The 56407-nt window shown below is 70.3% G+C and carries 54 protein-coding genes and 1 pseudogene (1 of these 55 cut by a window edge); 18 read left to right on the top strand and 37 right to left on the bottom strand.

Annotated features, from left to right (window positions below; all coding sequences use genetic code 11):
* Both KME78_RS37535 and KME78_RS37530 read left to right on the top strand, forming a co-directional pair.
* Positions 1-390 carry the final stretch of an alkaline phosphatase D family protein gene (locus KME78_RS37535; RefSeq protein ID WP_219534211.1) on the top strand. The gene continues 1179 nt to the left of window position 1, outside the view, so 390 of the gene's 1569 nt are visible here — the last part of the coding sequence; the start codon falls outside the window, past its left edge; it ends in the stop codon at positions 388-390.
* A 17-nt stretch (positions 391-407) separates the two neighbouring features.
* Entirely contained in the window at positions 408-1343 is a 936-nt protein-coding gene (locus KME78_RS37530; protein ID WP_219534210.1) for a discoidin domain-containing protein, read from the top strand.
* A gap of 34 nt (positions 1344-1377) precedes the next feature.
* Here the strand turns inward: KME78_RS37530 and cydC are convergent, their stop codons facing one another.
* From cydC to KME78_RS37510, 4 genes are read right to left on the bottom strand one after another with little or no spacing between them, the layout of a single operon-like run.
* The gene (gene cydC / locus KME78_RS37525; protein WP_246652773.1) at positions 1378-3123 is read right to left on the bottom strand and encodes a thiol reductant ABC exporter subunit CydC; all 1746 of its coding nucleotides are present in this window, start codon (positions 3121-3123) and stop codon (positions 1378-1380) included.
* Positions 3120-4787 (bottom strand): thiol reductant ABC exporter subunit CydD, encoded by a 1668-nt coding sequence (gene cydD, locus KME78_RS37520; RefSeq protein ID WP_219534209.1) that lies wholly within the window; start codon positions 4785-4787, stop codon positions 3120-3122. The genes cydC and cydD overlap by 4 nt, the downstream gene beginning before the upstream one ends.
* Before the next feature lie 6 nt (positions 4788-4793).
* Positions 4794-5558, bottom strand: coding sequence for a cytochrome d ubiquinol oxidase subunit II (locus KME78_RS37515; RefSeq protein WP_219534208.1), 765 nt, complete (start codon positions 5556-5558; stop codon positions 4794-4796).
* A gap of 10 nt (positions 5559-5568) precedes the next feature.
* Positions 5569-6720, bottom strand: coding sequence for a cytochrome ubiquinol oxidase subunit I (locus KME78_RS37510; protein WP_219534207.1), 1152 nt, complete (start codon positions 6718-6720; stop codon positions 5569-5571).
* Positions 6721-6825: 105 nt separating this feature from the next.
* Between KME78_RS37510 and KME78_RS37505 the strand changes: the two genes are divergently transcribed.
* On the top strand, positions 6826-7161 hold the full coding sequence (locus tag KME78_RS37505) for a PadR family transcriptional regulator (RefSeq protein ID WP_219534206.1): 336 nt from the start codon (positions 6826-6828) through the stop codon (positions 7159-7161).
* Here KME78_RS37505 and KME78_RS37500 read toward each other — a convergent pair.
* Positions 7145-7807 carry a permease prefix domain 1-containing protein gene (locus tag KME78_RS37500; RefSeq protein ID WP_219534205.1) on the bottom strand — a complete coding sequence of 221 codons (663 nt, stop codon included), beginning with the start codon at positions 7805-7807 and terminating at the stop codon, positions 7145-7147. The two genes, KME78_RS37505 and KME78_RS37500, sit on opposite strands and share 17 nt — an antisense overlap.
* 93 nt (positions 7808-7900) lie before the next feature.
* Between KME78_RS37500 and KME78_RS37495 the strand changes: the two genes are divergently transcribed.
* Together KME78_RS37495 and KME78_RS37490 are read left to right on the top strand one after the other, a co-directional pair.
* Complete coding sequence (locus KME78_RS37495; RefSeq protein WP_246652772.1) at positions 7901-8248, top strand: ArsR/SmtB family transcription factor; 348 nt, start codon at positions 7901-7903, stop codon at positions 8246-8248.
* Complete coding sequence (locus KME78_RS37490) at positions 8241-8687, top strand: SRPBCC family protein (RefSeq protein ID WP_219534204.1); 447 nt, start codon at positions 8241-8243, stop codon at positions 8685-8687. The genes KME78_RS37495 and KME78_RS37490 overlap by 8 nt, the downstream gene beginning before the upstream one ends.
* A gap of 86 nt (positions 8688-8773) precedes the next feature.
* Here KME78_RS37490 and KME78_RS37485 read toward each other — a convergent pair whose 3' ends face one another.
* Positions 8774-10090, bottom strand: a complete 1317-nt coding sequence (locus KME78_RS37485) for a pentapeptide repeat-containing protein (RefSeq protein WP_219534203.1) — start codon at positions 10088-10090, stop codon at positions 8774-8776.
* 205 nt (positions 10091-10295) lie between these two features.
* On the opposite strand from KME78_RS37485, the gene KME78_RS37480 reads away from it, so the two are divergent.
* Both KME78_RS37480 and KME78_RS37475 read left to right on the top strand, forming a co-directional pair.
* Positions 10296-11978: an ExeM/NucH family extracellular endonuclease gene (locus KME78_RS37480; RefSeq protein ID WP_219534202.1), complete on the top strand. Its 1683-nt coding sequence runs from the start codon at positions 10296-10298 to the stop codon at positions 11976-11978.
* A 370-nt stretch (positions 11979-12348) separates the two neighbouring features.
* Positions 12349-14259, top strand: coding sequence for a tetratricopeptide repeat protein (locus tag KME78_RS37475; protein WP_219534201.1), 1911 nt, complete (start codon positions 12349-12351; stop codon positions 14257-14259).
* 86 nt (positions 14260-14345) lie between these two features.
* On the opposite strand, the gene KME78_RS37470 is transcribed toward KME78_RS37475, so the two are convergent.
* The 3 genes from KME78_RS37470 to KME78_RS37460 form a co-directional block, all read right to left on the bottom strand.
* Positions 14346-14516 (bottom strand): hypothetical protein, encoded by a 171-nt coding sequence (locus tag KME78_RS37470; protein ID WP_219534200.1) that lies wholly within the window; start codon positions 14514-14516, stop codon positions 14346-14348.
* Positions 14517-14701: 185 nt separating this feature from the next.
* A complete protein-coding gene (locus KME78_RS37465) occupies positions 14702-15361 on the bottom strand; it encodes a class I SAM-dependent methyltransferase (RefSeq protein ID WP_219534199.1) in 660 nt (219 codons plus the stop codon).
* A gap of 36 nt (positions 15362-15397) precedes the next feature.
* Entirely contained in the window at positions 15398-15595 is a 198-nt protein-coding gene (locus KME78_RS37460) for a hypothetical protein (protein WP_219534198.1), read from the bottom strand.
* Positions 15596-15930: 335 nt separating this feature from the next.
* On the opposite strand from KME78_RS37460, the gene KME78_RS37455 reads away from it, so the two are divergent.
* Positions 15931-20796 (top strand): DUF4132 domain-containing protein, encoded by a 4866-nt coding sequence (locus KME78_RS37455; protein ID WP_219534197.1) that lies wholly within the window; start codon positions 15931-15933, stop codon positions 20794-20796.
* Between the two features lie 11 nt (positions 20797-20807).
* Here the strand turns inward: KME78_RS37455 and KME78_RS37450 are convergent, their stop codons facing one another.
* Positions 20808-21182, bottom strand: coding sequence for a hypothetical protein (locus KME78_RS37450; RefSeq protein ID WP_219534196.1), 375 nt, complete (start codon positions 21180-21182; stop codon positions 20808-20810).
* A 120-nt stretch (positions 21183-21302) separates the two neighbouring features.
* Here KME78_RS37450 and KME78_RS37445 point away from each other — a divergent pair, with 120 nt between their 5' ends.
* Complete coding sequence (locus tag KME78_RS37445) at positions 21303-21887, top strand: TetR/AcrR family transcriptional regulator (RefSeq protein WP_219534195.1); 585 nt, start codon at positions 21303-21305, stop codon at positions 21885-21887.
* Positions 21888-22033: 146 nt separating this feature from the next.
* Positions 22034-22408, top strand: a complete 375-nt coding sequence (gene trxA, locus KME78_RS37440; RefSeq protein WP_219534194.1) for a thioredoxin — start codon at positions 22034-22036, stop codon at positions 22406-22408.
* Between the two features lie 81 nt (positions 22409-22489).
* Here trxA and KME78_RS37435 read toward each other — a convergent pair whose 3' ends face one another.
* The 6 genes from KME78_RS37435 to KME78_RS37410 all read right to left on the bottom strand — a co-directional run bounded on the left by KME78_RS37435 (position 22490) and on the right by KME78_RS37410 (position 29662).
* A complete protein-coding gene (locus KME78_RS37435) occupies positions 22490-23284 on the bottom strand; it encodes an ABC transporter ATP-binding protein (protein ID WP_219534193.1) in 795 nt (264 codons plus the stop codon).
* The gene (locus KME78_RS37430) at positions 23274-24341 is read right to left on the bottom strand and encodes an ABC transporter ATP-binding protein (RefSeq protein ID WP_219534192.1); all 1068 of its coding nucleotides are present in this window, start codon (positions 24339-24341) and stop codon (positions 23274-23276) included. The genes KME78_RS37435 and KME78_RS37430 overlap by 11 nt, the downstream gene beginning before the upstream one ends.
* Positions 24338-25261 (bottom strand): ABC transporter permease, encoded by a 924-nt coding sequence (locus KME78_RS37425; RefSeq protein WP_219534191.1) that lies wholly within the window; start codon positions 25259-25261, stop codon positions 24338-24340. Before KME78_RS37425 ends, KME78_RS37430 begins: the two co-directional genes overlap by 4 nt.
* Entirely contained in the window at positions 25258-26202 is a 945-nt protein-coding gene (locus KME78_RS37420) for an ABC transporter permease (RefSeq protein WP_219534190.1), read from the bottom strand. The genes KME78_RS37425 and KME78_RS37420 overlap by 4 nt, the downstream gene beginning before the upstream one ends.
* Positions 26203-26246: 44 nt before the next feature.
* Entirely contained in the window at positions 26247-27911 is a 1665-nt protein-coding gene (locus KME78_RS37415; protein ID WP_219534189.1) for an ABC transporter substrate-binding protein, read from the bottom strand.
* Between the two features lie 65 nt (positions 27912-27976).
* Positions 27977-29662: an amidohydrolase gene (locus tag KME78_RS37410; RefSeq protein ID WP_246652771.1), complete on the bottom strand. Its 1686-nt coding sequence runs from the start codon at positions 29660-29662 to the stop codon at positions 27977-27979.
* Between the two features lie 97 nt (positions 29663-29759).
* Between KME78_RS37410 and KME78_RS37405 the strand changes: the two genes are divergently transcribed.
* Positions 29760-30509, top strand: a complete 750-nt coding sequence (locus KME78_RS37405) for a TetR/AcrR family transcriptional regulator (RefSeq protein WP_219534188.1) — start codon at positions 29760-29762, stop codon at positions 30507-30509.
* Here KME78_RS37405 and KME78_RS37400 read toward each other — a convergent pair.
* Positions 30498-31586: a serine hydrolase domain-containing protein gene (locus KME78_RS37400; protein ID WP_219534187.1), complete on the bottom strand. Its 1089-nt coding sequence runs from the start codon at positions 31584-31586 to the stop codon at positions 30498-30500. The two genes, KME78_RS37405 and KME78_RS37400, sit on opposite strands and share 12 nt — an antisense overlap.
* A 164-nt stretch (positions 31587-31750) precedes the next feature.
* Between KME78_RS37400 and KME78_RS37395 the strand changes: the two genes are divergently transcribed.
* Positions 31751-32200 carry a hypothetical protein gene (locus tag KME78_RS37395; protein WP_219534186.1) on the top strand — a complete coding sequence of 150 codons (450 nt, stop codon included), beginning with the start codon at positions 31751-31753 and terminating at the stop codon, positions 32198-32200.
* Between the two features lie 42 nt (positions 32201-32242).
* Here the strand turns inward: KME78_RS37395 and KME78_RS37390 are convergent, their stop codons facing one another.
* The 3 genes from KME78_RS37390 to KME78_RS37380 all read right to left on the bottom strand — a co-directional run bounded on the left by KME78_RS37390 (position 32243) and on the right by KME78_RS37380 (position 35754).
* Complete coding sequence (locus KME78_RS37390; protein WP_219534185.1) at positions 32243-33283, bottom strand: NAD(P)-dependent alcohol dehydrogenase; 1041 nt, start codon at positions 33281-33283, stop codon at positions 32243-32245.
* A gap of 240 nt (positions 33284-33523) precedes the next feature.
* Positions 33524-34564, bottom strand: coding sequence for a phosphotransferase family protein (locus KME78_RS37385; protein ID WP_219534184.1), 1041 nt, complete (start codon positions 34562-34564; stop codon positions 33524-33526).
* Positions 34561-35754 (bottom strand): acyl-CoA dehydrogenase family protein, encoded by a 1194-nt coding sequence (locus KME78_RS37380; protein ID WP_219534183.1) that lies wholly within the window; start codon positions 35752-35754, stop codon positions 34561-34563. Before KME78_RS37380 ends, KME78_RS37385 begins: the two co-directional genes overlap by 4 nt.
* 100 nt (positions 35755-35854) lie before the next feature.
* Between KME78_RS37380 and KME78_RS37375 the strand changes: the two genes are divergently transcribed.
* From KME78_RS37375 to KME78_RS37355, 5 genes are all read left to right on the top strand, one after another.
* On the top strand, positions 35855-36424 hold the full coding sequence (locus tag KME78_RS37375) for a TetR/AcrR family transcriptional regulator (RefSeq protein WP_219534182.1): 570 nt from the start codon (positions 35855-35857) through the stop codon (positions 36422-36424).
* 126 nt (positions 36425-36550) lie between these two features.
* Positions 36551-37888, top strand: coding sequence for an FAD-dependent oxidoreductase (locus KME78_RS37370; RefSeq protein ID WP_219534181.1), 1338 nt, complete (start codon positions 36551-36553; stop codon positions 37886-37888).
* 67 nt (positions 37889-37955) lie between these two features.
* On the top strand, positions 37956-38360 hold the full coding sequence (locus KME78_RS37365) for a hypothetical protein (RefSeq protein WP_219534180.1): 405 nt from the start codon (positions 37956-37958) through the stop codon (positions 38358-38360).
* Positions 38357-39154 carry an SDR family NAD(P)-dependent oxidoreductase gene (locus KME78_RS37360; protein WP_219534179.1) on the top strand — a complete coding sequence of 266 codons (798 nt, stop codon included), beginning with the start codon at positions 38357-38359 and terminating at the stop codon, positions 39152-39154. Before KME78_RS37365 ends, KME78_RS37360 begins: the two co-directional genes overlap by 4 nt.
* 84 nt (positions 39155-39238) lie before the next feature.
* On the top strand, positions 39239-39997 hold the full coding sequence (locus tag KME78_RS37355; protein WP_219534178.1) for an SDR family NAD(P)-dependent oxidoreductase: 759 nt from the start codon (positions 39239-39241) through the stop codon (positions 39995-39997).
* Between the two features lie 55 nt (positions 39998-40052).
* On the opposite strand, the gene KME78_RS37350 is transcribed toward KME78_RS37355, so the two are convergent.
* The 8 genes and pseudogenes from KME78_RS37350 to KME78_RS37320 form a co-directional block, all read right to left on the bottom strand.
* Positions 40053-41093, bottom strand: a complete 1041-nt coding sequence (locus KME78_RS37350; protein WP_219534177.1) for an MBL fold metallo-hydrolase — start codon at positions 41091-41093, stop codon at positions 40053-40055.
* Positions 41090-42598: a class I adenylate-forming enzyme family protein gene (locus tag KME78_RS37345; protein WP_219534176.1), complete on the bottom strand. Its 1509-nt coding sequence runs from the start codon at positions 42596-42598 to the stop codon at positions 41090-41092. The genes KME78_RS37350 and KME78_RS37345 overlap by 4 nt, the downstream gene beginning before the upstream one ends.
* Before the next feature lie 28 nt (positions 42599-42626).
* Positions 42627-42947, bottom strand: coding sequence for an EthD domain-containing protein (locus KME78_RS37340; protein WP_219534175.1), 321 nt, complete (start codon positions 42945-42947; stop codon positions 42627-42629).
* 12 nt (positions 42948-42959) lie between these two features.
* Complete coding sequence (locus KME78_RS37335; RefSeq protein ID WP_219534174.1) at positions 42960-43322, bottom strand: nuclear transport factor 2 family protein; 363 nt, start codon at positions 43320-43322, stop codon at positions 42960-42962.
* Between the two features lie 49 nt (positions 43323-43371).
* Complete coding sequence (locus KME78_RS37330) at positions 43372-44553, bottom strand: ABC transporter substrate-binding protein (RefSeq protein WP_219534173.1); 1182 nt, start codon at positions 44551-44553, stop codon at positions 43372-43374.
* A gap of 159 nt (positions 44554-44712) precedes the next feature.
* Complete coding sequence (locus tag KME78_RS37325; protein ID WP_246652770.1) at positions 44713-45141, bottom strand: TetR-type transcription factor C-terminal domain-containing protein; 429 nt, start codon at positions 45139-45141, stop codon at positions 44713-44715.
* An 18-nt stretch (positions 45142-45159) separates the two neighbouring features.
* Positions 45160-45339: pseudogene (locus KME78_RS68180) on the bottom strand (TetR/AcrR family transcriptional regulator); the annotation flags it as partial.
* A gap of 182 nt (positions 45340-45521) precedes the next feature.
* On the bottom strand, positions 45522-47306 hold the full coding sequence (locus KME78_RS37320; protein WP_219534171.1) for a CocE/NonD family hydrolase: 1785 nt from the start codon (positions 47304-47306) through the stop codon (positions 45522-45524).
* A gap of 167 nt (positions 47307-47473) precedes the next feature.
* Here KME78_RS37320 and KME78_RS37315 point away from each other — a divergent pair, with 167 nt between their 5' ends.
* A complete protein-coding gene (locus KME78_RS37315; protein ID WP_219534170.1) occupies positions 47474-48169 on the top strand; it encodes an alpha/beta fold hydrolase in 696 nt (231 codons plus the stop codon).
* A gap of 44 nt (positions 48170-48213) precedes the next feature.
* On the opposite strand, the gene KME78_RS37310 is transcribed toward KME78_RS37315, so the two are convergent.
* The 9 genes from KME78_RS37310 to KME78_RS37270 all read right to left on the bottom strand — a co-directional run.
* Positions 48214-49362 (bottom strand): acetyl-CoA C-acetyltransferase, encoded by a 1149-nt coding sequence (locus tag KME78_RS37310; protein ID WP_219534169.1) that lies wholly within the window; start codon positions 49360-49362, stop codon positions 48214-48216.
* Positions 49363-49374: 12 nt separating this feature from the next.
* The gene (locus KME78_RS37305; RefSeq protein ID WP_219534168.1) at positions 49375-50172 is read right to left on the bottom strand and encodes an enoyl-CoA hydratase/isomerase family protein; all 798 of its coding nucleotides are present in this window, start codon (positions 50170-50172) and stop codon (positions 49375-49377) included.
* The gene (locus KME78_RS37300; RefSeq protein WP_219534167.1) at positions 50169-50927 is read right to left on the bottom strand and encodes an SDR family NAD(P)-dependent oxidoreductase; all 759 of its coding nucleotides are present in this window, start codon (positions 50925-50927) and stop codon (positions 50169-50171) included. The genes KME78_RS37305 and KME78_RS37300 overlap by 4 nt, the downstream gene beginning before the upstream one ends.
* The gene (locus KME78_RS37295) at positions 50924-51694 is read right to left on the bottom strand and encodes an SDR family oxidoreductase (protein ID WP_219534166.1); all 771 of its coding nucleotides are present in this window, start codon (positions 51692-51694) and stop codon (positions 50924-50926) included. Before KME78_RS37295 ends, KME78_RS37300 begins: the two co-directional genes overlap by 4 nt.
* Positions 51691-52908 (bottom strand): acyl-CoA dehydrogenase family protein, encoded by a 1218-nt coding sequence (locus KME78_RS37290; protein ID WP_219534165.1) that lies wholly within the window; start codon positions 52906-52908, stop codon positions 51691-51693. Before KME78_RS37290 ends, KME78_RS37295 begins: the two co-directional genes overlap by 4 nt.
* Positions 52909-53874: a phosphotransferase family protein gene (locus tag KME78_RS37285; protein ID WP_219534164.1), complete on the bottom strand. Its 966-nt coding sequence runs from the start codon at positions 53872-53874 to the stop codon at positions 52909-52911.
* A complete protein-coding gene (locus KME78_RS37280; protein WP_219534163.1) occupies positions 53871-55073 on the bottom strand; it encodes an acyl-CoA dehydrogenase family protein in 1203 nt (400 codons plus the stop codon). Before KME78_RS37280 ends, KME78_RS37285 begins: the two co-directional genes overlap by 4 nt.
* An 8-nt stretch (positions 55074-55081) precedes the next feature.
* Complete coding sequence (locus KME78_RS37275; protein ID WP_219534162.1) at positions 55082-56227, bottom strand: thiolase family protein; 1146 nt, start codon at positions 56225-56227, stop codon at positions 55082-55084.
* A partial coding sequence (locus tag KME78_RS37270) for an OB-fold domain-containing protein (protein ID WP_219534161.1) occupies positions 56224-56407 on the bottom strand: 184 nt, incomplete at its 5' end. The genes KME78_RS37270 and KME78_RS37275, both read right to left, overlap by 4 nt.

Genomic DNA, 56407 nt, shown 5'->3' with positions numbered 1-56407 from the left:
GACCGCGTGCTCAACGGCATGATCGACCGCGAGGTCAGCAACCCCGTGGTGCTCACCGGCGACATCCACTACAACCTGGCCGGCGAGCTCAAGGCGAACTTCGACGACGCGGCCTCGCGCACGGTCGGCGTGGAGTTCGTCGGCACCTCGGTCAGCAGCGGCGGCAACGGCAGCGCCACCACCGGACTGCCGCCCGGGGGCAGCGATCCGACCAACCCGCACCTCAGGTTCTCCAGCTACCAGCGCGGTTACGTCTCCTGCGAGGTCACCCGGAGTCAGTGGCGGGCCGACTTCAAGGTCGTCCCGTACGTCGACAAGCCAGGCGCGCCCGTCTCCACCCGGGCCAGCCTCGTGACCCTCGACGGCACCCCCGGCCTGCAGGCACTCTGACCCCGGAAGGAATGATCATGCGTCACCTCACCGCCGCGCTGGCCGTCGCCGCCGTCACGGTCCTGACCGGGCCGGGCGCGCACGCCGTCGCCTCGAAGCAGGACCCCTCACCCGCCGCCCAGCCGCCCGAGCAGGAGCCCGCCTCCGTCACCTCGATCAAGGTCAGACCGGGCAAGTCCAAGGGCACCGGCCGGCTGACCCCCATCGCGGGCGCCGACAAGCTCATCGCCCCGCTCGGCGTGGACCCCGCCTGCCCGGCCAAGATAGAGATCGGCATGCGCAGCGACGCCAGGAAGGCCGGGTACGCCGACCTGTCCGTGGAGATCGACCAGCCGCTCAGCGCCTCCCGCTCGATGCTGTCCAGCTACCTGCCGCCCGGCTACGAGCTCGGCGCGAAACTGCTGGTCGCCGTCCCGCCCAACACCCCAGAAGGCCCGTACGGCCTACGCCTGAAGGCCGGGGACCGCACCCTGGCCGTGCCCGTCGAGGTGGTGACCCCCGACAAACTCGACAACGGCGGCAACCTCGCGCTCCGGCGGCAGGTCACCGCCTCCTCCCAGCACGTCAACGCCAACTACCCGCCCTGCAGCATCGCCGACGGCGACAACGGCTCCAACGGCTGGGCCGGAGGCAACGGCTGGAACGACGCCACCGCCAGGGCCTGGCCGGACACCGCGGCCATCGCGCTGGGCAGTGCCAAGCAGGTCTCCCGCGTGGACCTCTACACGCTGAACACCGAACGCTACCCGGCCTCGGTCTACGGCCTGCGCGACTGGGACGTCCAGGTCCAGTCGGGCGGCCAGTGGCAGACGGTCGCCCAGGTGCGAGGCAACACCGCAGGCAGCGCCCGCTCGGACTTCACGCCCGTCACGGCGGACGCCGTCCGCATCGTCGCGCTGGCCTCGAACGGCGCCAACGACTACACCCGCATCGTCGAGGTCGAAGTGCGCTGACACCCGCCCGGGGGAGCTGGGCTCCCCCAGGCGGTCATCGTCTGGTGAGGACCTCTGACTCCCAAAGGTCGCGATAGTAGCCCGGCTCGGTGACGAGCTCGTCGTGGTGGCCGCGCTGCACCACCCGGCCCTCCTCCAGCACCACGATCTCGTCCACCTGCTCCAAGCCCTTGAGCCGGTGGGTGACCAGCAGGGTGGTGCGGTCGTGCGTCACGTCGAGCAGGTCGGCCATGAGCGCGTCGGCGGCCTCCTCGTCCAGCGCCTCGGCCGGCTCGTCGAGCAGCAGCACGGGCGGGTCGTACAGCAGCGCCCTGGCCAGGGCCAGCCGCTGCAGCTGCCCGCCGGACACGGTCCTGCCGTCCTCGCCCAGCTCGGCGTCCCACCCGGCCCGCTCGACCCACTCCTCGAGCCTGGCCTCCCGTACGGCCTGCCGCAGCTCCTCGTCGTCGGCCTCGGGACCGGCGAGCCGCAGGTTGGCGCTCAGGGTGGTCTGGAAGATGTAGGGGTCCTGGGTGAGCCCCGTCATCATGGCCCGTACGTCGTCCGAGGCCAGCCCCCGCACGTCCACGCCGTTGACGCGGATGGTGCCGGACTCGGGCTCGACCAGGCGCATCAGCGCGGCCAGCAGGGTGCTCTTCCCGGCCCCGCTCGGCCCCACTAGGGCCACCCGCTTGCCGGGGGTCAGGGTCAGCGAGACCCCGTCGACCGCCGCCCGCTCCGGTCCGCCGACCGGCTCTGCGGCTACGTCGGCGAGATCCGCGGCCACGTCGGCCGACCCCAGGACGCGCGGCGCGTGTCGTACCACCAGATCGTCGATCTCGACCGTCAGCGGCGACGGGGGAGTGGGTGACGCGGTGGCCGGTTCGGTGACGGCGGGTGGGGTGGAGCCGACGTCGCGAAGGCGCCTGAGCGCGGCCATGATGCCCGCCAGGCGTTCGCCCGCCGCCGCCAGCGGCAGCACCGGCTCGAAGGCGACCAGCGCGGTCAGGGCGAGGACCGCCGTGGCCACGCTGTCGGTCCCCGCGGTCTGGGCGAGCAGCACGATCGCCGCCACCGTCAGGCCCTGGACCAGGGTGCCGCCCGCCAGGGCGAGGGCGTGGACGCGGGCTTGGCGGCGTTCCAGGGAGGCCAGGGCCTCGTCGGCGGCGCGGGCGCGGGCCAGGGCGCGGTCGCCGGCGCCGTACGCGGCCAGGTCGGCGGAGCCGTGCACCAGGTCGGCCACCCGTTCGGCGAGGGCGGCTCTGGCGGGGGCGATCCTGGCCGACCAGCGACGCGCGGCGGCGGCCGTACCGGCGGGCAGCGCCACGCCCGCCACGACCAGCCCCGCCACCAGGACCAGCGCCGCGACGGGCAGCAGGGTGAGGCCGATGACGACGGCGGCCAGGCCCGCGAGGGCGGCGGCCGTCGCGGGGAGGAGGCAGCGCACCAGGAGGTCCTGTACGGCCTCCGTGTCGTCCACCATCCGGCTGAGCAGGTCGGCGCCGCCGTGCCGGGGCCGCTGCGGCGGGATGAGGGCCTGGTAGAGGCGTTCGCGGGTGCCGGCCTGGGCGCGCAGGGCGACATCGTGGCCGGTGAGCCGCTCGGCATAGCGGAACACGCCCTTGCCGGTGGCGAACGCCCTCGTGGCCACGATGGCGACGCTCAACGCGGCCAGCGGCGGCTGCTCGGCGGCCCGCGTGATCAGCCACGCCGCGGCCGCGATCAGGCCCAGCCCGGCCAGATCGGCCGCCGCTCCGGCCAGCACGGCCCAGGTGAGCCGGAGTCCCATCCGCCGGTTCATCGGTTCTCCCTCGCGACGGAGCGGTCGGAGATCACTCGACCCTCGTGGACACGGACGACCCGGTCGGCCAGGTCGATCATGGCGGGCCGGTGCGCCACGATGATCGCGGTACGGTCCCGGGCCAGGTCCGCGGTGGCCGCCACCACGGCCGCCTCGCTGCGGCCGTCGAGCCGGGCCGTGGGCTCGTCCAGCAGCAGGACCGAGGTGTCCGGGCGGCAGAAGGCGCGGGCCAGGGCCACGCGTTGCCGCTGGCCGGCCGACAGGTTCGCGCCGCGTTCGCCTACCGCCGTGTCGTACCCGTCGGGCAGGGACCGGATGAAGTCGGCCGCATGGGCGGCGGTGGCGGCCTGCCTCACCTGCTCCGGGGAGGCGGACGGGGCGCCCAGACGGATGTTCTCGGCGACCGAGGTGGTGAACAGGTGCGGGCGCTGCGGGACGAAGGCCAGCCTGTCGCGCCAGGCGGCCAGGTCCAGGGCCCGCAGGTCGATGCCGTCGACGAGGACCCTGCCTTCCGTCGGCTGGATGAAGCCCAGGATCAGGTGCAGCAGGGTGCTCTTGCCGCCGCCGCTCTCGCCGACCAGGGCCACGCGTTCGCCGGGCTCGATGGTGAGCGAGACGTGTTCGAGCGCCGGGTCGTCGCGGCCGGGATAGCGGACCGTGACGTCCTCCAGGCGGATCGACGGTGCCCCGGAACCCAGCGGCTCCCGTGGCACGGAAGCGTCCACCAGGTCGGCTGAAGGGTCCAGGACGGCGAAGGCCGCGTCCGCCGCCGCCACCCCCTCCATGGAGGCGTGGAACCGGGTGCCCATGGCCCGCAACGGCAGATAAGCCTCCGGAGCCAGCAGCAGCACCAGCAGCGCCGTCGTCAGGTCCAGCGACCCGCCCAGCAGCCGCAGCCCGATCGGCACCGCCACCAGGGCCAGCGACAGCGACGCGCACAGCTCCAGCACCAGCGACGACAGGAACGCCACCCGCAGCGTGCGCATGGTGGCGGCGCGGTGCGCGTCGGCCACCTGCTGGATGACCGTCGCCTGGTAGCGGGCCCGGCCGAAGGCCCGCAGCGTGGGCAGGCCGCGTACGACGTCGAGGAAGTGCCCGCCGAGCCGCGACAGCGCGCGGAACTGCTGCTCCGTGACGGCCTTGGTGGTCATCCCCACGAGGGCGCCGAACAGCGGGATCAGCGGCAGCGTGACCAGCACGATGACCGCGCTCGCCAGATCGGCGGCGAACAGCCGCACGAGCACCGCCACCGGCACCACCCCGGCGACGGCGATCGCGGGCAGGTAGCCGGTCAGGTAGGCGTCGAGCCCGTCGAGGCCGCGGCCCGTGAGCGTGACCAGCTCACCGGAGCGGTGGCCGGCCAGCCGGGCCGGGCCCAGCTCCTGCAGCCTGGCCAGCAGGCGGTGCCGGAGCGCGGACTTGACGCCCGTCGCGGTACGGCCGGCGAAGATGCCCTGTGTCCACGCGAGCAGCGCGCGTACGCCCACCACGGCGGCCACGCCCGCCAGCGCCACCGCCGTGAACCGGCCCGACAGGACCCCGGCCAGCAGCTCCGCCTGCACGAGCACGAGCAGCCCGGCCGCCATCGCCGCCGCGAAGGTGACGGCCAGATGGCGGCGTACCGACTGCTCGGCCCGCATGAGCCGCAGGAGATCTTTGTGCACGAGCCCTCAAAAGAACGACGGGATCCGGACGGCGTTCTCACCAGGACGGAAAGTGCGCCACACCCATACTTGCGCGGCGACCACGATCGGCGCGAACGGCAGCGCCATGACACTGAGCACATTCAGCGTGCCGGCCGGCGCGGTGTGCTCCAGCAGGTACGGCATGCTGCCCAGGAGCACCCCGACGGCGGGCAGCGCGGCCACCGCCCCCGACACGGCCAGCGAGCGGCCCGAGCGGGTGGCACCGGCCAGGCCGGGGGAGCGCCAGGCCAGGAACGTCCAGCCGTGGAAGGCGAACAGCAGCGTCACCACCACGCCCAGCATCAACCCCACCGGGTTCAGCAGGGACGAGCCGAACCCGGTGGCGGCCGCGTACAGGGCCACGCCCCAGCCGAACGAGAGCCCCAGCGAGCCGAGAAAGATCAGCAGATCCCAGAACCCCCGCCAGGCCGCACCCTCGGCCCGGCGGCGGAACCACAGCCCCATATCCCGCACGATCCAGGACAGCAGCATGGCCACCACCACCGGATACAGCCCGAACAGCACCTCGCCCTCGAGCGAGGGATAGACGCCGAACAGCGCCCCGGCGACCGCCACCAGCCACACCTCGTTGGCCAGCACGAACGGGGCCATGGCCGCCACCATGCGGTCCCGGCCGGAGACCGACCTGCCCAGCACCGGCAGCAGGAGCCCGACCCCCAGGTCGAAGCCCTCCAGCGCGAAGTAGCCGGCCAGCAGCAGGGCGAAGCAGGCGAACCACATCAGTTCCATCTCACGACTCCTAGTAGGTCAGCGCGGGTTCGCGGACGGCGCCGAGGTCGAGATCGCGTGGCCCGCGCCGGACCACCCTGGCGATGAGGACGTAGTCGACGAGCGCCAGCAGCCCCAGCACGGCCGCGAAGGCGACCAGCGACCCCGTGATCATCGGCGGGGTGAGGCCGGGCGTCATGGCGTCGGCGACGGTGAGCTTCTCCCAGATCATCCACGGCTGCCGCCCCAGCTCCCTGGCCAGCCAGCCCATGATGGCCAGCACGAACGGCAGCGGCGTCATCAGCATGAGCAGCGGATGCGTCCACCGCCAGCGCGGCAGGAAACGGATCAGCGGCAGCATCAGGAACAGCACCACGAACGCGAGCAACTGCCCGATCTCGATCATGAACCCGAGCGGCACCGCCGCCGAGTCGCCCTTGAACTTGCCGTCCTGGATGCCGGCGAACTGCGCGTAGCCGAAGCCGATGGTCAGGAAGATACCGATCGAGGCCATGGTCACGCCCGTACGCAGCGACTTGGTGAAGAACTCCACCTCGGACGTACGGCGGCGCAGCTGGTAGGCGCTCGCCCCGACCAGCACCATGGCCCCGGTGAACAGGCCGGCCCCGACCACGTGCGGGAAGGAGAAGACCAGCGTCTTGTTCGTGAACAGCGCGCCGACGTCGACCAGCTCCATGTGATCGCCTCTGGCGAGGGCTCCGGCCGGGTTCTGCAGGAAGGAGTTGGCCGCCATGATGAAGAAGGCGCTGGCGTACGCGGTGAGCGTCACGAGCCAGATGCACGCCAGGTGCGCCCCTTTGGGCAGCCGCCCCCAGCCGAAGATCCACAGGCCGAGGAACGTCGACTCCAGGAAGAACGCCACCAGCGTCTCCAGGGCCAGCGGAGCGCCGAAGACGTCGCCCGCGTAGTGGGACAGCCCGCTCCACGAGAGCCCGAACTGGAACTCCATCACCAGCCCGGTGACCACACCCAGCGCGTAGTTGATGACATAGATCTGGCCCCAGAACCTGGTCAGCCGCTCGTGCAGCGGCTTGCCCGCCAGCACCCAGCGCGTGTGCATGATCGCCACCAGCGGTGCCAGCCCCAGCGTGAGCACGACGAACAGGAAGTGCAGGCTCCCCGTCACCGCGAACTGCAACCGGGCCAGTTCCAGCGCTTCCATACGCCGACCCCCTTCGTTGTGTCTGTCTACCTATAGGCAGTCTACATATAGACGGGCCTACCTGTAGACTGGCTACACAACGAAGCGTTATCTAGGATCGGAGCCATGAACCCCGACGCGCTGCGCGGCCACATGGACGCTCTGCTGCTCTCTGTGCTGGAGCGCGAGCCGTTGCACGGCTACGCCATCATCGAGGCCCTGCAGGAACGCAGCGGGGGCGCGCTCAACGTGCCGACCGGCACCGTCTACCCGGCGCTGCGCAGGCTGGAGCGGATCGGCTACCTGGCCAGCGAGTGGGCCACGGTCGGCGGGCGCCGGCGGCGCACCTACCGCCTGACCGATTCGGGGCGGAAGCAGTTGGAAGGGGAGCGGTCGGCCTGGGCCGAGTTCGCGAGTGTGATCGGTGGCGTGCTGCAGCCGGGGGTCAGGCAGTCCGGCTGACGCGCAGGCAGCGCGTCGCACCGTAGAGCTGCAGGCCCCAGAAGGCCGCCGTGACGAGGTTCGCGAGCACGGCGGGCAGGAAGGTCTGGGCGGTCTCCTGCATGCCGGCCCCATAGGAGAGCACCAGGCCCAGCCCCACGGTCACCGGCAGCATCGACCAGACGATGATCCCCAGCCACTTGGTCACCAGCCTCGGCCTGCGGATCCACCGGGTGCCCCGGCCCAGCGCGAACAGCGACAGGCCGCCGTACAGGCCCGTGGACAACTGCAGGATGTCGAGCCATCGCGAGGCGGTGTCGTACCAGTCGGGCCGGGCGACCCAGACGGCCAGGGAGTTGGTGGGGTAGAAGCGCCAGACCACCGACCACATCAGCACGGTGATCGGCAGGCTGATGAGCATCAGCAGGCCCAGCCGCCGGCCGGCCGCGGCGGTCAGCTCCCGCTGGTAGCTCGGCACGATCTCGGTGATCGCGCCGAACTCCCGCACCGCCAGCCGCTCGGCCTCGTCCCGGGCCAGACCCTCGGCCTCCAGCGCGTCGGCGGTGTCGGCCAGGCTGTCGCGCGCCTCGACGACCAGGTCGTGCTTGGGACCCGGCGGCCCGCACAGGGCCTTGCCCAGCTCGGCCACGTAGTCGTCGATGCGCATGCTCCTTATCTTACGGAGGGAGATCCTCCTAGGTAATCCGGGATCTCCCTGACATCTTGATATGTAGGGAAATTCCTACGTATAGTGGCCGACATGCACATATCCGCGGACCATGTGTTCACCGCGCTGGCCAGCCCGGCCCGGCGAGAGCTGCTGCGCCTGCTGCTCGACGAGGGCACGCAGCCGGCCGGGCGGCTGGCCGAACGCTTCGACATGAGCCGCCCCAGCGTCTCGGAGCATCTCAAGGTGCTCAAGGATGCCGGCCTGGTGGCCGAGACCCGGCGGGGCCGGGAACGGCTCTACCGGCTGGAGGCCACGCCGCTCATGGAGATCCGTGACTGGCTCACGCCGTACGAACGCTTCTGGAGAGAGCGGCTCACCAACCTGAGCTCCCTGCTGGACGAGTTGGAACGAAAAGAGATGGAAGACGACGATGCCTGAACACACGATGCAAGATCAGCGCGCGATCCGGATGGACCAGTTCCTCGCGCATCCACCCGCGAAGGTGTGGCGGGCCCTGACCGAGCCGGAGCTGGTGGCCCGCTGGCTCATGCCCAACGACTTCAAGCCGGAGGTCGGGCACCGGTTCACTTTCACCACCAAGCCGGTGAAGCAGACCGGCTTCGAGGGCGTCGTCTACTGCCAGGTGCTGGAGCTGGAGCCGGAGAAGAGACTGAAGATCAGCTGGACCGACGGCAAGAACGCCGACTGGACCGTCACCTGGCGACTGGAGCCCGAGGGCAAGGGCACCCGGCTCTTCCTCGACCATGAGGGCTTCGACCCGGACGACGCGATGCAGCAGCTGGCCCGCAAGATCATGGACGCCGGCTGGCGGTCCTCCCATTTCGCGGCGATCGCCGAGGTCCTCGACACGCTCTAGTGATGTACGGCGGGCTAGTGATGTACGGCGGGCTAGTGATGTACGGCGGGCTAGTGGTGTGCGGCGGGTTAGTGGTGTGCGGCGGGTTAGTGGTGTGCGGCGGGCGGTGGGTCGGCGGCGCGCTCCGCGTGCGAGGCCGACGTCCAGAAGACGGCGCCGAGGGTGAGCGCCATCAGCAGGGCGATCCAGGCCGCCGCCCGGCCCATCCGCATGCCGTACCCCCACAACAGCCACGAAAGCGACAACCACCACCGGCGGCCCGCCTGCCGGCGCATCTCCATCGCCGCGAACGCGAAGTCGGCCGAAGTGTCGACGTCATCGACCTGGGCGCGTAGCCCGGCGTAGAGGGCGGCCAGCCGATCGGGCCCGGCGGGCGGATCCACCGCCGTCGGACGGTCGTACGTGGCCGGATGGCGAGCCGGGTTGTCGCCGGGGGTGGTCCAGCCGCGCATCGTGTGCTCGTCGGCCAGCGCGCTGCGCCGGGAGAACCAGCGCAGCATCGGCCAGCGCAGGCTCACCCGCACCCCCCGCGGAGTCAGCGCGAACGTGCAGTTCTTGACCCGGACCGCGGCCGGGCGGGCCAGCCCGGCGAACCGGCAGCCCGACAGGTCGAGGCCGAACAGCGCCAGGTCGGCCGCGTCGACGTGGCGCAGCGAGGTCAGCGTGGACCAGCCGCGCCCGGTCACCATCGCCGGCCCGCGCAGCACCGCGCCCTCCAGGTCGGCCTGGGAGTCGGTGAGCCGGATCGTCGCCCCACCGGCGACCTCGATCCGCCGCAGGTCCACCCGGCCGGACGCGACGGCCACGTCGAAGATGCCGTCGGCGCGGGCCCGCGAGGCGGACAGCCGACCGGCGGCCGAGAGGTAGGCGTCGGCCGCGAAGTGCGCGGTGTCGAACTGGGCATGGCCGGTGACCTTGCGGAACGACAGCGTCCGGCCGAACCTGGCGCCGCGGAAACTCGCGCCGTCGCCCAGCAGGGCCCCGTCGAAGGTGGCGTAGCCGTCGAACCTGGCCCGCTCGCACGACAGCCCGTGACCGAACACTGCCTGGCTGAACAGCGCGTCACGCGACATCACCGCCCGGTCCAGTGACAGGTGACCGCGTACTCGGACGCCGTGAAACGACAGCTCGCGGGCGAATCCGGCCCCGGCCAGCGACACGTTGCCCTCGAAGCGGGCGCCGAAGAACGAGGCCAGCCGCTCGAACCTGGCACCGTCCAGCGACACGTCACCGGTGAACGTCACGCCGGACAGGCGTACGTCACTGGTGAACGTGACCCGGTCCAGCCGGGCCCGGCCGGGTCTGCCGCCCGTCGCCTCGATGATCCTGGCGAGCAATGGGCCGTTGATCGGCGTGCCGCGCAGGTCCAGCAGGCGGCCGGGGGTAATTTCGTCGAGTGTCACGGCGACTTCGTCTGGTTGCAGGTGAGCCAGGCAACGGTCGTACGGCTGGCGGGCGATTCCCATGCAGGCTGCCGAAGAGGCGCAGGTGACCCAGTCCATGCAGTCCTCATACCCGGTACCACCCAATGTCAAGGTTGGATGATTTAATGTTCTGGCCACTTTCATGTGGAAATCTGTGACCGCAATTAGCTCTAAAGTGCCGGTCATGCATGTTTTAAGCCGAGCTTTTCTCGTCGCGGTCGTGGTGGCCGCCGCCCTCCCCGCCACGCCGGCGCTCGCCACACCGGCCACGGCGTGCGACACACCGCCGAGCCGGCGGATCGCGGAGGTGCAGGGCGACGGCGACGCCAGCCCGCTGGCCGGGCAGACGGTCACCGTCGAAGGCGTCGTCACCGGCGACTTCCAGCGCGGCGACCAGCTGAGCGGCTTCTTCTTCCAGGACCCGAAGCCGGACGCCGACCCGAAGACCTCCGAGGGGCTGTTCGCCTACGCCCGCGACACGCTCAAGGACGTCGCGGTCGGCGACCGGGTGCTCGTGACGGGCAAGGTGACGGAGTACAACGGGTGGACGGAGCTGTCTCCGGTCACCGCCATCGACGCCTGCGGCACCGGCTCGGTGGCGGCTCAGCCGTACAAGCTGCCGGGTGAGGGGCGGGAGCCCGTCGAGAACATGCTGCTCACCTTCCCGCAGCCGCTGACCGTCAGCGAGCACTACAACCTGGGCCGCTACGGCGAGGTCACCGTCTCCTCCGGCGGGCGGCTGTTCCAGCCGACGGACCGGCCCGGCGTGGACGCGGCGCTGAACGCGCGCCGCTCGCTGCTCATCGACGACGGCTCCAGCAGGGAGAACCCGGCCACCCTGCCGCCGATCGTCCGGACCGGCGACCTGGCCGTGGGGATCACCGGCGTGCTCGGCTACGGGTTCGGCACCTACCGCCTGCAACCCACCAAGCCGATCGACTACCACAACACCAACCCGCGGCTGCCCCGGCCGTTCCCGGTCGTGGGCAACATCAAGGTGGCCTCGTTCAACACGCTGAACTGGTTCACCACCCTCGGCTCGCGCGGTGCCACCAACGCCGAGGAGCAGAAGCGGCAGCTCGCCAAGCTGGTGGCGGCCCTGAAGGGCCTCAACGCCGACGCCGTCGCCCTCATGGAGGTCGAGAACAACGGCCAGACGGCGCTCCAGGCACTCGTGGACGCGGTCAATGCCGAGGTCGGCGCGGGTACGTACGCGGCGCTCCAGCATCCGTACCCCGGCACGGACGCCATCCAGGTCGCGCTGATCTACAAGCCCGCCAAGCTCACCCCCGTCGGCGCGCCGCAGGCGTCGCAGGACGCGGTGTTCAGCCGGCCGCCGCTGATCCAGACGTTCCGCCGGGCGGCCGGCGGCCAGCCGTTCACCATGGTCGTCAACCACCTCAAGTCCAAGGGCACCTGCCCGTCCAGCGGCCCCGACGCCGATCAGGGCGACGGGCAGAGCTGCTGGAACGCCACCCGCGTCAAGCAGGCCCAGACACTGCTCGGCCTGGTGAAGGACCTGCCGAACCCGGTGGTGCTCGGCGACCTCAACGCCTACGGCGAGGAGGACCCGATCCACACGCTGGAGGCGGGCGGCCTGACCAGCGTGACCAAGAAGTTCGTGCCGGCGTCCCTGCGGTACAGCTACCTGTTCGACGGGCTGGCCGGAGAGCTCGACCACGCACTGGTCGGCCGGCAACTGCTCAAGCGGGTCACCAGCGCGACGATCTGGCACATCAACTCGGACGAGCCGCGCATCCTCGACTACAACACCGAGTACAACCCGGCGTCCCTGTACAAGCCGGACGCCTTCCGCTCCTCCGACCACGACCCGCTCGTCCTCGGCCTCACGCTGCCGGGCCACTGACCCCTTCGCCACGGGCGGCCCGCCTTGACACGGGCCGCCCGTTTCGAGGCGGTACGCAGGATCGCCGCCTCGGGCCCGACCCGGGCCATCATGATCACGACGTTCGATCTGGACTCCTACATATACGACGCGCTGGCAGCAGGGGCGTCGGGATTCCTGCTGAAAGACGTGACGGCGACCGAGCTGACGACCGCTGTACGGGTCGTGGCCCACGGTGACACCCTGCTCGCGCCCAGCATCACCCGCAGGTTGATCGCCGAGTTCGCCAGGAACCGGCCGCCCGGCCCGATCACTGGAGACCGAGGAAGACGGCCGATCGCGGCAACCCGCGTGGCAGGTCATATCGTGAGGCTGCGCTATCGTCCCGATCATGCTCGAAGATCGAATCACCTCAGAGATGCTGCTTCAACACCCCGTACCATCCGACGAGGCTTATCCGGATTTGCGATACGCGCGGGTCCTCTTGGAGCAGATCGAGGCTCTGCGTGGGCAGCCCCGGGAAACCCGGCCCAGCCCGGACGCGCTGGCCCAAGCGTTACGCAGCCTTGGCGACGAACTGGAGAAACCGGGCTGGTACGACCTCGCGCGGCTGGCGTATCTGGAAGTGATCGAGGACTACGGCACGGACGTTGCCGTTGACCATCTGGACGATTTCCGCCGTGCGTTGCAGTCTCTGGGCGACGTTCTCGTGGAGCTCGGGTGCCTTGAGGAAGCGTTGCCGATCCTGCGGGAAGTGCAGTCGGTGAGCCTGCGCCTGGCAGTCGTTGACGCCTCCGCCCTGGACCTGGCGAACGACGCGCACACCAGGTTCATCGGGATCCTGGTGCGACTCGGGCGGCACGACGAAGCGCTGGAGTCGGCGGCCGCGGCGATCAGCGACATCCGGCAGCAGCCGGCCGACGGGCCCGGCCGCAACAGGGGTTTCACCCTGGCCTACGCGCTCGGCCGATACACCGACTGTCTCACCAGCGTCGGCCGTTTCGACGAAGCCGTCGAGGCCGCGACCGAGGCGCTGACCATCTGGCGCGATTACCTCCACGCCGGCGAGGAGCCCGCCTGGCTCGTCAAGAACTATTACGTCAAGGCGCTGCGGTCGCTGGGCGACGCTCTTGCATGGGTCGGGCGCTATGAGGAGGCACACACGGCTTTGACCCAGTCCGTGGAGGTGTACCGGCAGCCGATCGACGCGGACGAAGAAGATCTGCCTTTCCGTCATCTTGCTGACACGCTCAGCAACGTCGCCACCGACCTCGGCCGGTTGGGCCGCCATCTCGAGGCACTGGTCGCCGCCGAGGAGGCAGTGAGTCACCTTCGCGAGATCGCGGCACGGAAAACAGACCGCCTACAGCGACTGGAGCGCTTGTTCCCTGATGAAGAGGCGTTCTTTGATGGACATGATCAGCCGATGGGCAGAGAGCTCTTCGAGGACGGCGGGCTGATCGAAGCCAGGGACCTGCTTGATGACGAGGAGCTCACCGAGGAAGATCTCGATGACCTCGAGTGCGACCAGGACAACTACCACGTCAACGAAAGCCGCGCAGACGTACGCGAGGCCGAGCTGTCATTGTGCGTCAGCCTCTACAACCTCGGCGTGCACCTGCATGACCTGAATCGGGTCGACGAGGCGCTCGCCGCTGACTCCGAGGCGGTCGAGATCGCCCGCCGCCATCAAGACACCGCCGAGCAGCTCTCGCTGGCGTTGAACAACAAGTCGTGCACCCTCGCGAGCCTGAACCGCCAGGAGGAGGCGCTGGAGGCCGCGCGGGAAGCCGTCGCCCTGTGCGGCACCCTCGCGGCCACCGACCCCGAGACGCACGAGCAGCGCCTCGCGCTGGCGCAGCATACGTTCTGCGTGTCAGCGGTGAACGTCGGCAGGTACGAGGAGGCGCTGAGCGCCTCGCTGCAGTCCTTGGACATCTATCGCCGCCTGCACCAACTCGATCCGCACCGCCTGGCGGGAGACCTCGCCTATGCGTTGGCCGATCACGGCCTCGTGCGTTTCCGGCGAGGCGAGCACGCCGAGGCGCTGATGGCCACGGCCGAGTCGGTGGAGATCTACCGGCGGCCGGCCGCACAGCATCCGGCCCGCTACAGCAGCAGGTACGCGTACGCGCTGCTGATGTTCGCCGAGGTCCGCATGGCCACCGATGGCGCGCACGCGGACGGACGCGCGGCCGCGGAGGAGGCGGTCGCGCTGTACCAGTCGCTCGCCGCGGGCCTGCCCGAGGCTTACGAGCACCGTTTGGCCCACGCGCACTCGGTCTTGCGTCGCCTGGAGTAGGCAGCTGTCTCCCGAGCGCTGGCCCGTCTGGTCCGACCTGCCCAGACTCGTGACACGGCTTGCCGTCTCGTCCGACGGCAGGCACATCAGGTCGTACAGTCACCCGAGGTGGCCCATGCCTCCCACATCACGCAGTCGAGCAAGAGATCCGGCACCCAGCCAAGCTCGTCTCCATGGCGGGTGATCAACAGGGCGTTCACCGTGTTCGTCAGATCTTCCCTCAGCCCGAGATCATCGCCTCGCACGAGAGTGGCCATCCTCGACTCCGCGCCAGGCTTGTGGCGCGCTCCATGAACGAAGGAGTCCGCGGATGTGCGACCGTCAGCATCGACATGAGGCTCAGGAACGAGAACTATCGAGTCTCCCGCACGTCTCCCCCCGAACGGCCTAGAACCACCAGCGGCGGAGATTCCCGAGATAGGCCAAGTAGGCAACGCGGCGGCTAAGCGAAGGCGACCACGGCATATCTCTCGTCCTGGATGGACCGTCCCCATAGAGCGGGATCGAGGAGTGGCTCGACGCGTGAAGTGCGCACCATCGGTCGCAGCGCCCGCACGAGCCGCTCGGCCTCGACCCCGCCCATCCACGGCAACCCTGCGGTTTCTCCTGGATAGGAGTGGTCCTCACTCGGTTCGGCGGTTGCCCAGCGGCCTTCGATGAGCACCAACCGCCCGCCAGGGCGCAGCAGATCGACCCATCGGCGCAGCGCCTTTTCGGGGGCGGGCAAGGTCCACAGCAGGTGACGGGACAGGATCACGTCGAACGACGTTCCCGCCGCCGCGGGCGGGCTGCTCGCGTCGCCCACCAGCATCGCGGCATCGAAGCCGGCCCCCGTGAGCTTGCGGCGGGCCTGTTCGACCATCTGCGGCGCCAGATCCACCCCGATCGGCCGGTGGCCCTGCTCGGCGAGCAGCAAGGACAACGAGCCGGTGCCACAACCCAGATCCAGGACATCGGCGGGCGAAGAAGGTAGCCACGAGCGCACGCGTTCCGCCCATGCCGCTCTGACATGGGGCTGCCGAAGGCCGTGATCGGCCTCTTCGTCGAAGGAACCGGCGGAAGCATCCCAGAACGCTGCGATCAAGGCACTGTTATCCGTCATCGGCAGATCATGTCAGCCGACACCGACAGGACAGGGCTACTGGCGGGCGTCGCCGATCATGTCGGCGGACACTCGCCAGAGGCGGGCGGCTGCGTCGGGGTCGACGGCGTAGGCCGCGAAGCCGCGCCGGAGCCCGGGCGTGTACGGGGCGGCCTGCTGGCAGTCCTCGAAGTACTGTCCGGTCACGCCTTCGACGAGGGGTGAGGCGGCCAGGAGGGTCGAGGGTGGCCGCACCCTGGGCGATGTCCTTGACCGTCACGCCGTCGCTGGATTCCGGGTCGAATGATGCGGGAGGGGCGGACATGTGCCGTGACAGGCCGGTGCTCCAGTGGCGGCCAGGGACGGTTGCCGGCCGCGGTCGAAGCGGTCCTGTGCGAGGTCATCGGCTTGCGATATCTGAACCGCCAGGAGGAGGCGGTCTACCGGGAGGTCGTACGCCGCTGCCGGGCCGGCGGGCTGCCGGTCCCGGCCCGCGGCACGCCGGCGCGGCGGATCGCGCCCGCAGGTGGCGACGTTCGATTCATCCGTTTCCCGCAGAATGTCCTAGGGATGATCAAGAATGGCGTGCCATGGGATGGATCGGAATCGCGACGGGCCACGAGCTCACCGTCGAGGGGACACGGCGGCCGGTGCTCGCCTGCCGGACGGCCGCGGGCCGCGTGCTGGCCAAGGTGCCCGCCAACGTCAGGAAGGATCCGACCGCGGTACGGCTCGCCGCCCTCTGCGACCGGCTCGGCGAACACGCGCGGGCGGTGCACGACCGGGTCGAGTCCTGGATGGTGCGGTCGCTGCCCGTCCCGGCCGTGGTGTTCGCGGCGGTGTGGGACGACCCGGTGTGGCGCGAGACGCTCACCGACCTGGTCATCGCCCCGATCGTCGACGGCGCGCCCGACCTCGGCCGCTGCGCGCTCCTGCGCGAGGGCGCGTGGACGGGCGCGGGCGCCTTCGCGATCCCGCACCCGCTGCTGCTCGGCGATGAGCTGCCCATCTGGCGGGGACGGAACCTCACGCAGGTTATCGAGCAGGTACACCGCGAGGTGTGGACGCGCCACGCGAGCATGGACCGTACCTTCGGCGTGGTCGACACCTTCGGATACATGGACGCCCACTACGAGAGCGGCGGCGCGTTCGAGCGTCGCGTGCACGAGCTGGGCGGGCGCATCAAGGGGGGCGGGGCGCGGTTCACCGTGCGCGCGCCCGAGCCGCTCGGCATCGAGATCGACCTGCAGTGGAACGGGCCGATGAGCCCGGCCTACATGGCCTGGCTGAGCTTCACCGCGGGCGGCCGGGAGATAGGCGACATCGCCTGGTCCGAGGGCGTCCGCATTCTCATGGCTCTGTACGCGGACCGCACCGTGGACGAGACGGAGCCGGTGGTGGAGGCAGCCGAGGCGTACTCCCGCTACTGCGACGCCCACCAAGGCGAGCCCGGCACCGTGGTGCACTCCGGCATCACCGGCCCGACGCGCGACGTGCTGCTGCGCGCCGGGGCGGTGCTGCCGGGCACGCCCGCCGGCTCCGACGAGGACACGTGCGTCGCCGTCCGCTACGAGCACTCCGTCCTGGACGAGCCGGTCGTCGAACTCGTCCGGCGCGCGGCCGTCAACGGCGACAAGGCCGAGAAGTCGCTGTACGACCTGGACCCGGTGGCGGAGACCGGCGTCGGCACCGTGCACGCGGGCCCGCTCGGCTTCCTCCCGTCCGCCCTGCACCGGTGCCCGAAGCACCGCGCCCGTATCCTGGCCGCGCACACCGACCTGCGGGCCGCCCGCGACCTGGCCGCCCGCAAGCCCGGCCTCGCGCGCACCGCGCTCACCCGTACCGGCGATGACCTGGAGACGCACGCGCCCGAGCTGCTGCCGCCGTTCTACGAGGAGTGCGCGCTGATCCTGGCCGCCGCGGACAGCGCCCGCTTCGCCGCCGCCTTCTTCGACAAGGCCCGCGCCGCCGAGGACACGCACGCGCTGCCGGTCGACGAGGCCGCGCTCGTCGCGGCGCACCTAGCCGCGGGGCCGGACGCCGCCGGAACGGCCACGCTCAAGAAGCACGGCAAGCGGCTCGCCGCCCGCCATCCCGCCCTCGGCGCGTACCGCTGGCACCGCAGCCTGCTCACCGAGTGGTGCGAGGAAGTCCCGGACGGCACGGACGGCGCGCTGGCCCTGGCCGACGGCTGGGCGGCGCTGGCGAAGGCCGCCGGGCACGCGCTCGGCGGGCCCGAGGACGAACGCGCCGTACAGGCCTTGCTGGAGAACGGCTGCATGGAGTCGGCACCGCAGGCCCTCTGGACGTTCGTCCTTCCGCTGCTCGGCCCGATGGCACGGGCGGACGCGGGCATCGGCCGCGCGCTCCTCGGCATCCTGCCGCTGCCCGCCACGGACACTCCCACGGCGAAGAGCGCGGCAGTGTCGCTCCTGCTCGGCAACCTCGCGGGCGCGGGCCTGACCGCCCCGTTCACCACGTCCCCCGGGCTGGCGGGGGCGGCGGCGAAGGACTGGCTCGGCCGCTTCCTGAAGCTGTACGCGGGGCTCGCACTCCCCGTCGCCGGTCTCGGCGACCTCCTGCACGACGCCGGTACGCGGCTGCGCGCGGAGGGCCTCACCTGCGACGACCATGAAGCGGTGCTGGGAGCGGACGAGGACGAGGTCAACCGCTGGGAGGAGACCGCCGCCGACCTCCCGCTCCTCGATCTCCTCCTGGATCGCGGCGTCCCGCTCGCGCGGCCCCGGCTGCTGCACACGTTCAAGCTGTACGACCGGCTCGCCTCCGGAGCGGGCACCGACCTGGCCGCCGTCGCCGCCGACCCGGGCTGGGCTCCGCTGCTGCGCGACGCGATCGTGGGCAACGTGACCAACCAGCTCAACGTCACCGAGCCCGCCGTCCCGAAGCAGACCGCCCCCGAGACCGTACGGGCCCTGACCACGACACCGGGAACGGCGCAGATCGTCGCCGCCATCCTGGCCGAGCATGCCGAGCGGGTCCCACGTCAAGGGCTTCCGGACGCGCACGCCGCCCTGTGCGACGCCGAACGGTTCACCATCGGCGGAGTCCCCGGCCTGCTCCTGGACGGCGTCCGGACGATCGCGACCGGGACGGACCCGGCCCGCGCCCTCGCCGCCACGCTGAGCGGCGGCGTCCTCGACGAACTGGAGTTGCCCGCCTTGGTCCCCGGCCACGTCAGCACCATCACCGACTACCTGGAAGAGAGCGGCACCGACCTGCTCCTGATCGAGTCCGGTCGGCTCTGGGAGCACAAGTTCCGTGCCTGCGTCGTCACACCGGATGGAGCCGGCCCGTCCCACGGCTTCGGTACGTACGAGGACATCTCCCACCGGTCCCACGAACGGACCGAGGCGCGTGACCTCTATGACCGCTGCCTGATCGCCGTGAACGGCCGGGTGACCGTACTGGATCACGGCGGCCCGCACTGCCCGCACGACAGCGCGCATCCCGCCGCCCGCCGCGTCGTACCGGCCGACGGCGAACGGGTCGCCTTCCCCGGTGGCGCCGAGGCCACCGTGTGGCACGGCCACGGCCGGATCATCGAGCTGCGGGACCCGGCCGGGCGGACCATCGGCCGCTACGTCCGCGGCTGGGGCAGGGTGCCCGAGCACGACGGTGCCGAGAACATCAGCACGGTCGCCTGCCACCGCTACGCGTCCGGGACCCGCCTGGTCGCGCCTCCCGGCCGGTGGTCGGCGATGCGGCCGCGCGACCCCGAAGGATCCAGGGCGCTGCGCGCCGTCGACGAGAAGAAGGCGCAGGCCCTGATCGACGTCGCGGACGCTGCGCTCGCCGCCGACCTCATGCGGGTGCTGGACCCCGAGAGCGGGTACGCGGAGAAGGGCGCCGCCCGCGACGAGCTGGCGGGACGGCTCCACCCGCTCCTGCCGGAGATCACCGACGAGTCGCTCTGGAAGGGCGTCACGTTCCTGGTGTGGACGGCCGTCGAATGCCGCGAGCGCGCGTTCGCCCTGCTGGAACGCCTGGCGCTGACCCCGCCGCCCCACCTGCGCCCGGCGCTCGCCGCCGCGCCACCCGCTGTCCGGTCCGAGAAGTCCCCCGAGCCGGACGATCCGGGGCCTGAGTCCGCGTACGCGAGGATCGTCCACTTCACCCGTGCCGCCGTCGATGTGCCGTACGACAAGCAGATCGCGACATTCGACGCCTCCGCTGTCAAGGGCATCGAGAACACGCTGGGCCGCCTCGGCGCCACCGTCCTGGACGCCGCGTGGGGCAACGGCGGCGGGCGCGCGCAACTCCTGAAACTGAAACTGGCCGCCGTCCCCGAACTCCTCCGTACCGACGGCACCTGGCACGTCGCCCGGCTGCGCCCGGAGTACGACCTCGGGCAGATCCACTCGGGCCGCGGCCCCATCGCGGCCGCCGCCGTCGCCGACTACGAGCAGGTGGGGCACGGGTACGCGGTCACGGCCCTCCTCTACACACCGGACGGCCCCGACCCGCTCCTGTTCACCCGCAACCGCGCCGTCGAGCTGCGGACCTGCCGCGGCTGGGGCGACCCGGACCGGCTCCGGCGGGCGCTCGACCTGATCGCCGAGAACGGCCCGCCGCCCGTGGACCGGGAGGCGACCGTACGGGCGTTCGCCGAGGCCACCGGCCTGTCACCGGCCCAGTGCCTGATCCTGCTGTCCACCTCGGCCCGCACGCTCTCCTGGCCGGACGGCTGGGCGCGGGGCCGCGTCGCCGCCTTCCGCAAGGGCGACGCCGCCCGCGCCCGCGAACTCGACCTGACCGAGATCGAACTGCGCATCGCCGCGCTCTGTCTGGAGGCGTTCACCACCACCGACGAGGCCGTCGAAGTCGTCGAGTCGCTCATGCCCGACGACCCCGCCGACCTCTGGCGTACGGGCCCCGACCTGGACCGGGCGGTCGCGTACTGGACGGAACGCCACCCGAGGCTCACCCCGCTCACCACCGAGCAGTGGGTCACCCTCGCCTCCGGCGCCGAGGACGCCCTGGAGGCGCTGATCGCCCTGCTCGGCGAGCGTCCGTCCGTACCGCCGCTGGGTCACATCGCCCGCGCTGTGAGGCTCCTGGCCGACCGCCTGCCCAAGGACCACCCCACCCGCACGACCGCCGCCGCCCGCCTGCGTGACCTGCACGAACACGTCGTCGGCCCGGACACGACCCTGCCCATCGCCGTCGGGATCACCTCGGTCACCGCCCTGGAACGAGCCGCCGGAACGACCGCGGCCCACCTCCCGGAGAGCAGGCTCGCCATCGGCGAAGCCCTCACCCTGGAGCCCGCCGGAGACGGCTACCGCGTCCACCTCCGCCCGTCCCGCTGGTCCGACCTGGACGCGCTGGCCCCGGCCCTCCGCCGCGGCGGCGCCAGCGGTGTCGCCCTGGTCATGGAGGACCTGCGCTTCCTCCGTTCGTCCGAGCCACTGGAGGCCGCGGTCCTGCTGGGGTGATGTGACAGGCGTCAAGCGAGACGATCGAGCAGGCGGCCGAAGACGCCTGAATCATCACACTCGATGGCGTATCCGTAGGTGATCGGCTGCTTGCCGGTGTGCAGCCTCTTCGGGAATCGGCGCATGTTCGAGCCATGTCGGAAGTCGGCGGGGATCGTCGCCCCCGCCAGGTCGAACAGCCGGGCCAGCTCGGTCTCTGGATGGATCAGCACCGCGATCACGTTCGCCGGCGTGCGTCGCCGGTCGAGATAGACGACCACGCCACGGTCGGGCTGTTCCAGCTCGCAGTAGTACTTCACCACGTGCGTGAGCTGGAAGCCGTACTCGCCGGCGACGGTGACGAGAGATCTCTCCAGCTCGCTCAGCGGATGTCGATCGATGCCCACGGCACTTCCTCTCGTTCAGGGAACCGATCTTCTGGCAGAAGGCGTGTGCCCACAAGCCCCGGTGTAGTCATGAGCCAACCGCTAAGCAAACCGACTGTTCTGTTTGGTAGGCTGGCAGGCATGGTCGATCAGCCCCTGACCTCCCGTGGCGTCGCGACGCGCGATCGCATCCTCGACGTGGCGACCCGGGAGTTCGCCGAGTACGGGATCGCCGGGGCCCGCATCGAGCGGATCGTGGCCGCCGCACGCACCAACAAGGCGCAGCTCTACGCCTACTTCGGCAGCAAGGAAGGGCTGTTCGACGCCATCTTCCTCGGTTCGCTGGAGCGGATCGTGAACGTCGTCCCGATCGACGCCACCGACCTCGCGGACTGGGCCGTGCGTCTGTACGACGAGTACCTCCGCCGCCCCGACCTCATCCGGCTGGCCACCTGGGCCCGCTTGGAGCGACGCCCCGCAGGCCACCTCGTCGAGGCCGACGGTCTCAACGACCACAAGCTGAACGCGATCGCCGAGGCGCAGGCCGCGGGCATCGTGATACCAGGGGACCCGTTCGACGTGATGGCCATGGTCATCGCGATGTCCATGGCATGGTCACCGGTCAGCAACGTCTACGCCGCCACCGCCGAGGAGCCCTCCGAACTGCACGAGCGGCGTCGCGCCCTGCTCCGCGAGAGCGTCAGGCGCGCCGTGACGACCGGCTGAAACGTCCCGGCCTCGTTCCTGACCGCGTGGGTGTGACGTGGGCCGTCCGGGCCGTGGACATGGAATGCTGGTGGCGGGTACGTGGTTGACAGGTTTGCACCTGGAGATGACATACCGACTTCACTCGACGATACGAGGAGCCACTGGTGGCGAGCATCGAGGTAACCGAGAAGAACTTCAACGACATCGCCGACAAGGGGATTGTCCTGCTCGACTTCTGGGCCGAATGGTGTGGCCCGTGCAAGATGTTCGGACCGATCTTCGAGAAGGCGTCCGACAAGCACGAGGACATCACCTTCGGCAAGATCGACACCGATGCGGAGCAGGCGCTCGCCCAGGGCTTCGACATCAGCTCGATCCCGACGCTCATGGCGATCCGGGACGGCATCGTGGTCTACGCGCAGCCCGGCGCGATCCCGGCGCCCGCGCTCGAAGACCTGATCAGCCAGGTTCGCGCCCTCGACATGGACTCGATCAGGGCCGAGCTCAATGAGGAGCTGAAGAGCGCCGAGCAGAACTGACCGCACCACGAAGCCCCGCCGCACCAGCGGGGCTTTTCCGTTCTCTGTTTTACGGCCGACCAGAGCCTGGGTTTTGGCACTTTACCGTGGCGGGGGCGTCCAGCCGGGGCGGGGTGTCGAGGCGAGGAGAAGCTGAGTGTAGGGCTGTTGCGGTTGGTTCAGGATCGCGTTGGCCTCGCCCTGTTCCACGATCCTGCCGTGCCGCAGGACGACCACGTCGTGTGCGATCTGCCGGACGACGGCCAGGTCGTGCGTGATGAACACGTACGCCGTGCGGGTCTGTGCCTGCAGATCGTTGAGCAGGTTGAGGACCTGGGCTTGGACCGACACGTCGAGCGCGGAGACGGCTTCGTCGAGGACGACGACCTCCGGCTGAGCCGCCAGCGCCCTGGCGATGGCGACGCGCTGCCGTTGCCCGCCCGACAGGGCCCGCGGGGTGACCGTCGCGTGGTGCGGTGTGAGCCCCACGGCGTCGAGCAGCTCCCGGACACGCTCGCGACGCTGGGACGGGGACAGCCGGCAGTGCAGAGCCACCGCTTCGGCGATCGCGTCACCGATCTTCTGGCGAGGGTTCAGCGAGGTGAACGGGTCCTGGGCCACAAGCTGGAGTTGGGAGCCCCGGTGACGGCGCGACCGGGTCGAGCGCGCGGGACGGCTGCGGTCCTCTCCGCAGACCTGGACGGTTCCCGAGGTAGCGGTCTGCAGACCGGTCAGGATGGCGCCGATGGTGGACTTGCCGGCACCGGATTCACCGACCAGCGCCAGGGTCCGGCCCTGGTCCACGGTGAAGGAGACGTCGTCGACCACGTTGGGCGCGTCGGCGTGCCCGTAGCGTTTGACGAGGTGACTGACGCGGATCACCGGATCACCGCTCATCGCGACCTCCTTGCGCTGGTGCCGTGGTCGGTGCGGTGACGGCGCCGGTCAGCGGCAGCTCGTGGTCGAGTGCGCCGGCGATGATCTCCTCGGCTCGGTGGCAGTGCACCCGGCCGCCGACGTGTTCGAGAGCCGGGGGCGGCGTCGTGTCGCAGGGGGAGATCCGGACAGGGCAGCGGCCGGCGAAGGGGCAGCCGGTGCCGCTGTCGGTGGCTGAGACCGGCGTCCCGGCGATGACGGGGATGCGATCCAGCCGGGTCGCCAGGGGCGGCCGGCAGGAGAGCAGGCCGCGGGTGTACGGATGCACGGGGGCCCGCCGCGCTGTCTCGGCGTCCGCGACCTCGACGATCAGCCCGGCGTAGACGACCGCGATCCGGTCGCAGACGGCGGTCGCCAGATCGAGGTCATGGGTGACGAACAGCATCGCGATGCGCAGGTCGCGGCGGAGCCGATCGGTCAGGGCCAGGACATCGGCCTGCGTGGTGACGTCGAGAGCGGTGGTGGGCTCGTCGGCCAGCAGCAGGACCGGCTGGACCATGATGACGGAAGCGATCATGACCCGTTGGAGCAGGCCGCCCGACAGCTCGAAGGGATACTGCCGCATACGGCGTTCCGGGTCGGAGACGCCCATCCGGGTCAGCACGTCGACGGCCGAGGCGCGCGCGGCGTCGACGTCTTGGCCGCGGTCTCGCGCCGTCTCGAGGAGGAAGTCGCCGATCGTGTGCATCGGGTTGATGGCCGAGCGGGAATCCTGGAAGACGTAGCCGACCTCGGTCTGCCGGAACCGCCGCAGGTCCTTGCCCCGCAGCCGGTTGACGTCCCGGCCGCCGACGAGGACGTCGCCGCCGACCCGGGCCCCGGGCGGGGTGAGACGTGCGATGCAGCGCAAGGTCATCGACTTGCCGGACCCGGACTCGCCGACCAATCCGACGGCCTCGCCCGCCCGCACGGTGAGGTCGAGGCCGCGCAGGATGGGCCGGATGTCGCCGTCGTCGCCGGTGACGTCGAGCCGGAGGTTCCTCAACGAGAGCAGGGCTTCGGCGGATCCAGGGGTCATCGCGAACCTCCCTCGCTGGTCCGGGGGCGCAGGAGGCGCGTCGATCGGCGCCGCGTGGGTTTGTCTCCGGACAACCGGGCCCCCAGAACGAAAAGGCTGAGGACGGTGGTGACGACGAGAGTCCCGGCGGCCAGCACCTGGCCGGGATGGCCCTGCAGTATGGCGTCGCGATCGCTCATCAGCACTCCCCAATCCGCAGTGGGCGCTTGTACCGCGAGCCCCAGGAAGGACAGGGACGCCAGGTCGATGAGAGCGTAGGCGAACGTTATGGTCGCCTGGCCGGCGATCACCGGCGCGAGGTTGCGGAGCAGATGCACGCCGGCGATCTTGACCACGGACTGGCCCTGGACGCTGAGCGCGTCCACGTAGGGAAGGCGGCGTTCCTGCTCGGCGGCCGTCATGGTCAGCTTGCCCACGTACGGCAGGTAGGCGACGGCGAGTGCGATGACCGCGGGCCACAGCCCGGGCCCGAACAGGGAGACGGCGAGGATCGCCAGCAGCAGTCCCGGGATGGCGAACACGATGTCCAGCGCCCGGGTGATGACGAACGCGACGACACCGCCGTGCCAGGCGGCCGCCAGCGCCAGGGGGATGCCGACGACGAGGGAGAGCAGGACGATCGCGGCCGGCCCGAGCAGGCTGGTTTGCGCGCCGTACATGAGGCGGGAGGCGATGTCCCGGCCGGTGGCGTCGGTTCCCAGCCAGTGCTCGATCGAGGGCGGGGCGAACGGCGCGAGCAGGTCGCCGTGGTTGGGGTCGGCGGGGGCAAGGAGCGGCGCCAGGGCCGCGAGCAGGATGGCGAGGCCGATGATGGCGAGGGCGAGCCGGCCGGTGGCGCCGAGGTACGGGGACCGGAGGCCTCGCCTGGGCGGTGGCGGGACGGTCGTGATCGTACGAGGGCCGGCGGTCGGTGCGGTCATGAGATCACCGTCCGATGAAGGCGTGGGTCGAACCGGGCCACGAGGACGTCGGCTCCGAGGTTCAGCAGGACGAAGGCGGAGACCAGGAGCAGGCAGACGGCTTGGACGACGGGGAAGTCCTTCTGCTGCACCGAGGTGATGAGCAACTGTCCGACGCCGGCCAGGCCGAAGGCCTGCTCGACGACCACAGCGCCGGCGAACAGGCTCGCGATCTGCAGGCCCGCCACGGAGATCACCGGCCCGGCCGAATTGCGCAGCACGTGGCTGCGGACGAGCCGGTGGGTGGACAGACCCCGGGCCACCGCGGTCTGTACGTGGTCGGATGCGAGCTGCTCGCGGGCGGTGGCCCGGGTGATGCGGGCCAGCAGCCCGCTGGCGATGATCGCGAGACTCAGGGCCGGAAGGGTGAGGCTTCGCCACCATCCCCCGATCTCGTCGGTCAATCCGTACGCCGGGAACCAGCCGAGGCCGACGGCGAAGACGGAGATGGTCAATGAGGACGCGACGAAGGCGGGAACGGCTGTGGCCGTGGAGACGAGGACGTTGACGACGCCGTCGACCGGTCCCGGGCGCAGCGCCGAGAGCAGACCCAGCCCGATGCCGAGGACGATGATCAGGATCGAGGCGTAGCCGACCAGCGCGGCGGTGACGACGAGCGGGTGGGCGAGCCTTGAGGCGACGTCCTGCTGGGAGACCAGCGAGGTCCCCAGGTCACCGTGGAGCACCTGTCCGAGCCAGCGGACGTACCGGGTGAGGAACGGCTCGTCCAGGCCGAGATGTTCGCGGACCGCCGCGCGCACTTCAGGTGGGGGGTTGCGGGCACCGAACAGCACCGATTCGGGACTGCCGGGGGACAGGTAGACGCTGGCGTAGATGGCGAAGCTGGCGGCGAGCAGGGTGACCAGCAGACCCAGCAACCGTTTCATCAGGAACCCGGTCATGTCGCGCCTCCTTCCGGACGGCTCTTGACGTCGATCACGGGAGGTCACTTGCCACCGATGGCCGCCGCCCACGGAGAGGTCATGTAGGCGAACGTCAGCGGCGCGCCAGTGAGCCGGTTGTTCTGGTACACGATCGCGCGAGGCTGGACGATCGGGATCGAGGGCAGATCCCGGGCGAGTTGCGCCTCGGCCTCCACGACGAGTCCGGCGCGTTCCGCGAGTTCGGTGGTCTGCCCGGCCTGGTCGAGCAGCCGCTCGACCGTGGGGCTGGAGTACCCGCTGAAGTTGGTGCCGCCGGTCTTGGAGCCGTACAGCCGGTCCATCAGGTACGGCTCGGGAAGCTCGACGTAGTTGAGCGTGATGAACAGGTCGAACGGCTTGCGCGCGCCCTGGTCGGAAAAGAGCGAGCCGTACTGCTGGTTGGGCAGGCCGACGAGCTTGAGGTTGATCCCGATCTGGGCGGCCTCCTGCTGCAGTACCGTGGCGAGCTGCACGAGCTGCGGGTTGCCGGACGGGTACCCGAAGGCGAGGGTCGCCCCGGTCGCGCCGGCCTGCTGGACCAATGCTTTGGCCGCGGCGACGTCCGGCTGCTTCACCAGGGGGTCGTAGGCGGCCTTGAATGTGGCCTTCTCGTACCCCCACAGGCCCGGTCCCGTCACCTTGTACAGCGGGTCGGCGGCTGCCTTGAAGAGGGTCTTCGCGATCGCGGCCCGGTCGATCACCATCGACAGGGCCTGCCGTACCCGGACGTCCGCTCCCGGGCCGCTCTCCTTGGACATCAGCAGGTCCACGTTGATCGGCGTGGACCCCTCGCCGCCCAGATAGGCCTTGCCGGTCGTGGCGGATCGCAGCTGGTCCAGCAGGTTGCTCGGGATGTTGAACGCGCCGTCGATCTGGCCGGAGAGCAGGCCGTTGACCAGCGCGGAGTTGTCGGCGGGGAAGACGAAGGTGAACGTTTTCGCGCGAGCCTTGTGCGCGGTGTCCCAGTAGGCGTCGTTGCGGGTGAGCACGAGCTTCGATGACCCGTCGTAGGAGGTGAACCGGTAGGGCCCCGTGCACACCACGCCGACGTCGGGGCTGCCGAAGGACTGGCCCTTGGCGACGGCGAACTTCTTCTGCACCACGGCACCCGCCAAAGTGGCCAGAACGGTGGGGAAGGTCGGCTCCGGCCGGCTGAAGGTGATCGTCACCGTCGACTGGTCCGCCGCCTCGATCGAGGTGACGGTGGCGAAGTTGGCCGCGTAGCCCGAGGCCGCCTTCGGGTCGAGGTTGCGCTTGAGGCTGTAGACGACGTCCTCGGCGGTCATGGGGGTGCCGTCGGAGAAGGTCACGCCCGTGCGCAGGCTCAGCTTCAGGGTGGTGGGGGTGGTGAAGGTGTAGGACCGGGCCAGGCCGGGGGAGAGGGAGTAGTCGCCGGCGACCCGGATCAGCGACTCGCAGATGTTCGGGATGACGGTCTCTTCCGGATAGTCGGGGACCTTCACCGGATCCAGCGTGTAGAGCGGCCGGTAGTCGCCGGACCAGGTCACCGCCGCCAGATCCTTGGTCGCCGTCCCCGTGGAGACCTGCGAGGCGCCGATGGCGGCGATCGCCGGGCCCGACGGCGTGGTGGGGGACGTTCCGGCCCCGGCGCAGGCGGTCAGCGTCATGAGCATGGAGCCGACCAGGCAGGCGCCGGTCAGCGACGGGGGACGGTGGAGGTGGGCCATGGGTGCCTCTCCTGTACTCGGGCGGCTGGTTGAGTGGCGGAACGCCGGGGCGCCCAGCGCGTGGATCAGTCGTCGACGTGGACGGGGTGCCCGTCGACGTACGTGCGGTGGACCCGGGTCTTCGCGATGTGTTCCGTGGGCCCGTCGAAGGGGTCGCGGTCAAGGACGACGAGGTCGCCGCGCATCCCCACCGCGATGGCGCCGGTCAGCTGGTCAACGCGGTTCACCCAGGCCGAGCCCACGGTGTAGGCGGCCATGGCCACGGGGAGGGGGAGCGCCTGCCCGCCCTCCAGCGGCTGGGTGCCCGCCGGGGCCTCCCCGCTGATCCGGTTCACGGCTACGTGGATGCCGGCCAGCGGGTCGGGGCTGGAGACCGGCCAGTCGCTGCCCATCACGATCGTCGCCCCGTCGCGGTGCAGGTCACCGAACGGGTACTGCCATCGTGACCGTTCGGGCCCGAGGAACGGGATGGCGAGTTCGTCCATCTGCGGTTCGTGGCAGGCCCACAGCGGCTGGAGGTTCGCCGCCGCCGACAGCCGGCGGAACCGGGCGACGTCGTCCGGATGGACCACCTGCAGGTGCGCCAGGTGGTGTCTGCCGCCCGACGCGCCGTTCGCCGCCCGGGCCGCCTCGATCGCGTCGAGGACGTCGCGGACCGCCCGATCTCCCAGAGCGTGGAAGTGGACGTCGAATCCCGCGGCGTCCAGGGCGACGGTCACCCGGCGGAGGGTGTCCGGGGCGAGGAAGCTCAGGCCGTGGTTGCCGGTGGGGTGGCCGCAGCGGTCCAGGTACGGTTCGAGCAGGGCCGCGGTGAAGGTCTCGATCACGCCGTCCTGCATCACCTTGACACTGTGCACACGGTATCGGTCACCCGCGGCCGCCGCCTGGCCGCGGACGGCGTGGAAGCGGGCGATCTGCTCGGCGATCGCCTCCGCCGGGCAGGCCCGGTCCCACCACAGCGCGCCGGACACGCGGGCGGTCAGCCACCCCTCCCGCTGCGCCCGCAGGTAGGACGCATGAGCCGACGGGCCGTCCCCGTCGACTCGCACCATCGCGTCCTGCCAGCCCACCACTCCCAGGGAGTGCAGGTATCGCAGTGCCTCCCGCAGGCCGTCGTCGAACTCCTGCTGCGTGTCCGGAGGCAGGATCCCGGCGACCAGGTCCATCGCCCCTTCGTGCAGCAGTCCGGTGGGCTCGCCGTCCGTGTCGCGCTCGATCCGTCCGTCGGCGGGATCGGGGGTCCGCGCGTCGATACCGGCGCGCCGCAGGGCCGCGCTGTTCACCCAGGCCGAGTGGTGGTCGCGGTTGGGCAGGAACACCGGTCGGTCCGCGACGACGGCGTCGAGCGCGACACGGTCGGGTCGCCCGCCCGGGAAGACCTCCATCGACCAACCGCCGCCCAGAACCCACTCGCGCTCCGGGTGCCGGGCGGCATAGGCGCCGATTCGGTTGAGGTACCACTCGAGCGTCCGGCCCTCGGTCAGGTCGCAGCGGGCCCGTTCCAGACCGCCGTGCACGGGATGGGCGTGGGCGTCGACGAAGCCCGGCACCAGCGCTCGCCCGTCGAGATCGACCACCTCGTCGGCCCGCCTCAGATACTCGGCCACCGCGTCGTCGCCACCGACCGCGACGATCTCTCCGGCCTCTACGGCGACGGCGCCTGCCCAGGTACGGGCAGCGTCCGCGGTGAACACGCGCCCGTTGCGGAACACGGTCAGCGGAGCGTCGTGATCGTGCGGCATGGACGTCATCAGGGCCTCTTCCTCGGCGGGACGCTGGTCCCACGATTGGATACGATGCCATGGCTGTTGTCAACGCTGTTGACAACAGCACTCGTGTTACGATCGCGTGTCACTGATCAGAGAGGTGGACATGGCCAGGCGGCAGCCGAAAATCACGACGGCCGGCGACGCGAAGGGCGCGGCCTCCCCGGCCCGTCGTGACCGGGCGCCCGCGCTCAGCTCCGAGCTGATCGTCGACCGTGCGCTGGAGCTGACCGACCGCGACGGCGCCGCGGCACTGACCATGCGTCGTCTGGGCGAGGAACTCGGCGTCGACCCAACCGCGGTGTACCGGCACTTCCGCGACAAGGACGACCTCGTGCTCGCCTGTATGGACCGGCTCATCCAAGAGGCATACGCGGCGATCGAGTCCAGCGTCGACCGATCCGATTGGAGAGCGGTCCTCCGAACGGTCTCGGCTCACAGCTGGCGCGCATGCATGGACCACCCGGCCATCTACTCCATGGCGTTCCACCGCACCACCGGCGGACCCGGCGAACGGAAGATGGTCGATCTCCTGCTGTCCAGCCTCGCCTCGACCGGCCTGTCCCCGGAGCGGACCGTCCTCTACTACCGCGCCTTCGTCGACTCCATGCTCGGCATGTGCGGCATGAAGGCGGCCGGCGACAGCCTCGCCCCTCCCCTGCGCGAGAAGGACAACAGCGCCTGGACGAGGATCTACGCGATACTGCCGCAGGCCGAGTACCCCGCGGCCCGAGCTCATGCCCAGCAACTCGCCGAGGTGACCGAGTGGGACATCTACCGGTCCGTAACCGATTCGATGATCAGCCTTATCGAGGACGCCCTACGCGGCTGAGGCACGAGTACGGTTCATGAGGCCCAGCGTCAGGTCAGATGCTCGGTCTTCGAGGTTCCACCGCCCTTGGCGGTAGGCGTGATTGCTGACCCAGAACACCATGATGCCGTCGTGGAGGGATCTGACGTAGGCGGCCAGCGACCAGGAGTTGCCGCCGTCGTGCCAGGCGATCCGCCCGTCGTCGGTGTCGCGGACGCTCCAGCCGTAGGCGTACGACTCATCCGAGGCGGGCATCCGCACGTGGGGGGTGAAGAGCTTGTCTCTGGCGCTCGCCGAGAGGATGGCATCACCGGTCAGGGCGTGGTGCCAGCGGAACATGTCGCGTGCGGTGGACAGCATGCCGCCGTTGCCGCGCAGGTTCCAGTACGGGCCGTCCGCCGCCCACCGATGCTCGTACGGGCGGCCTCTGCTGTTTCCCTTGGCGTCGTATTCCACGGCGACCTGAGCGGGATTCCATCGGGGCAGTACGTACCCGGTGCTGGTCATGCCCGCGGGAGTGAACAGGTATGTCACCAGGAATCGCTCGTAGCTCAGGCCGGAGACCTTCTCGACGATCGCGGCGAGCATGCTGTAGCCCACGTTGGAGTAGTGGAATTCCGCTCCTGGCTCCGACAGCGGTCTGGATGCCAGCGCTCTGGCCAGCATGTCGTCACGGGACAGCACGTCGTAGTCGTCGCCGAGCCCTTCGACCAAGCCTGCGGTGTGCGTCAGCAGGTGATGCAGGGTGATCGGGCGCTTGCCGACGGGGACCGGCCCGAGGTACGTGCTGATCCGGTCGCTCGTCCGGAGCTTGCCCATCATCTCCAGCTTCAGGATCGCGGCCGCGGTGAACTGCTTGGTGATCGACATGACGTCGTACACCGTGTCGCAGGTCGCGGCGATCCGCGCGTCGCGGTCGGCCAGGCCGAAGCCCTGACAGTAAGAGATCTGATCGCCGCGCGCTGCGATGACCGTGCCGCCAGATCCTTCGGGAAGCACGCGAGCGAGGAAATCGCCGACCGGTTCGTCGGCTGCCGGGGAGCAAGCGGCCAGGGCCAGCGCGACCATGAGCAGCGCGCCGGTGCGGATCCGGTTCATGCGACCTCACAAGTGATTTGTCCGGGGGGCACAAGTTGACCGATGCGGCCGGAACTGATCAACATGTCGAGGTGTCCGGGTTTGTGCGGGACGCTGTACGGCCAGCTCAGCGCCGTGCCGTGCACCGGCAAGCTATCGATCGCTACGCGACCCAAGGGGCGACCATGACCGCCACACCACCGCCGTCACCGTCGGCAGCCACCGACGAGGCCACCTTCATGGCCGGGCTACGGGCTCTCAAGGCCTGGTCTGGCCGCAGCTTCCGGCAGCTCGAACGATGTGCGTCCGCCGCCGGTGACACGCTGCCCTCCTCCACCGCCTCCACGATGCTCGGCAAGAACCGGCTGCCACGCGAGGAACTTCTCGTGGCGTTCGTCAGAGGCTGCGGCCTCGGCGAGGAGAACGTGCGGGCGTGGGTGGTCGCCCGCACGAAGATCGTCGACGGGACGGCTGCTGCTCCGATCGCCGCGCCCTTGCGGCACGCGACTTGGCGGCGGCCGGTGATCGTGGCGGCGGCAGCACTGGCGATGGCGTTCGCCGGTGGCGCGGCAGTCACCGCGCTCCTTGCGGGCGGCTCCATCGACACTGAGGAGACAGTGGTCGTCACACGGTGACCTCACCCAGTTCGGTGATCGTGGGAGCCGACGTTGAACGCGTCAATCGGGCACTATTACGGCTCGTCCCTTCAGCTGTCCGCTGCGCAGCCGGGCCAGCGCCTCAAGGGCGGCGGAGAGCGGGAACCGTTCGACCTCGACGTGGAGCGCGCCGGAACGGCCGAGCGAGATCACCTCGGTGAGTTCGGGGCGGGTGCCCCAGAACGGTAGTGAGATCCGGGCGCCCTGGGGGAGCGCGCCTGGTTTCCGGACGCTCAGCCGTCCGCCTCCGCTGCCGACCACCACGAGTTCCCCGTCGGCGCGGAGGCTCCCGGCGGACAGATCAAGCGTCGAGTCGGTGCCCACGAAGTCGAGCACGACGTCGACGCCGTGACCGCCGCTCGCGGTCCGCAGGACCCGGCTCGTGTCTCCCGATATGCCGGTGCTCAGGTGGGCTCCGCATCTGTCGGCGAGGCTCAGGGCCTCGTCACGCACGTCGACGGCGAATACCCGGCTCGGTGTCATCGCGCGGAGTATCTGGATGGCCAGGTGTCCCAGGCCACCGACGCCGATGACGGCGACCGTCGACCCCTCGCCCAGCGCCGGCCTGCATCGCTGGATGGCGTGGTAGGGCGTCAGGGCGGCATCCGTCATCGGCGCGGCCTGCAGGGGATCCAACTCGCCGATCGGCTCGAGATGGCGGGCCGATGGCACGAGGACGTACTCGGCCATCCCGCCGTCGCGGCCGAGTCCGGCCCCAGCCCACGGCAGCTCCGCCCTGCGGTCGCAATAGTTGTCCATGCCGGCCCGACAGCGCGGGCACTCACCGCAGCCCCATGGACCGTAGACCGCGACGGGATCGCCGAGGGCGACGTCGGTAACGGCCGGGCCCACGGCCTCTACACGACCGGCGATCTCATGGCCGAGGGTGAACGGTGCCGGAAAGGGCATGCCCGCCGGACCCGCGTCGAGGACGTGCAGGTCGGAGTGGCACAGACCCGCGGCCTCCACCCGTAGCAGGACCTCGCCGTCTCGGGGGGACGGCCGCTCGACGTCGGTGAGGATCGCTGGGAGGCCCCAGCCCGGAAGCCTGAGCGCTCTCACCGCGCCACCCGGCTCGCTGTGGTACGGGGTGCGGCCACCGCTCGGCCGCCGATGATCGACATCAGCACGCCTCCCATGTTAGTAAACTGAAGTCAGTTCACCAAACCTGTGCTTTCGCGGGATGTCCGGGGTCGAGGTGGGCGAACCGGCGGCCGCCCAGCAGTCCCTCTTGCGCCACTCCATGGCTCATCGAGGCCCTGATGTCGCGCGATGTCCGGAACCGCAGCCGATGATCGTTTCCTAGTGAGGGGTCGGCTTCTCCAGGGCGCGGAGGCCGGCGGCGGCCAGCGGCGCGACCGCCTGGCCGGCCGCTTCGAACCCGGGTCCCCGCGTCATGCCCTGCTGGAAGCGGCCGTGAATGCCTTCCGCGATCACGGCGATCTTGAAATAGCCGAGCCCGAGATAGAAGTCGAGCCGGCCGAGGTCGCGACCGCTGACCGCGGCGTAGCGCTGCGCGAGTTCGGCGGGCGCGGGCAGGCGTTCACTGGTGGAGGCGGCCGAGCCGCCGAGGACGGGAGCGAACGCCGGATCCGAGTAGACGAGGTGCAGTCCCAGGTCGGCCAGCGGATCGCCGAGCGTGGCCATCTCCCAGTCCACCACCGCGCGAACCTCGGCGGGATCGTGCCGGGCGAGGATGGCATTGTCGATGCGATAGTCGCCATGCACGATCGAGGCGCCACTTTCCTGCGGACACCGCTCGGCCAGCCGCGCGTGCAGCCGCTCGATGTCGAGCAGGGGGCGGGTCCGCACCCGTTGCCACTGGTCGTGCCAGCGCCCCACCTGCCTGGCCAGGAAGCCCACGGGACGGCCGAAGGCCTCCAGCCCGACCGCGGCGGGGTCCACCGCGTGCAACTCGGCCAGCACATCGATCAATCCGTACGCGCAGCGGGCGAGGTCCTCGTCGGACAGCGCGAGCAGGTGGTCCGTGCTCCGGAGCACGACCCCCTCGACGTGCTCGACCACCGAGAACGGCACGCCCAGCACCTCCGCCCCGGCCAGGACGACCGCGCCCGCGACCGGAACCCGGCTGCCGGCGAGGGCCGCCACGACCTGGTACTCGCGGCCCATGTCGTGCGCCGACGGGGTGAGGCCGCCCAGCGGCGGGCGACGCAGCACCCACTTGTGTCGCCCGTCCATGAGCAGGTACGTCAGGTTCGACCGGCCCCCTTGGAGCAGTTCGGCGGTGAGATGGCCGGTGAACCCGGGCACGCGCTCGGCGAAGAACCGTTCGAGCGCGGGAAGGTCCAGGCCGTCGACCGCGGACGGGGTGGTGCCGGTCATTGTGCCGCCCCCGCGTCATGCCGGCGCATGACCCGCCTGGCGATGGCCCAGCGGTGGGTCTCCGACGGTCCGTCATAGATCCTGAACGGGCGAACCTCTCGCAGGTAGCGGCTCAACAGGACGTCGCCGGAGATGCCGAGAGCGCCGCAGATCTGTACGGCACGATCGACGACGCGCCAGATCGCCTCCGCGCAGAAGGTCTTGGCGATCGCGGTGGACTGTGACGCGGATTCCTTCCGGTCGAGCTCCCAGCACGCCCGGAGGATGAGGCCGCGGGACGCGGCGATGTCGATCTCGTTGTCGGCGATCATCTGCTGAACCATGCCGAGCTCGCCCAGCCGCGACCCGAACAGCCGCCGCTCCGCCGCCCGCGCCACGGCGATGTCCTGCGCCCGCCGTGCGATGCCCAGCCAGCGCATGCAATGTGTCATACGGGCGGGCCCCAGTCTGACCTGCGCGTGGCGGAAACCCTGGTCGACCTGACCGAGCACCGCGTCCTCGCCGACCACGCAGTTGTCGAAGGCCAGCTCGACGTGCCCCCCGTACAAGCTCTCGTCGAGGGTGTCGATGTGCCGGACCGTCTTCATGCCGGGGTTGCCGGCATCGACGAGGAACATCGTCGCGCCACCCGCTTCGCCCTGTTGCCCTGAGGTTCGCGCCATGCAGATCGCGAAACCCGCGCCGTCCGCGCCGGTGATGAACCACTTGCGGCCGTCGATGCGCCACCCTCCGTCCACTCGTGTGGCACAGGTGGTGAGCGCGCCGGGATCCGAGCCCGCGCCGGGGGCCGGCTCGGTCATCGCGAAGCAGGAGCGCACCTCGCCCGCGGCGAGAGGCCGCAGGTAGCGTTCTTTCTGCTCGCCGGTGGCGACCGCCTCCAGCAGGTGCATGTTGCCTTCGTCGGGCGCGGCGATGTTGAGCGCGAGCGGTCCCAGGAGGGAGTAGCCGGCCTCCTCGAACACCGCCGCCCGGCCGAGCATGTCCAGCCCGAGCCCGCCGTACTCCCGCGCGACGTGCGGAGCGAAGATCCCGGCCTGCTTCGCGGCCTGCTGCAGATGCCTGCGGACGTCCTCCGACCGTACGACGCCCCGATGTCGCTCTTCAACGGGTATCACCACCTCGCGGATGAACGTCGCGGTACGCCGGGCGAGATCGGCGAGGGCTGGACTGGGGGCAAGGTCGACGGCCATGGAGCCTCCCCTGTGGCTAATCATCGTTAGCCGCACTGTAGCGCGCAACCATGGCTGTGCAAGGTGGGGGGCTAAGATGTGTTAGCCGAAAGGGGGAGCTGTGGACAGGCTCGACCACATCCGCGCGGTAGCGCTGGAGCTGTTCGCCGGCAAGGGGTACGAAGCGACCACGATGGCCGACATCGGTGACGCGGTAGGGATGCGCGCGCCCAGCCTGTACAAGCACGTCACCTCCAAGCAGGATCTGCTCGCCGAGATCATGACGGCGACGATGCGGGAACTGCTGGTCGCCAACCGTGCGGCGGTCGCGACCACGACCGACCCCGTCGAGCGCCTGCGGCGGGCGACCGAGGCCCACGTCCGCTATCACGCCCGGCACCGGCGTGAAGCGTTCGTCGGGAACCGGGAGATCCGCAGTCTTGTCGAGCCTCATCGCGGCCGCGTGCTCGACCTGCGCGCCGAGTACGAGACCTGCTTTCGCGATCTCGTACGAGCGGGGATCGCCGCGGGCGCGTTCTCCGTGACCTCCGAGCGGCTCGCGTCCTACGCGATCCTCGACCTCGGCATGGGATTGGCGGCCTGGTACCGCGATGACGGCGAGCACAGCGAGGACGCTGTCGTGTGGCAGTACAGCGAGTTCGCGCTCCGCATCGTGGGCTCAGGACGCTGATCGGCTTTCCGGTGGCCGCGACAAGAACCAGGAGCCTAGACTTGAATTGAATTGAGTTTGGTCTATCGTGGCACGCGGATGGCGACCACCCCCGCCGACCAGCCGATCCGGACAGAGGAGGGCCGCGTGAGCGCAGAGGAGATCGATCTGCTGATCATCGGTGCGGGCATGGCAGGGCTGACCGCCGGTGCCCGCGCGGCACGCGATGGACTGTCCGTGGTGATCGTCGAGATCAGCGAAGACGTCGGCGGATCCGCCCGTTTCGCCGGATACGCCTGGACTGCCCCGGGCCACGACGTCATGGACGAGCACAATCCCCACGGAGACGTCTCGCTGAAGCGCGCCCTGGTGGACCGGTTCGCCGACGGCATCGCGTGGATCCGCTCCATCGGCGTCGAAGCCAAGGACGCGCAACGCATCCTCAGCTTCGGCCGCGGACACCGGTTCGACACCAACCACTACGTCGACACCTGCCGTCAGCTCATCCTTCAGGGCGGTGGCGAGCTGCTGCTCAACACCGACACCGAACAGCTGGTGGCGGAGCACGGGGTCGTGGTCGGAGCGCGGCTGAGGTCAGCCGACGGCACGTCGAGGGAGGTCCGGGCCCGCTCGACGCTCATCGCGACCGGCGGTTTCCAGGGCGACCTCGGACTCCGAACCGCTCACGTACATCCGCACGCCGACCGCATGGAGTTGCGCTCGAATCCCCACAGCCGCGGCGGCGGCTACCGTCTGGCCACCCAGGTCGGCGCGGCCACCGGCCATGAGGACGCCGGCTTCTACGGCCACCTCATCCCCAGCGGCCTGTCCTTCGCCGATCCGTCGGATTTCGTGGACCTCTCGCTGTACTACAGCGAGCACGCGCTCCTGTTCAACCTGGACAACGAGCGGTTCGTGGATGAGACGAAGGGCGACCACCTCACCACCATGGCGTTGCTGGAGCAGCCCGAGAGCCGCGGTCTCCTCGTCGCCGACGCCCGGGTGTTCCGCGACTGGGTCCTCGGCTCCTACGTCGAGGGAGCCGTCGCCGTCGACAAGTTCGCCCTGGCGAGCAAGCGAGGAGGCCGCGTCGGAGTCGCCGAGGACCTGGACGAGCTGGCCTTCCTGCCCGAGGAATGGGGCTACAGCGGCAAGGCCGTTCGCGACGGCGTCGAGGCGTTCAACGAGCGCGCCTCGGCAGGGCTGGAGCTGCGGCCCGGCCGGGAGCTGGACCGCCTCCCGCTCGACGAGGCGCCGTACTACGTCATCGAGACGGTACCGGCCATCACCTTTCCGTTCCACGGCCTGCGCGTCGACGATCACGCCCGCGTCCTGCGCGGGGACGGCGAGCCGCTCGGCGGACTCCTCGCGGCCGGGTCGGACGTCGGCGGTCTGTGGCACCGCGCCTACGCCGGCGGTATCGCCGCGGCTCTCGTCTTCGGGCTCACCGCGGCCGACACCGCCATGAAGGCGGCGGCGACGTGAGACTTCCGATGAAGGAACCCTGCTTCCGCGCGGAATTCACCCTGCGGTCATCGATGAGGAGCCGCCCATGACCAGCGAAACGCCCCTGCTCGACGCGTGGTTCGCCACGATGGACTCCGACGAGCCGGAACGTGTGCTCAAGAAGATCACCGATGACTTCCAGATGTCCGTGGTGTTCTCCAAGGGAGACGCCCAGACCGCCGAGTTCTGCGGCGACCGTGCGGGCCTGGTCGGCTACCTTGAGCAACGCGAGAAGAACACGCTCGTCCATCACCTGGTCCGGGCCACGGCCGTCGGCGACGTGGAGCTGGGGTTCGGGCTGGTGACGCGGGACGGCCGGTTCGAGGCGTCGTTCAACGTGAGCGCGCTCGTGGATCCCGCGTCCGGCAAGTGCCGCCGACTGCTCATCTGCCGGACTCCTGAGATCGCCTTTCCCCTGAGCGAGCAGCGATCGAAGGGCACTACGGCATGACCGGAACCACCAACGGCCGATTCGAGGGGACGATCGCGCTGGTCACCGGAGGCGGCTCCGGAATCGGCGCCGCGGTCGTCCGGCAGCTCGATCGCGAGCGATGCGCCGCGATCTATGTGGCCGACGTCAACGAGGTCGGAGCGCGTACGGTGGCCGCGACGACCAGATCCGGCCGCCCGGCCGCCCTGGACGTCACCGTCGCCGCCGCCGTCGAAGCGCAGGTCGAACGGATCGTCGAGGCACACGGCCGGCTCGATGTCGTGGTGAACACCGCAGGGGTCGACGACCCGCGCGCCAAGGAGCGGATCCTGGCCGCCCAGCTGTCAGGGGAGCCCCTCGACACGTTCCGGCATCTCGAGGACGAACAGTGGCGCCGGGTCATGGCGATCAACCTCGACGGGTCGTTCCACGTCCTGCGTGCCGCCGTGCGCGCGATGATCCCGGCGGGTCGCGGCGCCGTCGTCATGGTCGGATCGTCGGCGGCCTTCGACACGCTGACGGGCTACGCCCACTACGCGGCGTCCAAGGCGGGCGTGCACGCGCTCGCGCAGTCGGTGGCCAAGGAGGCGGCGGCGTTCGGCGTACGGGTCAACGTCGTCGCGCCAGGCCCCGTGGACACCCCCATGGCGGCCCGAACCCCCGCGGCCGTCAGGCAGGCGTTGGAAGCGTCGGGACCGGTGGGGTATGCCTCCCCGGAAGAGCTCGCCGACAACATCCTGTACCTCGCCTCTCCCGGCGCCTCGAACGTGGTGGGTGCGGTCCTGCTGAGCAACGGCGGGCGATTCACGGTCTGAGACTCTTTCCGGCCCCTGCAGTGAAGTCAATCCAGTAATGCGTGGACGGCCGGCTCTCGACGGGCCGGCCGAAAGGAGATTGCCGTGAAAGCTCGACTGTCCGGACGCGTAGCCCTGGTCACCGGCGCGACCGGCGGAATCGGCGAGGCCGTCATCCGCCGGTTCGCCGAGGAGGGCGCGGCGGTCGTGATCACCGACGTGGACGCGGGACGCTGTGAAGAGGCCGCCGAGCAGGTCACGGCGGCCGGTGGACGCGCTCTCGGCCTGGGCCTCGACGTCACCGACGAGCAGGCCTGGGAAGCGGTGGTGAACGAGGTGGACGGGCGGCTCGGCGGCCTCTCCGTACTGGTCAACAACGCCGGCATCGCCAAGATGACTGACGTGGAGACGGAGACGCTGGAGACCTGGGAAGCGGTCGTCGCGGTGACCCAGCGCGGGGTCTGGCTCGGGATGAAGCACGCCGGCCCGGTGATCGAGCGCTCCGGTGGGGGCTCGATCGTCAACGTCTCGTCGATCTTCGGCACGGTTGGCGGATTCGGCGGGCAGTTCTCCTACCACGCCGCCAAGGGCGCTGTCCGGCTGATGACGAAGAACGCGGCGCTTCACTGGGCGACGCGCGGGGTCAGGGTCAACTCGCTGCACCCGGGATTCATCGAGACCCCGCTGTCACGCAAGCTCTGGCGGGGGACGCCCCGGCTCGACCTGATGATCGACAACACCCCGATGGGACGGCTCGGCCGCACCGACGAGGTCGCCAACGCCGCGCTCTTCCTCGCCTCCGACGAGGCGAGCTTCATCACCGGTTCCGAGCTGTACGTCGACGGCGGCTACACCGCCCGCTGAGGTCGGCCACACCGCCCACTGGGGGCCGGCTACGGTGGCGCGGGCCGGCATCCGATCACTCCGCGCCGCCGTCCACTCGCGTGTATCTGCCCACCTCGCCGTCGAGCGCCACGATCACCTGTCCGCGCGCCACGAGGACGTCGAGGTGGGCGACCGTCTCATTGACCGCGAGCATCTGGTTGAAGTCGTCCAGGCCGGCGAACGGCACCTCTCGCCGGGTCCAGGTCAGCTGCCGCGCGACCGCGTACCCGTCGAGGGTCCGCGTGCCGAGAGCCCGTAGTGCCTGCGCCAGCCGTACGTCATGATGGGCCAGCAGTTCGGCGACGCGGGCATGGGCGCTGTCGGTGACCGGACCGTGCGCGGGCAGCAGCCTCGCATCGGCGAAGCGGGTCATCAGCCGCAGCGAATCGAGGTAGTCGGCCAGGGGGCGCTCGGACTCGCCGAGCTCGAAGCCGATGGACGGCGTGATGTGCGGCAGGACGTGGTCACCGGCGAACAGCAGACCCGCCGCCTCGTCCAGGTAAACCACGTGCCCCTTGGTGTGGCCGGGCGTGGGGATGACGTGGAGAGCCCGCCGGCCGAGCTTGAGAACGCCCGCGCTGAGCCAGCCGTCCGGCGCTTCCCAGTCGCTCGCGGTGAAACCACCGTGGTCCACGCCCGACAGCCGGTCGGCGAGGTCGCCGGCGCCGCCACGGCGGAGCACGCGCAGCGAGGTGACCGGCACGTCGCTGCGTACCTCGCCCAGCAGTTCCAGGCCCTGCCGCTCGCCGGCACCGAGGTACACTCGCGACCCCAGCAGCCGGCGCAACGCCACGGCCTGGGTGTAGTGATCGCGATGGATGTGGGTGACGAAGATCTTCGTGATCTGACCGAGGTCGTACCCCGCCGACGCCATGGCCTCCTCGAGGGCCCGGCGGGACTGGGGCAACGCCCAGCCGCCGTCGATCATGATGATGCCGTCGTCCTCTTCGAGCAGGTAGACGTTGACGGCACGCAGCCCGTCGCCCGGAAGCGGCAGCGGAACGCGGTGCACTCCGGACTGGATCAGCTCCGCTCCGGGCTCGGCCCACTGGCCCCTCCGGGCAGGCGCCGTCACTTCTCCGCCTGGCCGGCCAGGCCGGCGACCAGGTCACGGGCGAGGTCACGCGCGCCGGCTCGGGAGATCTTGCCGACCGTGGTCTGCGGCAACTCGTCGACGGCGAACACGAACTCGGGCCACTTCGCTTTGGAGAGCCCCACCCCCCGCAGGTGGCGGCTGATCTCATCGAGCCCGATCCCACCTCGGTCGGCGGAGGTCACCAGCACGGCCACCCGTTCACCGAGAATCTCGTCGGGCACCGGCACCACACAGGCCTGCGAGACATCCGGATGGGAAGCGACGGCGCGCTCCACCTCGGTGACGTCGATGTTACGGCCGCCGCGGATGATCACGTCCTTCTCCCGGCCCATGACGCTGACGGTCCCGTCCTCGTTGGTCATCATGAGATCACCGGTCGGGAAGAACCCGTCCGTGGTCAGCTCCGGAGGGTTCAGCCTGCCCTCATGCGCGTATCCGAGGAACAGCGACGGCCCGCGCACCTGGGCCCGGCCGACCTCACCCCGGCGCACCTCGCGGCCATCCTGGCCGACCACCCGAAGCTCGGTGCCGGGGAACGGACGGCCGTCACGCCCGAGCCTGATCTCCACCGGATCTTCAGGCGACGGCGAGGTGTGGCCCAGGCACTCCGACATCCCGAACACCCGCAGGATCCTGGTGCCCAGCGACTCCTCGGCCCGGGTCATGGCCGCCACGTCCATCGGACCGCCGCCGACGGTGATCGATCGTAGGCCCTGGAGCACCCGTGACCCGGAAGCGGCGGTGCCCAACTGGAGCGACATGGTCGGCACGCACATGGTCCAGCGCACCCGCGTCTCGGCCATCCGGGCCAGCACCGCGGCGGGTTCCCATTTGCGCCACAGGACCAGCGGACCGCCCAGCGACAGGGCCATGAAGACCCCGAAACAGTACGCCGCGGTGGACGACAGCGGCACGATCGCCGCGATCGCGTCCCCGTGGCTGAGGCCGTTGACGGCGATGGTGCGCGAGCAGGCGTACCGCAAGGCGTCCTCGGACTGCACCACCCCCTTGGGCCGCCCCGTCGACCCGGAGGTCAGCCCGATCAGCGAACCTCCGGCCCACCGCGAGACGTCCCGTGCCCCAACGCTCGACCAGGCCGCCCAGCCGGCCAGCACCTCGCGCCGGCCCGCGCCGGCCATCAGGGCGGGCACGTCCCACTCCTCAAGGGCGGAGGGTTCGGCGACCACGGCGTCGGGCCGGATGTCCTCGACGGCCGCGGCGAACTCGGCGCCGGTCGTGTGCCGGTTGACCACCGCCAGCACGCCGCCGCTCATCCCCACGGCCAGGCTCGCCGCGACAGTCCGCCACGAGTTGTCGGCCTGCACCAGCACGGTTCCGGCTCCGCCCGGGCCGGCCACGGCGTCAGCGAGCCCGGCCGCCTGAGTGAGCAGCTCGCGTGCGGTGTGACTACCCGAATCGTCGATGACGGCCACGGCATCCGACTCCTCGGCCCGCCGCCGGAACTCACTCACTACCTGTCGCATACCGCTTTCCTCGCATCACTCACGCTGGTCAGCCCGTGAACATTTCCTTCTCGGTTCCCATCACGGCGAGCCGGCGGCCTCTCATGTCGCCGACCTGGGCGACCGCCGCAGCCCACTCGGGGCTGTCCAGGGCCTTCCGAAGGGCTTCGGCGCTGTCGAAGCTGAGCACCGACACCCCGTCCCAGCCCTCGGAACGGGTGTCGAACGCCGTCTCGATCTCGGTGTGCCGCCACGCCCGCAGGCCCGGCAGCCGGTAGGTGAGCTCCGCGTGCTCGACCCGCCACCATGCGATGAACTGCTCGTGGGTCCACTCCGGCGGCCGCGCGGCCAGCAGCACGAGGTTGTACATGAGGTCTCTCCTCTACTGATCGGCGGCCGGCCAGTCCAGCAGCTCGAACGAGGTCGTGAAGAAGGACTGGTAACGGAGCATCTTCCCGTTGGCCGACACGACGGCAGCGGAATGGAACGTTCCGGTGGGCTTGCCCGACTCGACGACCACCCCGTAGACCATCTCGAGATTCCCGTCGACCGCCGAGCGGAGGACCTTGTGCACCCGCTCGACCGCGTTGCGGCCGGAGATGTACTGAGCGAAGTCCTCTCTGGACTGTCCGCTCACCTGGCCGCCGGGGAGAGCGAGCAGGAACCGGAAGTCCGGCTCCACGCACTCGAGCGCCTTCTCCGGGTCCTGGCTGTCCATGCAGGCCATGTACTCTCGCAGCACCATGATCTTCGATCCTCCTCAGCGTCCGTCAAGGAAAGCAGGTGAGCCGGTGTCACCGGTCAGGGGGTGTGAAGAAGTCGCCCTCCGCCACGAACTGGCCACCCTTCACGATCACCTTCTGCACGCTGCGGGTCCCGAGGTGGTTGGCGGCGCTGAAGTTCATGACCGGCGCGACACCGGGGTCGATCTTGCCCGCCTTCTCGTACGCCTGGACGAGCGACTGCGAGGTGAGCGGTCCTTGTACAGTCTGCGCGATCTGGACGAAGACCTTGGCTGAGGCCCACCCCCACAGAGCGATGAAGTCCGCGGCCTGCTTCGGCTCGTACTTGGCCATCGCGTCGCGGAACTCCTTGACCGACGGATCGCTGTCGCTCGGCGCCTTGACCAGTTGCACCGCCTTGAAGCCTTCCGCGGCGTCGCCGGCGAGGGTGAGGGTGGAGGCCGCCGCGGTGGGCGCGTAGCCGTAGGTGGGTACGGACAGGCCCTGCAGCTTGGCCTCCTTGAGGAAGGCCGCGGCCTCCGGCGAGGCGAGGATCACGATCACCGCGTCGGGCTTCTTGGCCTTCACCTGCGTGATCGTCGGGCTCCAGTCGGTGGACTGGAACTTCACCGACAACAGCTCGGCGCTGCTGCCCGGACTGACCTTCTGCAGGACGGGCGCGACCTGCTTGGCCACGTTGACGAACGCGGCCGGGTCGCTGTGCACGACCAGTACCTTCTTCGCGCCGTCCTCCGCCGCCCAGGCCGCCAGCGCCGCCGCCTGGTCCTCGTAGAGGGTCTGGATCCCGAACAGGCCGGGGCGGGGCGGGGTGTACCAGGTGGCGGCGCCGCCCAGCTCGTTGAAGATCGGAATCTTCGACTGCTGCAGGACGAAGGGGAAGCTCGCCTCGCCCTGTGCGGTGCCGTTGGCGGCGACGATGGCCACGACCTTGTCCTGGCCGATCAGCTCCCGGGCGATCTGGACGGTCTGCTGGGGGTCGAAGGCGTTGTCCTTGACGATCCAGTTGATCTTGCGCCCGTTGATGCCGCCCTTGTCGTTGATCATCTTGAAGTAGGCGTCGGCGCCCGCACGCTGCGGGACGCCGGAGGCGGCCACGGGACCGGTGAGCGGATACCAGGCACCGATCTTGATCTCTTTGTCGTCCGCGGCATTGGAGCCACCACCGCAGGCGCCCGTGGCGAGGACGAGGGCCGCGACGCAGGTGGTGAGAAGGTGTGTTGAATGGAGGCGCATGACGTACTCCCACAACTGAGTTCAGTTCAGTTTACGGGACTCTATCGCCGTGCTCACACTCGGGCAATAGCTTGATGAGCTGAACGTGGTGGTTTCGTCCCGACATAGAGCGACCGGCACGACCCTCCACACGGGTCATGCCGGTCGTCGGACCACTGACTACAGTGCGACCATCCGCACGCAGCAGTCTTCGGTCAGCTCGCTCACGTCGGACAGCGTCACCGGACCTCTGGGGCGATACCAGCGCCAGACGCTCACGATCATGCCGAGCATGTTCAGGGCCAGCGTGTGCGCGTCACGATGGACGAAGGCGCCCTCGTCCATCCCCCGCTGGAGCAGCGCGGTCCAGGCGTCCTCGATGCGATGGACCAGCTCACGAGCGGCGAGCCGCTCGGCCTCCTCCTTCTTCGAGCTGCGCGGCACCGCGAGGATCGCCAGGTTGTTCTGCAGGATCCGCATCTGCGCCACGTCGCGGTCGGACACCGCGTACGCCGAGCGCACCGCCTCCCGCAACGCCTCCATCGGGTCCGGCCGGCCGTCGGTCGCCTTCACGAACATCTCCAGCGAACGCTGAAGCTCAAGCCGCATGATCGTGAGCAGACAATGGGCCTTCGACTCGAAGTAGTGATAAAGGGCTGTCTGCCCGATTCCTACCTGATCAGCAACCACCGACCACTTGGTAGCGTCGTATCCGTTCTTGCCAAAATTCTTGATCGCGGCCGTCAGGATGGCACTCCGTTTGGAACGGGGACCTTCGTCCGGCTCCGTGATCTTCGCTGTCGTCATCACCCCACCCCCGGCATGCGCGCCGAGCAACGTCGCGGCCCGGCCAGAATTCGCTGGTCAACCTGATTTGAACTCGGTTCTAGTCCCATTCCGGGTCATCATACTCGCAAGAACGCCCCCGCCCTGGTCGAGCTCGGGTTCTCGCGGCTCCCGACGGCGCGAGGCCGCACGTCGGACGCGCGCTACCGCTGGCAGGGATTGCCGGGCCCCTTGGCGGACCAGTCCATGGGCTGGGACAGGCCGCCGCTCGTCGGCGTGACCGCGCCGGCCGCCGTGCGGAAGCAACCGGCTCTCAGGAGGGGCAGGCTCACCGAGGACGGCCACGCCGGGCCACGCTGGATCCGGTAGGCGCCACCGGCCACGCTGGCCTGTGCGGGAGCGGTGAGAGCACACGGAAGGATGTTGAAGCCCGTACAGGCGGAAGCGGGCGTCTGGGTCGTGAGGGTGAGACGGAGCGAATGTCCCGGAAGCACCGCCCACAGACGGGGGTGGAGCGCGATGTCGAAGCGTGTCACCACACCGGGCGTGAGGTAGTCGTCGCCGGTCAGCCGGGCGAAGGGGCGGATGATCGTGCCGTTTCGGTCGCGCCAGTTCTTGGCGGGATCCAGGGCACGCTGACTGCCGAGGACCGCCCCGAACGTGATGGGCGCCGCCGTCCCGTCGGGCGCGACGTCGGCGAGGGTGGCGATCAGTTGGAGGTTGGTGTTGCTGGAACTCGCGTACACGGCCGCGCTGACGGGTCCCGCCAGGGTGGCGCCGTCCGCGAGGGGAGGCGTCGAGTACGTGAGCGTGCTGCCCGCCTCACTCGGCTGCGCCCACGTGATCGAGTCGCTGCCCCTTGACGATCGGGACGGCTTGAGCGCTCCGTTCGCGTGGAGATAGTACGTCGTGTAGTCCGGGACGATCGGGTAGCGCGCCGCGTTGATCCAGCGGTCCGTGCGTAGCTCGTACAGGTGCATCGGGGTGTCGGTGCGCTCGATGCCGGTGTTCTTGCGCTTCAGCCATGTGTCGTACCACTCGAGCATGATCGTGTTGTCGAGGCCCTGACCGTGCCCCCAGGGGCCGACGATGATCTGGTAGCGACCGGTCGTCGGCTGCCTGGGATCCATCGGGGCCTGTACGGGGCGGTCGTGGTAGGCGTTCTGCAGTGCCGTGTAGAACTCGGTCGCGCCGCGGATGACGACGTCGTCCCATCCGCTCCAGAGCAGGGCGGGGATGTCGTTGTCCACGATGCTCTGGGCGAAGGTGATGGGCTGGCGGGCCCGCCAGAAGTCCCGGCTGTAGGCGGCGTCACCACCGCTCTCGATGTTCGCGACCAGGTCGGCGAAGAGGGCCTTCGCCGAGGGCGTGTCGCCCACGGAGGCGGCCGCGCGGCGCAGGAACGGGAAGTCTCCGGTCAAGATCCCGTTCACCAGGAAGGTCTCCCGGAGGTAGTCCTGCGCGGTACACGTGGGAATGATCGCTTTGAGGGGCGAGCCGCGGCCGACGTTGGCGGCGGTGTAGAGCTGGGTCTCTCCGGCATAGGAGCAGCCGTATCCACCGATGATGCCGTTGGAGCCGTCCAGTTCATGGGCCGCCCAGTCGACGGTCCGCACACCGTCTCGGTGATCCCGTGCCGACACGTACCCGAACTCGCCGCCCGACGTGCCGGCGCCTCGCGATCGAACGGTCGCGAAGATGTAGCCGTACGGGACGAAGAAGGAATTGACGTCATCCGTGTACGGCGTCTGTTGCAAGATCACCGGAAACCGGCCGGCGGCCCGCCGGCCGGTGGCGGGATCGGCCGGGTAGGCCACCGTGGCCGTGAGTGTCACACCGTCGTCCATCCGCACCGGGACGTTCGACACGATCGTCGTTCCGTAGCGGGCGGATCCCGGCTCCCATCGCCCGCCCGGCCATGGTGTCGACGCTTGGCGATCGGCCCGCGCGGGCGCCAAGCCCCCGGCGAACAGTCCCGTGGTGAGCATGCCTGCGAGTAGAGCGGACCACGCCCGTCGACGCCAGGAAGCGCCCATCATGCACCATCCTCGATCAGTCTTTCCCGAACTGAACTCACTTAGGCTAACAGCGAGGCCTGTACAGCGAAATTGAATTCAGTTAGGGTTCATCGACATTGCGAATGAGGAGGCCACCCATGCCGTTCGTTCTCATCCATGGCGCCGGCTTCGGCGCGAACTGCTGGGACGAGCTGATCCCCCACCTGAACGCGCAGGCGCTGGCGGTCGACCTTCCCGGTCGAGGGACGAGGGCCGGAGTCGGGCTCGACACGGTCACCCTCGCGGACTGCGCCGACGCGGTCCGGGAGGATGTCGAAGCCAAGGATCTCCGGGACGTGGTGCTGGTCGGTCACTCCTTCGCGGGAGTCACCGTGCCGCGTGTCCTGGACCTCATACCGGACCGGATCCGGCACGTCGTTCTCGTGTCGGCCGTGGTGCCTCCCGACGGGTCCCGGGTGCTCGACCAGATCGATCCCGGCGTACGGGAGCTGGTCGAGCAGTCCATCGCCGGCGGCGTCTACCACCAGACCCGCGAGGCCGCCGCCGCGATCTTGTGCGAAGACATGGACGAGGCGACCACCGCGGCCACGTTGGATCGGCTGATCGACGACTCGGCCGCCCTGCTGAGCGAAACCGTGGACCTGAGCGGCTACCGGCGCGCGATCCCGCGCACGTACGTGCACCTCACACAGGACAAGTGCTACGTCGAGGAGCTCCAGCAGCGATCCATCGCGCTGCTCCGGCCGGACGTCGTCGATCTCGACACCGGCCACCTGGCGATGATCAGCGCGCCCGGAAAGCTGGCCGCCGTCCTCAACGCCATTCACGGCTGATCGCCGGGCCGGCCCGCCGCGATTCCAGCGGGCCGGCTCTGCTCTCATACCCGCTCGACGATCGTGGCGTTCGCCATCCCGCCCCCCTCGCACATCGTCTGTAGGCCGTACCGTCCGCCGGTACGGCGAAGCTGGTGCACCAGGGTCGTCATCAGCCGCGCTCCAGTGGCGCCCAGCGGATGACCGAGCGCGATCGCTCCCCCGAACGCGTTGGTCCGTTCGGGGGCGGCGCCGGTCTCCTTCTGCCAGGCCAGCACCACCGAGGCGAACGCCTCGTTGATCTCGATCAGGTCCATGGCGTCGATGGACAGCCCGGCGCGGCCCAGAATCCTCTCGGTGGCCGGGATGGGTCCGGTGAGCATGTAGATCGGGTCCGAGCCCACCACGGCCATGCTGTGGACCCGGGCCAGCGGCGTGAGCCCGTGGCGGCGCACCGCGTCCTGCGAGGCGATGAGCAGTGCGGCGGCGCCGTCCGAGATCTGGCTGGACACCGCGGCGGTCAGCCGGCCGCCCTCGCTGAGCGTCCTGAGCCCCGCCATCTTCTCCAGGGTGGTGTCGGCCCGCGGTCCCTCGTCGGCCTCCAGACCGAACGCCGGCACGACCTCGTCGGCGAAGACCCCGTCCGCCCAGGCGGTGACCGCGCGCCGGTGACTGTTCATGGCGAACCGCTCCATGTCCTCCCGCGAGACCTTCCACATCCGCGCGATCAGCTCGGCGCCGCGGAACTGCGACACTTCCTCCTCGCCGAAGTGGGTCCGCCAGCCCTCTCCGTCGTACGGCGTCCCCATGCCCTCGCGTTCGCCCACCACGGCCGGGCTCGCGATGGGCACCAGGCTCATGACTTCGACGCCGCCCGCGACGACGAGGTCGGCGGTGCCGGACATGACCGCTTGAGCGGCGAAGTGGACGGCCTGCTGCGACGAGCCGCACTGCCGGTCGATGGTCGTGCCGGGCACATGCTGGGGGAGTCCCGCGGCCAGCCATGACGTACGGGCGATGTTCCCCGTCTGCGCCCCCATCTGGCTGACGCAGCCGAAGTAGACGTCATCGACGGCCCCGGGGTCGATCCCGGTGCGGGTGACGAGCGAACGCAGGACATGGGCGCCCAGGTCGGCGGGGTGGACCTGACTGAGCGCCCCCTTGCGGCGGCCGACAGGGGTACGGACGGCATCGACGATGAAGGCTTCGGCCACAGTTTTCTCCGGTCATTCGGTGGGGCGGGGGGAAGAGAACAGCGCAGGACGCTTGCCCAGGAAGGCGGCGACGCCTTCGACGCCCTCGGGGGACGCCGCCGTCTCGGTGAGAGAGCGGGCCTCACGGTCCAGGTGCCGGTCGAGGTCGCCGGACAGGGCGGCGGAAACGAGCCGCCTGGTCGCGCCGATGGCCTTGGTCGCACCCAGAGTGAGCGCGGTGGCCATCCGTCGCGCTTCCTCCGGCAACCGTCCGGCGGCCACCACGGACGTCACGAGCCCCAGGTCGGCCGCTTCCCGCGCGGAGATCCGGCGATTGGTGAGCAGCAGCTCCAGCGCCCGCTTGGGGCCGACCAGCCGGGGCAGCGACCAGGTCACCCCGGCGTCGGGGGAGTAGCCGATGCCCGTGTAGGCGAGTACGAACGTCGCGTCGTCCGCCGCGACGGTGAGGTCGGCGGCGGCGGCCAGGCCCACGCCGGCGCCGGCCACCGCTCCCTGGACCTGCGCGACGAGCGGTGCGTCCATCAGAGCGAAGATCCGCAGCGCTCCGTGCAGCGCGTCGGTCACCTCCGTAAGGTGTTTCTTGAGCGCTTCACCCCGCAACGAGGAGAACTCGCGCAGGTCGCCGCCGACGCAGAAGGATCGTCCCTCACCGCGCAGCAGGACCGCCCGGACGTTCTCGCCCTGGCAGGTCCGGGCGGCGGCACGCAGCCCGCGCGCCAGGTCCAGATCGATGGCGTTGCCGCGCTCGCCCCGGCACATGACGATGTCGGCCACTCCGTCCAGGACCTCGATCGTGACGGGCGCGCTCATCGTGCCGTCCAGCCGCCGTCGACGACCAGGACCTGGCCGGTGCAGTAGGACGAGGCGTCGGAGGCGAGGAACAGCAGGGCCCCGTCGAGCTCGGCGGGGTTCCCGCCGCGGCGCAACATCGTGTTCTTCTGGACCCACCGGCTGGACCGGGGGTCGGAGAACAACTCCTCGGTCATCTCGGACCTGAACCAGCCCGGCGCCAGCGCGTTGACGCGTACGCCCGCGTGACCCCACTGGCCGGCCAGCTCCCGGGTGAGCCCCACCAGCCCCGCCTTGGAGGCCGAGTAGCTCGCGCCGCCCATCGGAGCCGTGGACACCAGGCCCAGGATCGACGCGACGTTCACGATGCTCCGCCCGGTGCCGGGTGCTTCGCGTTCCATCATGAGGCCGGCCAGGTGGAACGGCGCCACCAGGTTCACCGCGAGGACGTCCGCGAAGTCCTGCGAGCTCTCGTCCTGCGCGCGAAGCTCACCCGGGACACCGGCGTTGTTGATCAGGACGTCGAAGCGACCGGTGTCCGCCATCGCCGTCGCGACCAGCCGTTCGCGATCCTCCTCACGGCTGACGTCGCAGGCCACCGGGTGGATACGGGAGTCGCCGGCCGCCAGCTGTGCCAGCCGGTCGATCCGCCGGGCCGCCGCGAACACGGTCGCTCCGGAGGCAGCGAGGACGGTCGCGAAGCGGGCGCCCAGCCCGGAGGAGGCACCGGTGACCACGGCCGTCCGTCCGCGCAGGGAGAACAGGTCGTCGATCACTCCTCGACCCCGATCGGCAGGACCGTGGCGCCGCCGTCGATGACGAGGGTCTGGCCGGTGATCCAGGACGAGGCGTCCGAGGCCAGGAAGAGCGCCGCGTTGGCGACGTCCTCGGGGGTGCCCAGCCTGCGCAACGGGAGCTTCGCGGTGAGGACGGACTCGCGCGCCTCCCAGACGGCACGCGCCAGCTCGGTCTTGATCAGGCCCGGTGCGATGGCGTTGACGCGCGCCTTGGGGCCGAGCTCGTAGGCGAGCTGGCGCGTCATGTGCATCATGGCGGCCTTGGTGGCGTTGTAATAGCCGATGTGCGGGTCGACGATCAGCCCGCCCACCGACGCGATGTTGATGACGGCACCGCCGTGCTCGGCCATCGCGGCCTTCCAGGCACAGCTCGTCCACGCGATCATCCCGTACTGGTTGACCCGCACCGTCTTCTCCGCGCGGGGCAGGTCGAGGTCGAGCAGGTCGCCGTGGTACGGGTTGGTGGCGGCGTTGTTGACCAGGATGTCGAGCCGGCCGAACCACTCCATCGTCTGGTCGACGCAGCGCTGGGCCTGGTCCGGCTCGCCGGCGTTGGCCACGACCGTGCGCACGTCCCCGCTCGCCTCGACGCGCAGCAGCTCGGTACGGGCGGCGGCCAGCCCCTCCGGCTTCCGCGCGGCGATGACCACATGCGCGCCCGCGCTCCGGTAGGCCCGCGCGATAGCCAGCCCGATGCCGCGGGACCCGCCGGTGATCACCGCGACTCGGCCGTCGAGCACGTTCATGCCGCCCCCTTCTTGGTGTACTTGGCCAGCTCCTGCCGGGCGACGGTGCGCAGATGCACCTCGTCGGGCCCGTCGGCGATGCGCAATGCCCTGGTGATCGCGAACAACCGGGCCAGGACGGTGTCGTCGCTGACCCCGGCCGCGCCGAACGCCTGGACGGCCCGGTCGACCACCCGGTGGGCCACCTCCAGCGCCGCCACTTTGATCGCCGCGACCTCCATGCGGGCCGCGGCGTTGCCGATGGTGTCCATCAACCACGCCGACTTGAGCACCAGCAGCCGCAACTGCTCGATCTCGATCCGGCTGCGCGCGATCCACTCCCGTACCACGCCCTGGTCGGCCAGCGGGCCACCGAACGCCTCGCGGTCGAGCACCCGCCGGCACATGAGCTCCAGAGCGCGTTCGGCGAACCCGACCGCGCGCATGGCGTAGTGCATCCGGCCGGGTCCGAGCCGTCCCTGGGCCAGCGCGAAGCCCTCGCCTTCGCCGCCGAGCAGGTTGGCGGCGGGCACGCGTACGTCCTCGAAGAGCACGTCACCGTGTCCGAGCCGGTCGGTGTAGCCGAACATGGGCAGGTCGCGCAGCACGGTGATGCCTGGGGTGTCCCGGGGGATGAGCAGCATGCTCTGCTGACGGTAGGTCGGCGCCTCCGGGTCGGTCACCCCCATGAGGATGATCAGCCGGCAATCCGGATCAAGGATGCCCGAGGTGTACCACTTGTGGCCGTTGACGAGGTAGCTGTCGCCGTCGCGGGTGATCCTGGTGCGGAGGTTGCGCGGGTCGGAACTGGCCACCTCGGGCTCGGTCATGGCGAAGCAGGACCGGATCTCGGCCGCCAGCAGCGGGCGCAACCACCGCTCCCGCTGCTCGGGGGTGCCGAACAGGGCGAGCAACTCCATGTTCCCGGTGTCCGGGGCGGAGCAGTTGAAGACCTCGGGTCCGATGATGGAGCGGCCGGCGAGCTCGGCGAGCGGCGCGTACTCGAGGTTGGTCAGCCCCGCGCCCCAGTCGCCGTGGGACATGAACAGGTTCCACAGACCCTCGGCGCGGGCCTTCCCCTTGAGTTCGAGCATCACGGGAGGAAGGGCGTGCGGGTCGGCGGCGTCGGCGAGCTGCCGATCGTAGACCGCTTCGGCGGGGTAGACGTGCTGCTCCATGAACGATCGCAGCCGGGTCTGGAGCTCGCGTGCGCGGGGTGAGAATGCGAAATCCACTTATGTCCCTAGAATGTCGTTCGCGGTGCGGATCATGGCGGCGATCGTCGGCGGCAGTCGTTCCTGGTCCGGGTCGTGGATCCGGCCTTCGCGGTGACGGCGCAGGTTGTGCCCCATGATCGCGGCCATCTTCATCCGGGTGAGCGCGCGGAACCAGTCGAGGCCGGGCAGCGGGACGGCGCCCGCGAGGTAGGCGTCCAGCAGCTCCGCCTCGGCCGGCAGCCCGGGGACCTCCCTGCCCAGCGCGGGGAAGTTGCGGTGGTCGGCGAACAGCAGGAACCAGCCGAGGTCCGTCCGCGGGTCTCCGACGCTCCAGATCTCCCAGTCGACGACGGCCGCCGTATCATGCGCCCGGCACAGAACGTTGCCCAGCCGGAAGTCCCCGTGCACCAGGACCGGCGGCAGGTCGCCGGGCACCGCCTGGGCGAGCCGATGGAGCAGGTCCTCGCCCCCGGGGCGGAGTTCGGCGGGAACCGCGTGCATCGTGCGGCTCCACTGTTCGAGCTCGGCGGTCGCGTCGCGGGGCGGCGGCGCGTCCAGCGGCAGGGAGGCGACGTCGAGGTCGTGCAACCGGCGCAGTACGCGGGCCGCCTCCACCATGCGGGCGCGGGCGAGCGCCGGGTCGAGATCGTGCTCGTCGAGCACCGGTTCCACGGCCTCGCCGGAGACGAACTCCATGGCGAACCAGGCTGGTTGCCGCTCGTCGACGGCCACGATCTCGGGGACGGGCACCGCCGTGCCGGCCAGTGCCTGGAGCACCCGCGCCTGGCGGAGCATGTCGTTGCGGCCCACCGGCCGTTCCGCGTGCGGGACCGCCTTGACGACGTACCTGCGCTCTCCCACCGTGACCACGTAGGTGAGTCCGGAGTGGCCGCCGGCGAGTGTCTCCAGCGGGCCCACCCGACGGCCGGGGAACGCGCTGACGACCCGGTCGGCCAGGTCCGGCGGAGCGACGTCCGCGGTCATCGTGCCGGCTCCTTGGGCAGGCCGAGCACCCGCTCGGACAGGATGGTGCGCTGGATCTCGTCGGTGCCGCCGGCGATGCTGTAGCCGGGAGCGCCCAGCAACTGCTCGGTCCAGGCGAAAGTGCCCCACTCTCCCGTGTCGGCGACCAGGCGCGGCCCGAGAAGTTGCAGGACCAGGTCACTGGTGCGGCGCATGGTCTCGGTGGCGTAGAGCTTGCCCACCGACGCCTCGGCGCCCGGTTCGCGGCCGGAGACCAGCGCCGCGGTCACGCGCAGCCCGATGACGCGCTGGACGAGTGTGCGGACGTACAGGTCCGCCGCGCGGTTCTGCTCCTGGCCGGTGAGCGGCCGTGGCAGGTGCCGGGCCAGCTCAAGGGCGCGGTCGGCGTTGTCCAGGCCGAGCGAGCCGGAGTCCAGCCGTTCGGCGGCCAGCACCGTCAGCGTGACCCGCCAGCCCTCGCCGATGGGGCCCAGCCGATCGGTGTCGGGTACCACGACACCGTCGAGGTAGACCTCGTTGAAGCTGGTCCCGCCGGTCATCTGCCGGATGGGGCGGATGGTGACGCCTGGGGCGTCCATCGGCACCATGAACACGGTGATGCCCGCGTGCTTGCGCACGTCCGGGTCGGTGCGGCACACGGCGACACCCCAGGACGCGACCGTCGCCCCCGAGGTCCACACCTTGTGCCCGTCGAGCACCCAGGTGTCACCGTCGCGAACCGCCCGGGTACGGACCGCGGCCAGGTCGGAGCCGGCCTCGGTCTCGGAGAACAGCTGACAGGCCAGCTCGTCCGTACGCAGCATGGGCCGGATCCAGCGTTCCTGCTGCTCGGGCGTGCCCCAGATCCGGATGGCCGGGGCCACCAGCTGCTGGGTGACCGGAAAGATCTCGGTGCGGCGCGGGACGTCGAAGGCGGCTTCCTCCTGACGGTAGAGCTGCTCGTAGAACACGGGCAGGCCGCGTCCGCCGAACTCCTCCGGCCAGCTCAGCGCGCCCCAGCCCGCGTCGAACCGGGTCATCTCCCAAGCCCGGATCCGTTCGGTGTGCTCGCGCTCCTCCTCTTCGGACCAGTTCTCGAACACCGCGACCGAGTCGTCTCCGGTGCCCCAGGCGCCGCTCGCCTGCCGCGGCCGGGCGACCGACGCGAGCCAGTCGCCGGCCTCTGCCCTGAACTTCTCAGGTGCTGGAATGTCGCTCATCAATTCCTCTATCGGGTCAGCACCGTGCAGGCGCTCACGCCCGGGGCGCCGTACACGTGGGTGAATCCGACTCTGGGTCCGCCGGGCACCTGCCGGTCTCCGGCCTGCCCGCGCAGCTGCCGGACCACCTCACAGACCTGGCGCAGACCCGACGCCCCGATGGGCTCACCGTTGGCGATGCAACCGCCGTCGGTGTTGACCGGCAACGAGCCGCCGATCTCGGTGGCGCGCGACGCGATCAGCTTCTCCTGCTCACCGTCCTCGCAGAACCCGCACTCGGCCATGTGCATCACCTCCGCACCGCTCTCGGTGTCCTGCAGTTGGCACACATCGACGTCGCCGGGGGCGACACCGGCCGCCTCGAACGCCGCCGCCGCGGCGTCCCGGGTCACGCTGCTCAGCGCTCCGCCCGCGATCCACGGGCTGAAGACCTCGAACGAGCCGAAGCGGCGCGACCGTACGACCGCCGATCGCAGGGTCACCGGGACCCCCGTCGGGTTCCCGATCGCCGAGGCGGCGCACAGCACCAGCGCGGCCGCTCCTTCTCCCGGGGAGCAGAACATGTAGCGGGTCAGCGGGTCGCTGACCATGCCCGACGCGAGGATCTCGTCGGCATCCATCGGGGTACGCCGCCATGCGTTCGGATTGAGGGCGCCGTTGCGGTAAGCCTTCTCCGCCACCAGTCCGAGCGTCCGGGAGCTGATCCCGTGGTCGTACATGTAACGCCGGATCTTCATGCCGAAGAACTGGGTGGTGACCATCAGCCCGTCACGCCCGTAGGCCTCGTCGAGTCCCCAGTCCGCGGGCGACGGGTCGAAGGCCCCCCGCGGATGCTTGTCGAACCCGACGGCCACCACCACTTCGGCCATGCCGCCGCGAATGGCGTTCACCGCCGACACCAGCGCGCTGCCGCCTGTCGCGCAGCCGTTCTTGACGTTGACGAACGGCAGGCCGGTGAGGCCGAGCTGCGCCACCAGGGTGTCGGCCAGCCCTGCGGCATCGCTGCCACCGAAGGCCGCGTCAACCCGCGACCACGCGATCCCGGCATCGGCGAGCGCGGCCTTCACCGCGTACACGGCGTGCTGGCGTCCGGTCGTGTGCTCCGTGCGGCCGAACGGCGACATGCCGGCGCCGGTGATCAGTACGTCGGTCATCGGGCCCCTTCGATCGCCATCGCGCGTGGTACTCCGGTGGTCGGCTCGATCCGCAGCGGCATGCCGATCCGGATCGACCCGAGGTCGTCGATGTCGAGCACCGCCGCGACGCGGACGCCTTCCGGCAGTTCCACGTAACCCAGCGCGAACGGCCGGAAGCCGTCCTGCGGCGGCACGAAC

This window comes from Nonomuraea guangzhouensis, assembly GCF_019396345.1.
Lineage (GTDB): Bacteria > Actinomycetota > Actinomycetes > Streptosporangiales > Streptosporangiaceae > Nonomuraea > Nonomuraea guangzhouensis.
This window is presented reverse-complemented; position numbering and strand designations above follow the sequence as displayed.

Bases quoted from the DNA above. Each gene is read 5' to 3' on its own strand.
- KME78_RS37530 (WP_219534210.1), top strand. From the start codon at position 408: ATGCGTCACCTCACCGCCGCGCTGGCCGTCGCCGCCGTCACGGTCCTG.
- cydC (WP_246652773.1), bottom strand. From the start codon at position 3,123: ATGAACCGGCGGATGGGACTCCGGCTCACCTGGGCCGTGCTGGCCGGA.
- KME78_RS37515 (WP_219534208.1), bottom strand. From the start codon at position 5,558: ATGGAACTGATGTGGTTCGCCTGCTTCGCCCTGCTGCTGGCCGGCTAC.
- KME78_RS37510 (WP_219534207.1), bottom strand. From the start codon at position 6,720: ATGGAAGCGCTGGAACTGGCCCGGTTGCAGTTCGCGGTGACGGGGAGC.
- KME78_RS37505 (WP_219534206.1), top strand. From the start codon at position 6,826: ATGAACCCCGACGCGCTGCGCGGCCACATGGACGCTCTGCTGCTCTCT.
- KME78_RS37500 (WP_219534205.1), bottom strand. From the start codon at position 7,807: ATGCGCATCGACGACTACGTGGCCGAGCTGGGCAAGGCCCTGTGCGGG.
- KME78_RS37495 (WP_246652772.1), top strand. From the start codon at position 7,901: ATGCACATATCCGCGGACCATGTGTTCACCGCGCTGGCCAGCCCGGCC.
- KME78_RS37490 (WP_219534204.1), top strand. From the start codon at position 8,241: ATGCCTGAACACACGATGCAAGATCAGCGCGCGATCCGGATGGACCAG.
- KME78_RS37480 (WP_219534202.1), top strand. From the start codon at position 10,296: ATGCATGTTTTAAGCCGAGCTTTTCTCGTCGCGGTCGTGGTGGCCGCC.
- KME78_RS37475 (WP_219534201.1), top strand. From the start codon at position 12,349: ATGCTCGAAGATCGAATCACCTCAGAGATGCTGCTTCAACACCCCGTA.
- KME78_RS37470 (WP_219534200.1), bottom strand. From the start codon at position 14,516: ATGGCCACTCTCGTGCGAGGCGATGATCTCGGGCTGAGGGAAGATCTG.
- KME78_RS37465 (WP_219534199.1), bottom strand. From the start codon at position 15,361: ATGACGGATAACAGTGCCTTGATCGCAGCGTTCTGGGATGCTTCCGCC.
- KME78_RS37455 (WP_219534197.1), top strand. From the start codon at position 15,931: ATGGGATGGATCGGAATCGCGACGGGCCACGAGCTCACCGTCGAGGGG.
- KME78_RS37445 (WP_219534195.1), top strand. From the start codon at position 21,303: ATGGTCGATCAGCCCCTGACCTCCCGTGGCGTCGCGACGCGCGATCGC.
- KME78_RS37435 (WP_219534193.1), bottom strand. From the start codon at position 23,284: ATGAGCGGTGATCCGGTGATCCGCGTCAGTCACCTCGTCAAACGCTAC.
- KME78_RS37430 (WP_219534192.1), bottom strand. From the start codon at position 24,341: ATGACCCCTGGATCCGCCGAAGCCCTGCTCTCGTTGAGGAACCTCCGG.
- KME78_RS37425 (WP_219534191.1), bottom strand. From the start codon at position 25,261: ATGACCGCACCGACCGCCGGCCCTCGTACGATCACGACCGTCCCGCCA.
- KME78_RS37420 (WP_219534190.1), bottom strand. From the start codon at position 26,202: ATGACCGGGTTCCTGATGAAACGGTTGCTGGGTCTGCTGGTCACCCTG.
- KME78_RS37415 (WP_219534189.1), bottom strand. From the start codon at position 27,911: ATGGCCCACCTCCACCGTCCCCCGTCGCTGACCGGCGCCTGCCTGGTC.
- KME78_RS37410 (WP_246652771.1), bottom strand. From the start codon at position 29,662: ATGACGTCCATGCCGCACGATCACGACGCTCCGCTGACCGTGTTCCGC.
- KME78_RS37400 (WP_219534187.1), bottom strand. From the start codon at position 31,586: ATGAACCGGATCCGCACCGGCGCGCTGCTCATGGTCGCGCTGGCCCTG.
- KME78_RS37395 (WP_219534186.1), top strand. From the start codon at position 31,751: ATGACCGCCACACCACCGCCGTCACCGTCGGCAGCCACCGACGAGGCC.
- KME78_RS37385 (WP_219534184.1), bottom strand. From the start codon at position 34,564: ATGACCGGCACCACCCCGTCCGCGGTCGACGGCCTGGACCTTCCCGCG.
- KME78_RS37380 (WP_219534183.1), bottom strand. From the start codon at position 35,754: ATGGCCGTCGACCTTGCCCCCAGTCCAGCCCTCGCCGATCTCGCCCGG.
- KME78_RS37365 (WP_219534180.1), top strand. From the start codon at position 37,956: ATGACCAGCGAAACGCCCCTGCTCGACGCGTGGTTCGCCACGATGGAC.
- KME78_RS37360 (WP_219534179.1), top strand. From the start codon at position 38,357: ATGACCGGAACCACCAACGGCCGATTCGAGGGGACGATCGCGCTGGTC.
- KME78_RS37345 (WP_219534176.1), bottom strand. From the start codon at position 42,598: ATGCGACAGGTAGTGAGTGAGTTCCGGCGGCGGGCCGAGGAGTCGGAT.
- KME78_RS37340 (WP_219534175.1), bottom strand. From the start codon at position 42,947: ATGTACAACCTCGTGCTGCTGGCCGCGCGGCCGCCGGAGTGGACCCAC.
- KME78_RS37335 (WP_219534174.1), bottom strand. From the start codon at position 43,322: ATGGTGCTGCGAGAGTACATGGCCTGCATGGACAGCCAGGACCCGGAG.
- KME78_RS37330 (WP_219534173.1), bottom strand. From the start codon at position 44,553: ATGCGCCTCCATTCAACACACCTTCTCACCACCTGCGTCGCGGCCCTC.
- KME78_RS37325 (WP_246652770.1), bottom strand. From the start codon at position 45,141: ATGCGGCTTGAGCTTCAGCGTTCGCTGGAGATGTTCGTGAAGGCGACC.
- KME78_RS37320 (WP_219534171.1), bottom strand. From the start codon at position 47,306: ATGCTCACCACGGGACTGTTCGCCGGGGGCTTGGCGCCCGCGCGGGCC.
- KME78_RS37315 (WP_219534170.1), top strand. From the start codon at position 47,474: ATGCCGTTCGTTCTCATCCATGGCGCCGGCTTCGGCGCGAACTGCTGG.
- KME78_RS37305 (WP_219534168.1), bottom strand. From the start codon at position 50,172: ATGAGCGCGCCCGTCACGATCGAGGTCCTGGACGGAGTGGCCGACATC.
- KME78_RS37295 (WP_219534166.1), bottom strand. From the start codon at position 51,694: ATGAACGTGCTCGACGGCCGAGTCGCGGTGATCACCGGCGGGTCCCGC.
- KME78_RS37285 (WP_219534164.1), bottom strand. From the start codon at position 53,874: ATGACCGCGGACGTCGCTCCGCCGGACCTGGCCGACCGGGTCGTCAGC.
- KME78_RS37280 (WP_219534163.1), bottom strand. From the start codon at position 55,073: ATGAGCGACATTCCAGCACCTGAGAAGTTCAGGGCAGAGGCCGGCGAC.
- KME78_RS37275 (WP_219534162.1), bottom strand. From the start codon at position 56,227: ATGACCGACGTACTGATCACCGGCGCCGGCATGTCGCCGTTCGGCCGC.